At 44.3% G+C, this 57671-nt stretch carries 59 protein-coding genes and 1 riboswitch (1 of these 60 running past the window's edge); of the genes, 39 read left to right on the top strand and 20 right to left on the bottom strand.

Going from position 1 to position 57671, the window contains the following annotated elements:
• Positions 1–1786, top strand: the 3' portion of a protein-coding gene (locus NB504_RS17530; RefSeq protein ID WP_088728525.1) for a class I adenylate cyclase. It extends 743 nt beyond the left edge of the window; only the last 1786 of its 2529 coding nucleotides appear in the window; the start codon falls outside the window, past its left edge; the stop codon is at positions 1784–1786.
• Positions 1787–1830: 44 nt separating this feature from the next.
• Here the strand turns inward: NB504_RS17530 and cyaY are convergent, their stop codons facing one another.
• Positions 1831–2145, bottom strand: a complete 315-nt coding sequence (cyaY, locus tag NB504_RS17525; RefSeq protein WP_017044535.1) for an iron donor protein CyaY — start codon at positions 2143–2145, stop codon at positions 1831–1833.
• Between cyaY and NB504_RS17520 the strand changes: the two genes are divergently transcribed.
• From NB504_RS17520 to yigB, 6 genes are read left to right on the top strand one after another with little or no spacing between them, the layout of a single operon-like run.
• Positions 2125–2340: an LPS translocon maturation chaperone LptM gene (locus NB504_RS17520; RefSeq protein WP_170889752.1), complete on the top strand. Its 216-nt coding sequence runs from the start codon at positions 2125–2127 to the stop codon at positions 2338–2340. The genes cyaY and NB504_RS17520 overlap by 21 nt on opposite strands.
• A gap of 29 nt (positions 2341–2369) precedes the next feature.
• The gene (gene lysA / locus NB504_RS17515; RefSeq protein ID WP_013855516.1) at positions 2370–3623 is read left to right on the top strand and encodes a diaminopimelate decarboxylase; all 1254 of its coding nucleotides are present in this window, start codon (positions 2370–2372) and stop codon (positions 3621–3623) included.
• An 11-nt stretch (positions 3624–3634) separates the two neighbouring features.
• A complete protein-coding gene (gene dapF / locus NB504_RS17510) occupies positions 3635–4465 on the top strand; it encodes a diaminopimelate epimerase (RefSeq protein WP_010319875.1) in 831 nt (276 codons plus the stop codon).
• Positions 4466–4489: 24 nt separating this feature from the next.
• A complete protein-coding gene (locus NB504_RS17505) occupies positions 4490–5194 on the top strand; it encodes a DUF484 family protein (protein ID WP_019281077.1) in 705 nt (234 codons plus the stop codon).
• Positions 5166–6098, top strand: a complete 933-nt coding sequence (gene xerC / locus NB504_RS17500) for a tyrosine recombinase XerC (protein WP_094132036.1) — start codon at positions 5166–5168, stop codon at positions 6096–6098. Before NB504_RS17505 ends, xerC begins: the two co-directional genes overlap by 29 nt.
• Before the next feature lie 3 nt (positions 6099–6101).
• Positions 6102–6815, top strand: coding sequence for a 5-amino-6-(5-phospho-D-ribitylamino)uracil phosphatase YigB (yigB, locus tag NB504_RS17495; protein ID WP_258429475.1), 714 nt, complete (start codon positions 6102–6104; stop codon positions 6813–6815).
• On the opposite strand, the gene NB504_RS17490 is transcribed toward yigB, so the two are convergent.
• The 4 genes from NB504_RS17490 to NB504_RS17475 all read right to left on the bottom strand — a co-directional run bounded on the left by NB504_RS17490 (position 6801) and on the right by NB504_RS17475 (position 10602).
• Positions 6801–7406, bottom strand: coding sequence for a tRNA-uridine aminocarboxypropyltransferase (locus NB504_RS17490; protein WP_258429474.1), 606 nt, complete (start codon positions 7404–7406; stop codon positions 6801–6803). The two genes, yigB and NB504_RS17490, sit on opposite strands and share 15 nt — an antisense overlap.
• The gene (locus tag NB504_RS17485) at positions 7407–8435 is read right to left on the bottom strand and encodes a COG3650 family protein (RefSeq protein WP_258429473.1); all 1029 of its coding nucleotides are present in this window, start codon (positions 8433–8435) and stop codon (positions 7407–7409) included. It lies immediately after the preceding gene.
• Positions 8436–8625: 190 nt separating this feature from the next.
• Positions 8626–9453, bottom strand: coding sequence for a Cof-type HAD-IIB family hydrolase (locus NB504_RS17480; protein WP_013855511.1), 828 nt, complete (start codon positions 9451–9453; stop codon positions 8626–8628).
• Positions 9454–9603: 150 nt separating this feature from the next.
• Complete coding sequence (locus NB504_RS17475) at positions 9604–10602, bottom strand: alpha/beta fold hydrolase (protein WP_026028809.1); 999 nt, start codon at positions 10600–10602, stop codon at positions 9604–9606.
• A gap of 74 nt (positions 10603–10676) precedes the next feature.
• On the opposite strand from NB504_RS17475, the gene rhtB reads away from it, so the two are divergent.
• Both rhtB and NB504_RS17465 read left to right on the top strand, forming a co-directional pair.
• Positions 10677–11294, top strand: coding sequence for a homoserine/homoserine lactone efflux protein (rhtB, locus tag NB504_RS17470; protein WP_026028289.1), 618 nt, complete (start codon positions 10677–10679; stop codon positions 11292–11294).
• Positions 11295–11330: 36 nt separating this feature from the next.
• Positions 11331–12557 (top strand): EAL and HDOD domain-containing protein, encoded by a 1227-nt coding sequence (locus tag NB504_RS17465; RefSeq protein WP_013855508.1) that lies wholly within the window; start codon positions 11331–11333, stop codon positions 12555–12557.
• Between the two features lie 62 nt (positions 12558–12619).
• Here NB504_RS17465 and NB504_RS17460 read toward each other — a convergent pair whose 3' ends face one another.
• Positions 12620–13090, bottom strand: a complete 471-nt coding sequence (locus tag NB504_RS17460) for a Dps family protein (protein WP_258429469.1) — start codon at positions 13088–13090, stop codon at positions 12620–12622.
• Positions 13091–13341: 251 nt separating this feature from the next.
• Between NB504_RS17460 and NB504_RS17455 the strand changes: the two genes are divergently transcribed.
• Positions 13342–14325 (top strand): acyltransferase, encoded by a 984-nt coding sequence (locus tag NB504_RS17455; RefSeq protein ID WP_258429468.1) that lies wholly within the window; start codon positions 13342–13344, stop codon positions 14323–14325.
• Here the strand turns inward: NB504_RS17455 and NB504_RS17450 are convergent.
• Complete coding sequence (locus NB504_RS17450) at positions 14322–14651, bottom strand: DUF2500 domain-containing protein (protein WP_017044543.1); 330 nt, start codon at positions 14649–14651, stop codon at positions 14322–14324. The two genes, NB504_RS17455 and NB504_RS17450, sit on opposite strands and share 4 nt — an antisense overlap.
• Before the next feature lie 220 nt (positions 14652–14871).
• On the opposite strand from NB504_RS17450, the gene NB504_RS17445 reads away from it, so the two are divergent.
• Positions 14872–15246: a hypothetical protein gene (locus tag NB504_RS17445; protein WP_026028288.1), complete on the top strand. Its 375-nt coding sequence runs from the start codon at positions 14872–14874 to the stop codon at positions 15244–15246.
• Positions 15247–15738: 492 nt separating this feature from the next.
• On the opposite strand, the gene NB504_RS17440 is transcribed toward NB504_RS17445, so the two are convergent.
• Positions 15739–16089 (bottom strand): hypothetical protein, encoded by a 351-nt coding sequence (locus NB504_RS17440; protein WP_258429466.1) that lies wholly within the window; start codon positions 16087–16089, stop codon positions 15739–15741.
• Between the two features lie 73 nt (positions 16090–16162).
• Between NB504_RS17440 and NB504_RS17435 the strand changes: the two genes are divergently transcribed.
• Complete coding sequence (locus NB504_RS17435; protein ID WP_013855503.1) at positions 16163–16786, top strand: lysoplasmalogenase; 624 nt, start codon at positions 16163–16165, stop codon at positions 16784–16786.
• A 100-nt stretch (positions 16787–16886) separates the two neighbouring features.
• A complete protein-coding gene (locus tag NB504_RS17430; protein WP_017048588.1) occupies positions 16887–17474 on the top strand; it encodes a YhgN family NAAT transporter in 588 nt (195 codons plus the stop codon).
• Positions 17475–17549: 75 nt separating this feature from the next.
• Here NB504_RS17430 and NB504_RS17425 read toward each other — a convergent pair whose 3' ends face one another.
• Together NB504_RS17425 and rsmD are read right to left on the bottom strand one after the other, a co-directional pair.
• Complete coding sequence (locus tag NB504_RS17425) at positions 17550–17816, bottom strand: DUF1145 domain-containing protein (protein ID WP_199868108.1); 267 nt, start codon at positions 17814–17816, stop codon at positions 17550–17552.
• Positions 17813–18412 carry a 16S rRNA (guanine(966)-N(2))-methyltransferase RsmD gene (rsmD, locus tag NB504_RS17420; RefSeq protein ID WP_258429483.1) on the bottom strand — a complete coding sequence of 200 codons (600 nt, stop codon included), beginning with the start codon at positions 18410–18412 and terminating at the stop codon, positions 17813–17815. Before rsmD ends, NB504_RS17425 begins: the two co-directional genes overlap by 4 nt.
• A 202-nt stretch (positions 18413–18614) precedes the next feature.
• Between rsmD and ftsY the strand changes: the two genes are divergently transcribed.
• The 6 genes from ftsY (at position 18615) to glpG (ending at position 24109) form a co-directional block, all read left to right on the top strand.
• Entirely contained in the window at positions 18615–19823 is a 1209-nt protein-coding gene (gene ftsY, locus NB504_RS17415) for a signal recognition particle-docking protein FtsY (protein ID WP_258429465.1), read from the top strand.
• 62 nt (positions 19824–19885) lie between these two features.
• Positions 19886–20560, top strand: a complete 675-nt coding sequence (gene ftsE / locus NB504_RS17410; protein WP_010316903.1) for a cell division ATP-binding protein FtsE — start codon at positions 19886–19888, stop codon at positions 20558–20560.
• Positions 20550–21518, top strand: coding sequence for a permease-like cell division protein FtsX (ftsX, locus tag NB504_RS17405; protein WP_064624133.1), 969 nt, complete (start codon positions 20550–20552; stop codon positions 21516–21518). Before ftsE ends, ftsX begins: the two co-directional genes overlap by 11 nt.
• Positions 21519–21693: 175 nt before the next feature.
• The gene (gene rpoH / locus NB504_RS17400) at positions 21694–22551 is read left to right on the top strand and encodes an RNA polymerase sigma factor RpoH (protein WP_013855491.1); all 858 of its coding nucleotides are present in this window, start codon (positions 21694–21696) and stop codon (positions 22549–22551) included.
• Between the two features lie 395 nt (positions 22552–22946).
• Positions 22947–23267 (top strand): thiosulfate sulfurtransferase GlpE, encoded by a 321-nt coding sequence (gene glpE, locus NB504_RS17395; protein ID WP_010316900.1) that lies wholly within the window; start codon positions 22947–22949, stop codon positions 23265–23267.
• A gap of 8 nt (positions 23268–23275) precedes the next feature.
• Complete coding sequence (gene glpG / locus NB504_RS17390; protein ID WP_047690446.1) at positions 23276–24109, top strand: rhomboid family intramembrane serine protease GlpG; 834 nt, start codon at positions 23276–23278, stop codon at positions 24107–24109.
• 31 nt (positions 24110–24140) lie between these two features.
• Here glpG and NB504_RS17385 read toward each other — a convergent pair whose 3' ends face one another.
• Complete coding sequence (locus NB504_RS17385) at positions 24141–24548, bottom strand: flagellar basal body-associated protein FliL (RefSeq protein WP_013855488.1); 408 nt, start codon at positions 24546–24548, stop codon at positions 24141–24143.
• Positions 24549–24784: 236 nt separating this feature from the next.
• On the opposite strand from NB504_RS17385, the gene NB504_RS17380 reads away from it, so the two are divergent.
• Positions 24785–25339, top strand: coding sequence for a chorismate lyase (locus tag NB504_RS17380; protein ID WP_013855487.1), 555 nt, complete (start codon positions 24785–24787; stop codon positions 25337–25339).
• Positions 25336–26190, top strand: a complete 855-nt coding sequence (ubiA, locus tag NB504_RS17375; RefSeq protein WP_088720706.1) for a 4-hydroxybenzoate octaprenyltransferase — start codon at positions 25336–25338, stop codon at positions 26188–26190. The genes NB504_RS17380 and ubiA overlap by 4 nt, the downstream gene beginning before the upstream one ends.
• Positions 26191–26271: 81 nt before the next feature.
• On the opposite strand, the gene plsB is transcribed toward ubiA, so the two are convergent.
• Positions 26272–28695, bottom strand: a complete 2424-nt coding sequence (gene plsB, locus NB504_RS17370) for a glycerol-3-phosphate 1-O-acyltransferase PlsB (RefSeq protein ID WP_258429464.1) — start codon at positions 28693–28695, stop codon at positions 26272–26274.
• Positions 28696–29014: 319 nt separating this feature from the next.
• On the opposite strand from plsB, the gene lexA reads away from it, so the two are divergent.
• From lexA to dinF, 3 genes are all read left to right on the top strand, one after another.
• On the top strand, positions 29015–29638 hold the full coding sequence (gene lexA / locus NB504_RS17365) for a transcriptional repressor LexA (RefSeq protein WP_026028591.1): 624 nt from the start codon (positions 29015–29017) through the stop codon (positions 29636–29638).
• Between the two features lie 94 nt (positions 29639–29732).
• A complete protein-coding gene (locus tag NB504_RS17360) occupies positions 29733–30551 on the top strand; it encodes a class I SAM-dependent methyltransferase (protein ID WP_129532130.1) in 819 nt (272 codons plus the stop codon).
• 62 nt (positions 30552–30613) lie between these two features.
• Complete coding sequence (gene dinF / locus NB504_RS17355) at positions 30614–31957, top strand: MATE family efflux transporter DinF (protein WP_258429462.1); 1344 nt, start codon at positions 30614–30616, stop codon at positions 31955–31957.
• 103 nt (positions 31958–32060) lie between these two features.
• Here dinF and sthA read toward each other — a convergent pair whose 3' ends face one another.
• Positions 32061–33461, bottom strand: coding sequence for a Si-specific NAD(P)(+) transhydrogenase (sthA, locus tag NB504_RS17350; RefSeq protein WP_222716070.1), 1401 nt, complete (start codon positions 33459–33461; stop codon positions 32061–32063).
• 286 nt (positions 33462–33747) lie between these two features.
• On the opposite strand from sthA, the gene fabR reads away from it, so the two are divergent.
• Together fabR and NB504_RS17340 are read left to right on the top strand one after the other, a co-directional pair.
• On the top strand, positions 33748–34389 hold the full coding sequence (gene fabR, locus NB504_RS17345; protein WP_017048583.1) for an HTH-type transcriptional repressor FabR: 642 nt from the start codon (positions 33748–33750) through the stop codon (positions 34387–34389).
• The gene (locus NB504_RS17340) at positions 34389–34766 is read left to right on the top strand and encodes a YijD family membrane protein (RefSeq protein WP_013855478.1); all 378 of its coding nucleotides are present in this window, start codon (positions 34389–34391) and stop codon (positions 34764–34766) included. Before fabR ends, NB504_RS17340 begins: the two co-directional genes overlap by 1 nt.
• Before the next feature lie 159 nt (positions 34767–34925).
• Here the strand turns inward: NB504_RS17340 and NB504_RS17330 are convergent, their stop codons facing one another.
• A complete protein-coding gene (locus tag NB504_RS17330) occupies positions 34926–38027 on the bottom strand; it encodes a beta-galactosidase (RefSeq protein ID WP_258429459.1) in 3102 nt (1033 codons plus the stop codon).
• A 914-nt stretch (positions 38028–38941) separates the two neighbouring features.
• Between NB504_RS17330 and NB504_RS17325 the strand changes: the two genes are divergently transcribed.
• The 6 genes from NB504_RS17325 to NB504_RS17300 all read left to right on the top strand — a co-directional run bounded on the left by NB504_RS17325 (position 38942) and on the right by NB504_RS17300 (position 45273).
• Entirely contained in the window at positions 38942–40210 is a 1269-nt protein-coding gene (locus NB504_RS17325; protein ID WP_258429458.1) for a site-specific integrase, read from the top strand.
• Between the two features lie 412 nt (positions 40211–40622).
• Positions 40623–42122 (top strand): hypothetical protein, encoded by a 1500-nt coding sequence (locus tag NB504_RS17320; RefSeq protein WP_258429457.1) that lies wholly within the window; start codon positions 40623–40625, stop codon positions 42120–42122.
• 68 nt (positions 42123–42190) lie between these two features.
• A complete protein-coding gene (locus tag NB504_RS17315; RefSeq protein ID WP_005378642.1) occupies positions 42191–43042 on the top strand; it encodes a DNA adenine methylase in 852 nt (283 codons plus the stop codon).
• A gap of 97 nt (positions 43043–43139) precedes the next feature.
• Complete coding sequence (locus NB504_RS17310; RefSeq protein WP_031779006.1) at positions 43140–44330, top strand: hypothetical protein; 1191 nt, start codon at positions 43140–43142, stop codon at positions 44328–44330.
• Between the two features lie 11 nt (positions 44331–44341).
• Positions 44342–44722 (top strand): STAS-like domain-containing protein, encoded by a 381-nt coding sequence (locus NB504_RS17305; protein ID WP_005378647.1) that lies wholly within the window; start codon positions 44342–44344, stop codon positions 44720–44722.
• A gap of 5 nt (positions 44723–44727) precedes the next feature.
• On the top strand, positions 44728–45273 hold the full coding sequence (locus NB504_RS17300) for a hypothetical protein (protein WP_258429453.1): 546 nt from the start codon (positions 44728–44730) through the stop codon (positions 45271–45273).
• A 52-nt stretch (positions 45274–45325) separates the two neighbouring features.
• Here NB504_RS17300 and NB504_RS17295 read toward each other — a convergent pair whose 3' ends face one another.
• Together NB504_RS17295 and NB504_RS17290 are read right to left on the bottom strand one after the other, a co-directional pair.
• Positions 45326–46027, bottom strand: coding sequence for a DUF4276 family protein (locus tag NB504_RS17295; protein WP_258429452.1), 702 nt, complete (start codon positions 46025–46027; stop codon positions 45326–45328).
• A complete protein-coding gene (locus NB504_RS17290) occupies positions 45988–47091 on the bottom strand; it encodes an AAA family ATPase (protein ID WP_258429451.1) in 1104 nt (367 codons plus the stop codon). Before NB504_RS17290 ends, NB504_RS17295 begins: the two co-directional genes overlap by 40 nt.
• 317 nt (positions 47092–47408) lie before the next feature.
• Here NB504_RS17290 and radC point away from each other — a divergent pair, with 317 nt between their 5' ends.
• Genes radC through NB504_RS17275 form a run of 3 tightly spaced genes read left to right on the top strand, consistent with a single transcriptional unit; the run spans position 47409 to position 48798 of the window.
• Complete coding sequence (gene radC / locus NB504_RS17285; RefSeq protein WP_001208958.1) at positions 47409–47876, top strand: DNA repair protein RadC; 468 nt, start codon at positions 47409–47411, stop codon at positions 47874–47876.
• Positions 47873–48322 carry a DUF2787 family protein gene (locus tag NB504_RS17280; protein WP_140089491.1) on the top strand — a complete coding sequence of 150 codons (450 nt, stop codon included), beginning with the start codon at positions 47873–47875 and terminating at the stop codon, positions 48320–48322. The genes radC and NB504_RS17280 overlap by 4 nt, the downstream gene beginning before the upstream one ends.
• 38 nt (positions 48323–48360) lie before the next feature.
• Entirely contained in the window at positions 48361–48798 is a 438-nt protein-coding gene (locus NB504_RS17275) for a DUF2787 domain-containing protein (RefSeq protein ID WP_258429449.1), read from the top strand.
• Positions 48799–48829: 31 nt separating this feature from the next.
• Here NB504_RS17275 and NB504_RS17270 read toward each other — a convergent pair whose 3' ends face one another.
• Positions 48830–49039, bottom strand: coding sequence for an AlpA family transcriptional regulator (locus NB504_RS17270; RefSeq protein ID WP_088728548.1), 210 nt, complete (start codon positions 49037–49039; stop codon positions 48830–48832).
• Between the two features lie 77 nt (positions 49040–49116).
• On the opposite strand from NB504_RS17270, the gene NB504_RS17265 reads away from it, so the two are divergent.
• Positions 49117–50106 carry a GTPase family protein gene (locus tag NB504_RS17265; protein WP_088728549.1) on the top strand — a complete coding sequence of 330 codons (990 nt, stop codon included), beginning with the start codon at positions 49117–49119 and terminating at the stop codon, positions 50104–50106.
• A gap of 33 nt (positions 50107–50139) precedes the next feature.
• Here the strand turns inward: NB504_RS17265 and NB504_RS17260 are convergent, their stop codons facing one another.
• A complete protein-coding gene (locus tag NB504_RS17260) occupies positions 50140–50781 on the bottom strand; it encodes an inovirus Gp2 family protein (RefSeq protein WP_088728550.1) in 642 nt (213 codons plus the stop codon).
• A gap of 425 nt (positions 50782–51206) precedes the next feature.
• Here NB504_RS17260 and NB504_RS17255 point away from each other — a divergent pair, with 425 nt between their 5' ends.
• Positions 51207–51824 (top strand): hypothetical protein, encoded by a 618-nt coding sequence (locus tag NB504_RS17255; protein WP_232473097.1) that lies wholly within the window; start codon positions 51207–51209, stop codon positions 51822–51824.
• A gap of 428 nt (positions 51825–52252) precedes the next feature.
• Here the strand turns inward: NB504_RS17255 and trmA are convergent, their stop codons facing one another.
• Positions 52253–53362: a tRNA (uridine(54)-C5)-methyltransferase TrmA gene (trmA, locus tag NB504_RS17250; RefSeq protein WP_026028859.1), complete on the bottom strand. Its 1110-nt coding sequence runs from the start codon at positions 53360–53362 to the stop codon at positions 52253–52255.
• Between the two features lie 160 nt (positions 53363–53522).
• Positions 53523–53719, top strand: a riboswitch (cobalamin riboswitch).
• 46 nt (positions 53720–53765) lie between these two features.
• Here trmA and NB504_RS17245 point away from each other — a divergent pair.
• Together NB504_RS17245 and murI are read left to right on the top strand one after the other, a co-directional pair.
• A complete protein-coding gene (locus NB504_RS17245) occupies positions 53766–55706 on the top strand; it encodes a TonB-dependent receptor (RefSeq protein ID WP_258429443.1) in 1941 nt (646 codons plus the stop codon).
• A gap of 188 nt (positions 55707–55894) precedes the next feature.
• Complete coding sequence (gene murI / locus NB504_RS17240) at positions 55895–56698, top strand: glutamate racemase (RefSeq protein ID WP_172858979.1); 804 nt, start codon at positions 55895–55897, stop codon at positions 56696–56698.
• Here the strand turns inward: murI and NB504_RS17235 are convergent.
• A complete protein-coding gene (locus NB504_RS17235; protein ID WP_017044858.1) occupies positions 56661–57116 on the bottom strand; it encodes a hypothetical protein in 456 nt (151 codons plus the stop codon). The two genes, murI and NB504_RS17235, sit on opposite strands and share 38 nt — an antisense overlap.
• Positions 57117–57671: the final 555 nt, after the last annotated feature.

The following is a 57671-nucleotide window of genomic DNA, read 5'->3' as shown; positions in this document are numbered from 1 at the left end:
GCTTTATAAAAGCATCGACTCGCCTTACAAGTCAGTGTTAAAAGCGATTCTGCTTGAGGCGTATTCGTGGGAGTACCCACACACGCAATTATTAAGCATTGATACCAAACGACGGTTTTTTACTCATGAACCTGATTTGTACAGTATGGATGCTTACTATTTGATGCTTGAAAAAGTGACGCGTTACCTTGAACGTATTGGTGATTCTGCCCGTCTTGATCTGGTGCGTCGTTGTTTTTATCTCAAAACGCATGAAAAGTTATCCCGTGAGCCGAGCTTAGGCTCAGTGGCATGGCGTCGAGAAGCATTAAGCCACATGATTCAGCAATGGAATTGGTCGGAATCTGTTGTTCAAGAATTAGACAATCGCCGTAATTGGAAAGTCGAACAAGTTAAAGTTGTCCATCATGCGTTGTTAGATGCGTTGATGCTGAGCTATCGAAACCTGATCCAGTTTGCACGCCGTAATGACATCACCTCGGCCATTAGCCCACAAGATATTTCAATCCTCGCACGTAAGTTGTATGCGGTGTTTGAGGTGTTGCCGGGTAAAGTCACACTACTTAATCCACAAATCTCGCCAGATCTGCACGAGCCGGATCTCTCGTTCATTCAAGTTCGAGAAGGGCGAACCAATAAGGCGGGCTGGTATCTGTATAAACAGCCTCTGGTTGCCCATCGTATGATTGGCCAACCTTTCCTTGAGCATAATGAATACCTCAGTAAGCTGGTCTCTTGGGCCTTCTTTAATGGTTTGATCACGGAATCAACTCATTTGCATTCAGTAGTACGTGACGCACAGTTGGATATTGATAAGTTCTATCAAATGGTTAGCGATTTGCGTAATACCTTCTCGTTGCGTAAGCGGCGGCCGACCATGCAGGCCTTAGCGAGCCCTTGTGAAATCAGCCAACTGGCGATGTTCATCAACTTTGAAAATGATCCTACTGCGGAATTAAGCGGTAAATCGCTCAAAATTGATTTGAAAAATATAGATATTTTCAGTTTCGGATCTGAGCAAAAAAGCTTAGTCGGTAGTGTCGATCTAGTGTATCGCAACTCGTGGCATGAAGTACGGACTCTCCATTTTACTGGCGAAACGGCGATGCTCGACGCGTTGAAAACCGTGCTTGGCAAAATGCACCAAGATGCGCTACCGCCAGAGTCTGTCGATGTATTTTGTTACAGCAAAAGTCTGCGTGGCGTGATGCGCAACATGGTGTACCAGTTGCTGGCGGAATGTATCGATTTGCGTTTGAAACCGGTAGAGCAAGAGAAACGTCGCCGTTTTAAAGCGTTACGCATTGGCGATCAAATGTATGGCCTGTTTTTTGAGCGGCGAGGGGTTTCGGTACAGAAGTTGGAAAACTCGGTAGATTTTTACCGCAGTATTTCAACCAACAAATTGAAAGGTTCACCGCTGTTAATGCTCGATCGCGATCAAGATTATCAACTGCCGGAAATCGTCGATGGTTTTGCTAGTGAAGGCTTGGTGCAGTTTTTCTTTGAAGATACCGATAAAGGCTTCAACATTTATGTGTTGGATGAGTCGAACCAAATTGAAGTCTATCACCAGTTCAGCGGCGAAAAAGATGAGATGATCACCAACGTCAACAGCTTTTATACCTCAGTGCGCGACGGTAACCCACTCTCCGCTAAACTTATTAACTTCAATCTGCCGCAGTATTATCAAATCGTCCACCCAGAAGAAGGGGAGAGTTATATTGTCCCTTATCGTAACGATTCCGCGCTCTATTCTCGTCCTTCAAAAGCGGTCAACGCTTAGTTCGGTAGCGCCAAGTCACACATCTGTCACTTGGCGTTGTTGCTTTACACCCAGTCGATCGTTTCGCCAGCGTGTTTTTCACATTCTTGTTTCACCATCGCAATCAATTCCAGCCCTGTTTTTGAACAAATCCAGTTTTGGTCGATCAGTTTGAAATGGAAACCGCCTGACTTTGATGCCAGCCAAATTTCATGCATTGGCTCTTGGCGGTTAATAATAATTTGGCTGCGGTCATCAAATTCTAACGTCATCACATTGCCTGAGGTTTCGTAATCAATGTCGGCACCTGCGTTGTCTATTGCTTGTTCAATGATTTCTAGCTGCTCATCGACAAGTTGGTGAAATTCAGTATCGTTCATCCTGTCTATCCTATTGCTTTTCCTGATTGTGGTGCGATTATAGGGGGCATTGACTCAATAATCACGACATGCAAAATGAAAAAATCAATCGCTGCACTTTTTATGTTGTCACTCCTTGCTCTCGCAGGGTGTGGTCAAACCGGGCCGTTATACATGCCAGCAGAGCCTGAGCAGAGTGAACAACCTCAGCCATAGTCATTGATTTAGCTTAAAGGAAACGAATTTTGGATTACTTCAATTATCAGGACGATGGTCAGCTTTGGGCTGAAAATGTCGCATTAACAGAGTTGGCTGAGCAATACGGCACACCTTTGTATGTCTATTCTCGCGCTACTTTAGAGCGTCACTGGCATGCTTTTGATAAGTCGGTAGGCGAACACCCTCATCTGGTGTGTTATGCGGTGAAGGCTAACTCAAACTTAGGCGTATTAAACACGTTGGCGCGTTTAGGGTCAGGTTTTGATATTGTTTCGGCAGGAGAGCTAGAGCGTGTTGTGGTGGCGGGTGGTGACCCGGCGAAAGTGGTATTTTCTGGCGTCGGTAAAACGGAAGCGGAAATGAAACGCGCGTTGGAGCTCAAGATTAAATGCTTTAACGTTGAATCAGAGCCTGAATTAGCACGTTTAAATAAAGTGGCTGGCGAGCTGGGTGTCAAAGCACCGATTTCACTGCGCATCAACCCTGATGTGGATGCACAAACCCACCCTTATATTTCAACCGGTTTGCGTGACAATAAGTTTGGTATTGCTTTTGACCGTGCACTGGATGTTTATCGCTTGGCACAAAGCCTAGAGAATCTCAGCATTCACGGTATTGATTGCCACATTGGCTCTCAACTGACCGCCATTGCCCCTTTTATTGATGCAACCGATCGTTTACTTGCGTTAATTGATCAGCTTAAAGAGGAAGGGATCACCATTAAACATTTGGATGTTGGTGGTGGTTTAGGTGTGGTGTATCGCGATGAGTTACCCCCGCAGCCTTCCGATTATGCCAAAGCCTTGTTGGCGCGTTTGAGTAACCATCAAGATCTCGAACTGATTTTTGAACCGGGACGTGCTATTGCGGCTAACGCGGGCGTGTTGTTGACGAAAGTAGAGTTTCTCAAACATACCGAACACAAAAACTTTGCCATTATTGATGCGGCGATGAACGATTTGATGCGTCCAGCGCTTTATCAAGCTTGGCAAGATATTGTTCCTGTTGTGCCGCGCCAAGGTGAAGCGCTAACCTATGACTTGGTTGGGCCTATTTGTGAAACCGGTGACTTCTTGGGTAAAGATCGTTCATTGGTCTTGGATGAGGGAGATCTACTGGCGGTTCGCTCAGCAGGAGCTTACGGTTTTGTGATGTCTTCGAACTATAATACACGTACTCGCGTGGCGGAAGTGATGGTGGATGGTGCACAAACCCACCTTGTTCGTCAGCGTGAAGCACTATCGAGCCTATGGGCATTAGAGCGTATTCTGCCGGAGTAAATTGAAGCATTATGCATTTCCATTTTTCTAAAATGCACGGTTTGGGTAATGACTTCATGGTCGTTGATTGCATTACACAAAACGTCTTCTTCTCCCCTGATTTGATCCGCCGCTTGGCGGATCGTCATACTGGCGTGGGGTTTGATCAGCTATTAGTGGTTGAAGCGCCGTATGATCCGGAAAGTGATTTTCACTACCGTATTTTTAATGCCGATGGCAGCGAAGTTGAACAATGTGGCAACGGCGCACGTTGCTTTGCTCGCTTTGTGCGGATGAAAGGGCTGACCAATAAGTACAGCATTGGAGTCACGACTAAAAAAGGCAAAATGGTTTTAAATGTTGAAGAGGATGATCAAATCACCGTCAACATGGGCATACCAGAATTTGAGCCTAATAAGATTCCATTTCGAGCCAAACAGGCAGAGAAAACCTACATCATGCGCGTTGAAGAGAAAACCTTGTTCTGCGGGGCGGTGAGTATGGGCAATCCGCATGTGGTGACAGTGGTGGAGGATGTGACAACCGCTGAGGTTGAAATTTTGGGTCCACTGCTTGAATCTCATGAGCGTTTTCCAGAGCGTGTTAACGCAGGCTTCATGCAAGTGCTGAATCGCAATGAAGTGAAGCTACGTGTTTATGAACGTGGCGCGGGTGAAACTCAAGCGTGTGGCAGTGGTGCGTGTGGCGCGGTTGCCGTTGGTATTCTTCAAGGGTTATTGGCGGAAGAGGTGACAGTACACTTACCTGGTGGCTCGTTAGAGATCCACTGGCAAGGGCCGGGTAAGCCACTCTATATGACAGGCCCTGCGACTCATGTGTTTGATGGTCAAGTCTCTTGTTAGGGTTAAGTAAGATAAGGAATCGTTTTGTCACACGTTGAAGCGGATGCACTCACAGCCGAAGTTGTGGCTGAATATTTACGAGATCACCCAGATTTTTTCCTCCAGCGTTCAGAGCTGGTTGACAGGCTCTCCTTGCCGCACCATCAACAAGGTGCGGTCTCTTTAGTGCATGTACAACTGAATCGTCAGCGTCAGCGAATTGAAGAGTTAGAGGAAGAGATCACAGCCTTTATGTCATTAGCGGCCAATAATGACCGCACTTTCCACGAATTTATGGATCTGCAAGAGCAGATCTTAAAATGTCATTCAATGCCGCAAGTATGCAAGGCAATAGAAAACAAAGCGCAAACCTTAGGTTTGGTGGCGTATATCCGTTTACTGGCCTCGCCTGAAACTGATTATCAATTGACCCAAGAGCAATGGCAGCGTTTTGCAACTAACCATTTTAATGGCAAAAATGCTTATTTAGGGCGTATGAAAAAGTTGGATCGCCAAGCGTTATTTGGTGAACAAACCGCTGCGCCAGAAATGGGTTCGTATGTGGTGCTACCATTAGGTAAGCGCTCATCACAAGGCGTGTTAGCGTTTGCAAGTGAAGATGGCGGCCATTTTCAACCGAGCATGGATACCCTCTTTTTACGTCATTTGGCGTTAGTTCTCTCTCATTTAATTGAGACTCTACCTTGGCAACCGATTGAGCATGACCGAATCAGCCACACCTCTGCCTAACGGCTTACAGCAGCCCTTAACTCGCTTCTATGAATATCTGCGGAGCGAGAAAGGGTTGAGCTTGCACACCCAACGCAATTACAAACAACAGCTGGAAACCATGGCGCAGCATTTAGTGCAGATGGGGCTGAATCAATGGCAACAAGTCGATGCCGCTTGGGTGCGACAGCTGGCGAGCAAAGGGATGCGTGAAGGGATGAAAGCCAGCAGTTTAGCGACGCGTCTCTCTTCATTGCGCAGTTTTTTTGATTTCTTGATCTTGCGTGGTGAATTGACGGCTAACCCGGCCAAAGGCGTTGCAGCACCGCGTAAAAAACGCCCGTTACCGAAAAACTTAGATGTGGATGAAGTCGCGCAACTACTCGAAGTCAAGGATGATGATCCGCTGTCAGTGCGCGATCGAGCCATAATGGAACTGATGTATGGTGCTGGGTTGCGTTTAGCGGAGCTCGTCAGCATTAACGTAAAAGACCTGAGCTTTAGCCGCGGCGAGATTCGTGTGGTGGGTAAAGGGGACAAAGAACGTAAGGTGCCTTTTGCAGGCCAAGCCAAAGAATGGGTGGCGCATTGGTTGAAAATACGAACGCAGTTTGCGAACGCTGATGAGCAAAGCTTGTTTGTTTCAAAACTGGGTGTTCGTATTTCGCATCGCAACGTACAAAAACGCATGGCCGAGTGGGGGCAAAAGCAGGCGGTGGCTAGCCATATTAGCCCACATAAACTGCGCCACTCTTTTGCGACTCACATGCTTGAATCGAGCAATAATTTACGTGCTGTCCAAGAGTTGCTGGGTCATGAGAATATTTCGACGACGCAAATTTATACTCATTTGGACTTTCAACATCTTGCGCAGGCCTATGACCAAGCGCACCCAAGAGCACGTAAAAAGAAACAGAGCGAGTAACGCATGCACTTTTATCGCAATATCGGCCTCATTAAAGCGATGAGCTTTGATTTGGACGACACGCTTTATGACAACCATCCAGTGATCCGTCATGTTGAGCAGCAAATGGTCGTGTGGCTGCATACTCATCATCCGCTTTCCGCGACGCGTCCGATAAGTTGGTGGCAGCAACTTAAACAGCAACTGGCGCTGCAAGAGCCACTGCTCGGTCATGATGTCACTCAGTGGCGATTTAAGCAGATAGAACAAGGCTTAATTCAATTAGGCTATTCGCCGCAACTTGCTTTACAGGCTGCGCAGAATGCCATTGAAGAAGTGTTGCGGTTACGTCACTTAATCACGGTGCCAGAGAAGACGCACCGCGTGATGACCGAACTGGCAAAGCGCATGCCGTTAGTAGCGATTACCAACGGCAATGTTGACCCGCACAAAATTGGCTTGGGGCATTATTTTCAACAAATTTTTAAAGCGGGTCCCGATGGCTTGGCTAAGCCGTATCCGGATCTTTTTGACAAAGCGCAGGCTGCATTACAGTTACCTGCAGCCTCGATTTTACACGTTGGTGATCATCTGATAACCGATGTGCAAGGCGCAAAATGCAATGGTTTCCAAGCCTGTTGGTATAACGATCAAGGCCAAACCTTGCTCGCCAGTCGTCAGGCCAAAGTGTTGCCTGATATTGAAATCCATCAACTGGATTCATTACTGCAGCTTTAGGGCGTGACCGCTTTTATCCGCTTGAAAAGCCTTGAGATAGTAAGTGAAAAAAGCGCGTAACTCTCTCGCATTATTTGCTTCTCCGAGAGAGTTGAGCAGCTCAACGCCCACTTCTAACGTGCATAAATGACCAGCATCTTGATTTCGCCTTAATCCATACTGAGAGATTTGATTTGGGGTGAGGTGTAGCTGCGGTAAATCGGATAACCAAGGGCTCTTATTGAGCATCTTCTTGGCTTCTTGCCATGTCCCATCCAGGATAATAAACACGATTTCTTGAGTGTCAGACGTTGAGAGAGATTGGTATTCGGTGAGCGATTGACTGCGCGTCGAAGGGAAAATAACCACCGCGTTTAACTTCTCATCCAGAATTCTCTTTTGTAATAATTTCGCCGTAGAGACTCGGTCCCAGATGTACACAGAGGAATTGGGCAAGCTACGCAGCAGCAGCTTGCCAGTATTGGTCGCTCGATGCGGTTCATTTTCATGCATCAGTAGTGCAATGCGCAGTTGGCTATCCAGTGTTGGTTGCAGTGAACAGAGGCATTGATAGCTAAAATGGCAAACTGGACAAGGGCACGGTCTGGTCACTTATGGTGTCTCGATATTTTCAGAAAATAACGTTAAACCGCCATTGGCGATAGGGTAGAGAACATCGCCCACCTTCTCTTTTTCTGCTTTCAGTTGGTAACCAGTGCGAGTAAAGATACGTTCAGAAAGCAGATATTGTTGCTGGTGGCGCGTCATGACAACTTGGATCTGATTTAGGTTTAATGGTTGCCAAAACCCCTTTTCAACGGTCGATGGCTGACCATCGTTGTAGTCATAATGAGTGCTAGCGGTATGATCCGCATTCAGTTGCAAACGAATCGTGAAATCCCTATTTTGGCTCGAAGTAGCATGATAAGCCCCAACCCATGGAAGCGTCGCATCACTATTACCTAAGGTGGCACACCCCTGATAGCTTTTCTCACCGACCTTCAAGGTGGAACTCCAGCCGTACAGCGAGTCACTCATCCCGTCACTGCACATTTTTTGTGTGAGGAGCAGCGAACCTTGATTCATTTGGTACTCGCGCTTGGTTTCAGATAGCTGACTTTTTGTGATAGCGAATGTTTGAGTTTCACCGCTGATGGTTTGAAAGTTAAGGTTTTTCCCTTCAAAGTGGATCGACCATGATGGTTCGTTGCCAAAAGCGCGTGTCGGTTTGAGTGGTTGATTGCAGCGTTGAGGATTTTCAGCACTGAGCATATTGGTGCTGGTCACGTTGAAACGTGCGCTGGAATCGGCATCGAAGCCTGTGCGGCTTGGCGCTGATAAAGTACCAATGAGTTCTCCATACAAAGGCTGATAAGGCGCGCGAGCCAAACTCAAGGCTTGCTGAGTCTGCTGTGGCGTCAGTGCTAGCCAATATTGTTGATTGCTACCACAAGGTGTAAAGGTTTGCGCCTCATGACCTACCACGACTTCTCCACGCATAATAAAGGGCTGTGCTTTGATTGAGCTGGATTTATCCAAACTCGCCATCGGTACGGCTGGTGGCTGTGATGCGTTGTGTGTCGCACAGGCTTGCAGCATTAATGTGGTCAATAACAGCGCGGAACAGTGAAGCACTTTCATAGCAGACTCTTTTTGGGCAATGCAACGAGGCTAGATTATGGCACAAAGGCGCTGGCAAATTGAACTGATGGGTGTGAATTTAACAACCCGCGGACAAGAATCAGAGATAAATCGCGAAGCCGTTATGAACAAAAAAACAGCGCTCAAATGGCGCTGTTTTTTTGTGACCGCGCGTTACTGCAGGCTGCTGTTACAATAAATGTTCACGCAAATAGTGAGCCACGGCGTCTTCTGCATTGCTACCAATCACGGTGTTATTAGGCAGTGCATTGAATACTTTTTGATGCGATGTGCCCATCACCAAGCCTTTACCAGCCATCGACAGCATTTCCACATCGTTCATACCATCGCCAAACGCAATACAGTTATCTAGGGTCAGGTTTAATGATTCTGCAACGGCTTTGAGCGCATCCCCTTTCGACACTTCTGCTGCCATCACTTCCAAACACCAAGGTGTTGAGAAGGCGACGTTCAGTTTGTCGCCAAAAATATCGTTTAAGCGTTCTTCAAACTGAGCTAATAACTCATGATCTTGCGCTGGGTGGGTGAAGAATATTTTGGCGACGCCCTCGGTAGGTGCGTTATTGACATCAAATACTTGGTAGCTAAAGCCGGATTCTTCGTGGAAATCACGCAGCGTTTCATCTTCTTTATTCAATAACCACGATTCATCTTGATAGATGTGAACAAAAATATCAGGGTTTTGCTTAAACACGTCAATGACTGGCTGTACCAATTCTTGCGGTACATTTTTACTGTACATCAGGTTGTCATGTTGATCGTGAACGCGCGCGCCATTGGAAGTAATCATGTAGGCTGGAATGCCCGCTAACTGGCGAATACCCGCCACATCAACGTGATGGCGACCGGTAGCGAAGATGAAAGTAAAGCCTTTTTGGTGAAGTGCTTGTAACGTTTGCTTGGTGAATTCGCTCAATTGGTGGTTTGGCGCAAGTAGTGTACCGTCGAGATCGGACGCCACGATATGAATCGCGTGCTCTTTACATTCGGTGGTCATAAAACCCTCATTATCATGGTCGATTTGGTTTGCAGATCGCAGATGGTGGAGAAACTTTGGTGTGGCTTAGTTTACGCCATCTTAAAGAGGAAAAAGAGGGTAAAACTCTCAATTGAAATTTCCTCTATTTGCTCAGTTCTAACACCGTGATTAAACCGTGTTCTCAAGAGATTGGAATTGCTTAAATAGCTCATCAAGTGCTTGGTTTCGATAGCAATCCTTTTCAAAAAAGAGCTCATGTTTTGCTCCTTCAATGATGACTAGCTTGCTAGATGGATTGGTTTTCGCCAGCTTAGTGACAAAGCGGATTTGATCCGCATTACTGACAATTTCATCCTGTCCTGCTTGCAAGATGAGTGTTGGTAACTTCACTTGACGAGTCATCAGTTGACACAGCTTCGCTGCCATGAGCCCTTGCCATACCCAGCGCGTGCTAGGGCCGCCAACTTGCAATTCGGGTTTGCGTTGGTACAGGTCTCGAAACCATTGGTAACGCACCTGACTTTGACTTAATGGGTTGATCTCAAAAGGCTTTGCAGAATAGGCTTGATAGCCTGGCGCATAGGTTGGTTTGCTATACATCGCCGTCAGCACTTGGCTCAGTGTCATAGCGATAGGACGTAATTGCCATGGCATGTTGACACCAAACATTGGCGCGCTGAGCACCATAGCCGCAAATGGGTGTTGAGGGTATGTTTGTACATACCGGGTCGCAATGGCACCACCCATCGAATGAGCGACGAGAAAACGTTGTGCATAATGGCTTAAGTCAAAGTGCTCAATGACACGCTGCATGTCTAAAATGTAGTCATCAAATTCACCGACATGGCCGATTTGTGGATCGTCGATTAATCGATCAGAAAGCCCTTGGCCACGGTGATCAAAAGAATAAATATCATAACCTTGTTGGAAAAAATCATAAAATAGCTCCTGATATTTCCAGCAAGATTCAATTCGTCCGTTGACGACGAAGATCGCCTTTGAGTGTTGAGGCGAGGTAAGTTTGCACCAATAAAGTTTTGTTTTATCAGCAGATTTGATAAAACCTTCTTCTCTGGAGTGCCAGAAATCGGCAATCGTGGTATTGATCACTTGCTCAAAGAAAGACTCTTGAGTATAAGGTGGGGAGTTTGGACTCGTCTGATTCATAGATTATTCTTATTGGACAGATTCGAGGAATAGTTCATTTTTAGGCTAGATTAGTCTAGTTGAGAGGAATTGCAATGGATACTCATGTTTGGCTTGCCTATGTGGTGACCGCGATACTGTTTAGTTTGGCGCCGGGTTCAGGTACGGTCAATTCCATCAGCAATGGCCTTAGCTACGGTACGCGTAAATCACTAGCCGCGATTGTGGGTTTACAATTGGGTTTGGCTTTTCACATCATGTTGGTGGGAGCCGGAATTGGTGCCTTAGTGGCACAATCAGCCATGGCATTTAGTGTGATTAAGTGGGTTGGTGCTGCGTATCTGGTGTGGTTAGGTGTTCAAAAATGGCGCGATCGTTCAAGTATGATGACCAATGCAACGGCTCAAATGCAAACGAGTTGGTCTTTATTGCGTCGAGCGGTGTTGATAAACCTGACAAATCCTAAATCCATTGTCTTTCTGGTGGCGCTTTTTCCACAATTTATTGACCCAACCCAAGATCAGTTCATTCAATTGCTGGTGTTAGGCGTGACCACTGTAACCATTGATTCGATTGTGATGCTTGGTTACACCTCCTTAGCCGCGCGAATGGGGCGCTTTATTCGTTCAGAGAGTGTCATGAGTAAGATTAACCGAGTATTTGGCTCGATGTTTATTGGTTGTGGAGCGCTACTGGCAGTGGCGAAGTCCTAAGATGACTATGTCTCAATTATTAGTTGTTAATCACTAATGCATTATTCTTATGTCGCACGACAACCGATCTTAAATGCCAAGCAGCATACGCTTGGCTATGAATTGCTCTTTCGTGATGGGGAAAAAAATGCGTTTCCAGCGCACATTGAGTCGAATCGAGCCACGTATCGCTTGATCGTCGAAAACTTTCTTGCGGTGGGGATCAATCCCAATATTCCCAAATCACGTTGTTTTATTAATTTTCCCTACAAGAGTTTAATTCGCCGTCTGCCTTTAACGTTGCCGCGAGAACAAATTGTGGTGGAAGTGCTCGAAACCTGTGAGCCGACGGATGAACTGCTTGAGGCGATTAAAGAGTTGTATCGGCGTGGCTATCTGGTGGCGCTGGATGACTTTGTGTATGCGCCAGAATGGGAACGCTTTCTGAGTTATGTGCACATCGTCAAGCTCGATATTATGGCGCTGGGCTTAGATCACGCTTGCGAGTTTGTACGTCAGCGTTTAGCGGAAGGCAGTAAGCGCCGTTATTTAGCGGAGCGAGTTGAAACGGATCACCAGTTCACCGTGACACGTAATGCCGGTTTTAGCTTTTTCCAAGGTTATTTCTTTAGTAAACCAGAAATGATCAAGCAGCGTTATGTTGGACCAGAGCAGATTATCGCCTTAGAGCTGTTTCGAGAAGTTTGTAAGCCAAATGCTGATTTTGAACGGATTGAATACATTGTCGCGCAAGATGTAGCGCTCTCATACAAGTTGCTCAGATTCGTCAACACTATGTCTGATCGCTTATCCGTGCCAATTTCCTCTTTTCGTCAAGCCTTGGTCTATCTTGGTCAAGACAAGCTCAAAACCTTTGTATCATTAGCCGTTGCTTCATTTGTCTCAGCTAAAAAGCCGAAAGAGTTGTATAACCTCTCTTTGCAACGTGCTCAATTTTGCCAATTAATGTCTGGGCATCCTTCATTTCGTCAACATCGCGAGCAAGCTTTTTTAATTGGTCTTTTTTCTGTGTTAGATGCCTTACTGGATATTTCAATTGAAGAGCTGGTTGCGCAGTTACCCTTGTGTGACGTGGTCAAACTAGCACTGCAAAAGCGTGAAGGACCCATTGGCGAGCTGTTGGCACTTGAGGAGTGTTTTGAGCAAGCGGACTGGCAAGGAGTGGAAAGCCATTGTGATCTGCTAGGGCTTGAATTAAATCAAGTCAGTGATGAGCTTTCGGCGGCGCAGCGCTGGAGTCAAGATATTCATCGTTTGCTGTAATAAATTTCGTGCGAATATAAAAACCGCCGTCATGAGCGACGGCGGTTTGCCAAACTTGGGGTTTATTGCAGCCAAGCATTCAGCATCCATACCAGTTTCTCTTGTTCGCGGATGTAGTCACTCATCAGTGCTGAAGTGCCTTCATCTCCCGCCTGCGTTGCAATTTCAAGAATTTCTCGTTGCTGGTGGATCAATACACTGAATCCCTTAACCAATCCTTGCATGGTTTCTTGACCATTAGTTGCGTTAGTGTGTTCTGACACTTGTGCTGTTGCTAAATAGGCGCTGAAGCTATGCAACGGTTGATAACCTAAAGTCAAAACTCGTTCCGCTAACTCATCAATTTTGACCTGTATGTCAGTGTAAATCTCTTCAAATTTTGCATGCAGTTCAAAGAACTCTTTTCCTTTGATATTCCAATGGTAACCACGAGTATTCATATAAAACACTTGGTAGTTAGCCAATAATTGGTTTAACGCTTGTGCAAGTTGTTGGCTTTGGTTGGTATCTAAACCGATCAAATTTATTGTCATGTGTTCACCTCGTTGTCATGGATAAGTGATTTCTCTTGTTAAGCATTAGATTGCACCTTGAAGTGAACAAAATAAATTCGTTTTGATTGATTTATTCGATAGGTATTAGCTATTAATTATAATGGCGTTAGTGATCCTTTACCGATAACTGACTTGCGGATTACATAGCCAACTATTTCAACTTTATAGTAGAAACCTTAAAACACTGTGGATAGGCACTATGACCAAACGAGTTATTTTTTTTTGATTTATTGCGCTGTTTGGCGGCTGTAGCGGTGATCGGTATTCATGTGTTGGCCCCCTATCGGCAGCAACTCGGCGATATTCCTTTTGAGCAGTGGGTGGTTGCGGTTGGCATCAATAGTGTAAGCCGTTGGGCTGTGCCAGTCTTTATATTGATCACTGGAGCCTTAATGCTCAGTGATCGTCGCCCTTTTGATGCGCGTTATTATGTTCAGCGACGTCTTGGCAAAGTTTTGCTGCCATTTATCGTTTGGTCGCTCTTCTATACTTATTTGTCCGGCTGGAGTGCGAGTGGATTTGATGGGCAAGTTGCAAAGGCGGTGCTGAGTAACAGTACGCACCACGCAACGTATTACCATTTAGGTTTTTTTTATTACTTTATCCCACTTTATTTTGTGATCCCTTTTCTACAACTGCTGGTCCGAAGAGTTGATGATAAAGCGCTGTACGCATTAGTTGCCGTGTGGCTGCTGACGACCACCTTATTTTTATGTGGTATTGATGGCCCTTGGAGCAATGAGCTATGGCTGTTTGCTGGTTATTTACCGTTGGGTTACTTGCTTTATCAGAAGGTGCCACTCAAGCGGGTAACGCTATGTATGGCGATTCTGCTTGGCTGTCTGGCACTATTGACGACGGTATGGATGGTGGTCAGCCACAGTGTTGCAGCGGGTGAGTATACGATTGGTCGCTGGCTCTCTTATAAAACACTGAACGTTGTGTTAGCCGCCAGCATGATATTTATAGTGTGTCGATATTTTGCTGAGAGATTGCCCGCTCGTGCTAAGCAAGTCGTAAGTGTGATAAGCCAGCACAGCTTAGGCATCTATTTATTACATCCCATCTTTCTATGGCCTGTAAAAGAGTATGGGTGGGATCAAGGGAATCCCGCATGGGTGATCCCGTTATGGATTCTCGTAAGCGGCGCAGGATCTCTGGCGGTTAGTATATGGGTTGCTCGCTCTGCAAAAACACGTTGGTTATTACCTTAACGCTTGAGTGCAAAGTGTAGAAACTTGTGTCCGCAATAAGTCAGCATTCCTTGGTCGCCTGGGTTAAGTGCATGGTAATAATGCACGCCGACTTGAAATTCCCGCTTTGGGCCAAGTTTGCCTTTTTGGACGTAAATCCAGAACTCCTGATCCTCTTCCCCAGGGCGAGCATGAGGGATGACGATGGCTTGCTTGTCGATAATCGTGACATTAGCAGTGCGTTCGGGGGCGTTTTCACCTTGCACATGGCGACGATAGAAATAGCTAAATACCCAAATAGCAGAGATAACTAACAAAGCGACAACGATAAGTAATGAAAGCGGCATGGTGAACTCCTTAGCGATGAAGGCGACATTTTAGCGTGCAACATATGGCAAAGGAGTGTTACTTGCTACTAAAGCGTGAGTTTGATTGGTTTGACGGTTTTTTTTCCAGCGGATATCACATTTCCTCGGCAGGTTAGCGAGCAAAAATGCTCAACTATCTCGTGGGGAAGTATGATAAAAATAGATGGAGCGCCACCAGAGTTGGCACAGGAGGGCGATAATGTCAGATATTGAGAAAGTGGTTTTGCGAACGCGTCGATTGGAAAGCTTGTTGAGAGAGCAATATCACGCTGAGGGGAAGGGGTTACATCAATTGGTGACCAGCTGTGAAGAGCGTTTACCACATGATGTGGTGGGCAAGCTGAGGTTTATTGCCACTATTCGTAACAAAGTTGTGCATGAAGATAACTATCAGTTAGAAGATCGCAAAGCATTTCTTCGTGTGTGTGATGAATGTGAGAAGGAGCTGACTCCGCGCAGCGGTCGTTTTATTTGGCGCGTAGCCATTTCATTAATGACCTTAATCACGTTAGCGGCGCTTCTTTTTTACTATCTTCATTGGGAAGCCCTATCGAAACACGTCACAATGCCATAAATGGTATTAGGTTGTTTTACTCAATCGTTAGATAAAAAAAGAGGACACGAAGGTGTCCTCTTTTTTATTGGGAATTAGATACTTAGTACATCATTGGCAGTGTCATTAGGCCTACGATAACCGCGATCATTACAAGTCCCTGTTTTTGAGATGAAGAAATCATAACACTGCTCCTTTATTCTGTGGTTTCATTCTATGAATATGAGAATAGCACTACTTTGTTTAGTTGATCAACCTCAATTTGATGAAGTATCCAAAATAACACCTTAACATCATAATATTCAGGGAATATTGGCAATGTTTAGTGCTTGTTTTGGTGTGTTTATATAATGTTCTTCTTGGTGTTGTTTTAATCTGTATTTATTTAATTCGTTGAATTTGTTTAATTTTATTAGGTTAATGTGATGTTGCTTGTATGGTTTTTTTTGGTTTTACTATCTTAGGTGGCTTATCATTGTCAGAGTTTGGTGAATTCTCATTTTTCGAGAAAAATTAATTTAATAATGAGATGTTCTCGCAAATAAAATTGGTTAAACCAGTTTTTTTGCTAGTTAGTAAGTCAGTTGTTGCTGTTTTTTTATTAGAGGCTTTAAGTTCTAGTTTTTCTTTTGGTTTTTTGCATAAATCATTGTTTTTATTTTTATTTTTATTTTTATAGTTTCTGTTTTCGTGTCGTTTTTTGTTGGTTTTTCTTTGTTTGTGTATTGTAAATGAGTGGAATGTCTCTGGGTGTCGTTGTGGTGATTGAAAGTGAGGGTTAGTGAGTAAAGAGTGAGCTTTGATTGTTTTCGCACTCTTTGTTGCTGAATAAAGCCAACGTTCCGATTCGCTAGCAAGATCCAATTTTTGCGTTCATCTGCTGGACTTCAATGATGACATGCCTACACTGACCGCAGATTTTTAAAGGGGAAATGAGATGTGGAGTTGGCTCTCCGTTGCTTTGTCTGGATTCATTAGTATTTCGGCTGTTGAAAGTAACAAAATCAAGCAAGCGGTAATGTTTAAAACACTCAGTATGCTGTTATTGGTGGCGATAGTTCTAAACCATACCACGCAGCTCACTTCTCCTATCTTATGGGTCACGCTCGGTCTGCTTATTTCCGCAATCGCGGACACATTGCATCTGTTGCAACGCTACTCAAAACTCTGTTTTGCTAGCTTTCTTGTCGCACAGTTGATGTACAGTAAAGCCTTCTGGGCGCAACTTTCTGACACTATGGTGTGGTGGCTACCTGCCCTTTTGATTGCGACCAGTATTGTGGCTTTTTTCCTATTGCTGCCGCAAATTGACACTTTGATCTTTCCCGTAACCATTATGGGTATGATGTTAGTTCAGTTGGCGTGGGCAGCGGGAGAGTTGTGGCTGCAGACGCAAACAGTGCCTGCCTTTGCCGGGTTTGTTGGCTGTCTGGTGTTGATGCTCTCGGCCAGTTTGTTAGCCATTCACGATTACCGCAGGCCATTGCCTTGTGGGCGCTATCTTATTTCTGGCAGCTATTTATTAGCGCAAGCGTTAATCTCTGCCTCGGTGGCCTTGTAAACATTATCGCTTTATCTATATCGTTACTTTCAGGATCATCGAAATCTCATGATGGGGCTGATATACTGCGGCCACTTTAAATTGATGTGAGTAGTGATAGATGGATATTTTATCGGCGGCGACCATGCTTTTTTTGATCATGGACCCGCTTGGCAACCTGCCGGTCATGCTCTCCATCTTAAAACACCTTGATCCCAAACGTCGCCGTGTTGTGCTTGTGCGCGAACTCTGTTTTGCGTTGATCATTTTGATGCTGTTCTTGTTTGCTGGCAAAAACATCATGGGTTTTTTGCACGTGCAACCGGAAACTCTCAGCATTTCTGGCGGTATCATTCTCTTCATCATCTCGATTAAAATGATTTTCCCTAGTGCAGGTAGCATTACTGGATTAGCTGCGGGGGAAGAGCCCTTTATCGTACCGATGGCAATTCCGATGATCGCGGGTCCTTCAGTGATTGCGGCCTTACTGCTTCTTTCGACTCAGCACCCTGACAAACTCCTTGAGCTGTCAGCCTCTGTACTGCTCGCGTGGGGCGCCACTTTCATCATTTTGATGTTCTACGGTTTCTTCCACAAAGTGCTTGGTGAACGCGGTTTAAAAGCGGTCGAGCGTTTGATGGGATTATTGCTAGTGATGATCTCAACGCAAATGTTCTTAAATGGCGTAAAAAGCTACATGGGGCTGTGATTCGGGGATAAAAAAGCCGCCTATCGTGTGAACTTGAAGCGGCTTTTCCTATGTTGCTTTCTTTATACCGTTAACTTACATCATGTGTTTGCGGCGGATATCGAGCAGTGCGAAGACTCCAAATACCAGAATCGACCATTTTTCCCAACGGCTCATGCTGATCTTGTCACCAAACGCACCGATAAAAATCAGCATTTGTAGTCCGTGCATAATGAACAAAAATGCCGTCATAATATAAAGTACAATCGCCGCTTTACCGGGGAACGGCATGAAGATATTCAGTAATAGAATCAACCAAACAAAAGCAATCGCCGCTTTTGCAAGTACCAGTAACACTCTCATTCCGAGCTCCTCTCAAATAGTCGATAACTGACTTGGCCTGCATTTTTCTCACGGTGCAGGTGCCAATTAGCAGGGATGCCTTCTAGCGCCAATTCTTTTTCCGTCTCAATATAAATCAGCGCTTCATCGGCAAGCCAGCCATTTTGTTCTAAAAGCGAGACGGCTTCGCTTAATAAGCCTTGGCGAAAAGGCGGGTCGATGAACACCACGTGGTGAGGTGTCCCTTGCTGCTTGAGAAAGGCCAGCGCATCACTATTTATCGCTCGTAAGTTGGTCGCGTTGAGCGCACCAATATTGTGTTCAAGCTGTTTGAATGCCGTCGGGTTGAGCTCAATCAGCGTCACGGCTTGTGCTTGCCTTGAGGCAGCTTCAAACCCAAGGCTGCCAGAGCCTGCAAATAAATCTAAGCAGTGTGCACCAGGGATCTCCTGTGCTAACCAGTTAAAAAGAGTTTCTTTGACGCGATCCGTCGTGGGACGCAGACCTTGGGCATCATGAACAGGCAGTTTGCGACCTCTCCATAAGCCACTAATAATGCGAACAAAGCCCGTTGAAGGCTTATTTTGTGATGAGTTTTGTTGGCGACGTCTTACCATAGATTTTTTGACCGCTAATAAAGTGATACTATACCCAATCTGCCAACCCGAAACGGGTTTGGTATAGCCATTGAATTTCAATAATGACAAAGTTTACCAATCTAATTGGAAACTTTTCACTGCTTTGTCATTTTTCTTTTTCTTACGAGGGATAATCCTTCAAGAAAAGGGTCGTAGTTAGTTAGATCTAGGATATCCCCAGATGACGGAAAAAAAGAAACGTGGATTACTCTCTTGGCTCGGTTTTGGTGACGAAGAATCAAGTAAATCAACCACTGAAACGGAACAAGTGCTCGAGCCATCTACGCTTATCGAACCAGTTGATGCTGAGCAAGAACAAGAAACGACCGCAGTTGCTCAACCCATCGAAGAGCCACACACTGCGCTAGCAGAAGCAGAAGCAGAAGCAGAAGCAGAAGCAGAAGCAGAAGCAGAAGCAGAAGCAGAAGCAGAAGCAGAAGCACGAATTCAAGAGCAAGAAAAACCCAGCGAGAGTTTTTTCGCACGCTTAAAACGCAGCCTTAGCCGAACCAAAGCCAATATTGGTGCGGGTTTCTTTGGTCTGTTTAAAGGCAAGAAAATTGATGATGAGCTGTTTGAAGAGCTGGAAGAGCAACTGCTGATTGCCGATGTTGGGATGGAAACCACACTCAAAATCATCAGTAATCTAACAGAAAAAGCCTCTCGCCACGCGTTGAAAGATGGAGAGGCACTCTACGGTTTACTGAAAGACGAAATGGCCGACATTTTGGCCAAAGTAGAGCAACCGTTAGTGATCGATAGCCAAAAAACGCCCTACGTTATTTTAATGGTCGGCGTCAACGGTGTAGGCAAAACGACCACGATAGGTAAGTTGGCCAAACAGTTTCAAGCTCAAGGTAAAAAAGTGATCTTAGCGGCGGGCGATACTTTTCGTGCGGCGGCTGTTGAGCAGTTGCAGGTGTGGGGCGAGCGTAACAACGTACCAGTAATTGCGCAGCACACTGGCGCAGACAGCGCATCAGTGATTTATGATGCGATTGAGGCCGCCAAAGCACGTGGTGTGGATGTGGTGATCGCCGATACCGCTGGTCGCTTGCAAAACAAGAGCAACCTCATGGAAGAGTTGCGTAAAATTGTGCGCGTCATGAAAAAAATTGATCAATCAGCGCCGCATGAAGTGATGCTGACGTTAGATGCCGCTACTGGGCAAAACGCCATCAGCCAAGCCAAACTCTTTAGTGAAGTGGCCCCGGTGACTGGGATCACATTAACCAAGCTGGATGGCACGGCGAAAGGCGGCGTTATTTTTGCGCTGGCCGATCAGTTTGAAATTCCGATCCGCTTTATTGGGGTTGGCGAAGGGATTGACGATTTACGTCCGTTTGAAACGCAGCAATTTATTGAAGCTCTGTTTAGCCGCGAAGAGTAAGTGTGCGTGGGTGCTCAATGAGCACCTCATCATCCAATGGAGACTGGTGAGAGGAATAGCGAGTGATTAAGTTTCAACAAGTCAGCAAAGCGTATCGCGGAGGCCGTCAGGCGCTGCAAAAGGTCGACTTTCACTTACGCCGAGGAGAAATGGCGTTTTTGGGTGGGCACTCCGGAGCCGGTAAAAGTACCTTGTTGAAGTTAATCTGTGCGATTGAGCGTCCAACCGATGGGCGCATCAGCTTTAACGGTCACGATATTACGCGTATTCCCAATCAAGATATTCCCTTTTTACGCCGCAACATCGGCATCGTGTTTCAAGATCATCGCCTGCTAATGGACAGAACGGTTTACGACAATGTGGCATTGCCAATGCGCATTGAATCGATTTCAGAAAATGAAATTAAGCGTCGCGTCTCAGCCGCGCTGGATAAAACCGATCTGCTAGACAAAGCCCGCTGTTTACCGAGCCAACTTTCTGGGGGTGAGCAGCAACGAGTGGGTATCGCAAGAGCGGTCGTGAACCGACCTACCTTACTGCTGGCCGATGAGCCTACGGGTAACTTAGACCCAGAGCTTTCTAACCGTGTGCTTAAACTGTTTGAAGAGTTTAACCGTGCCGGAGTCTCTATTTTGCTTGCGACGCACGACATCAGCTTAGTCAACACGCGTCCTCAATATCGTCATTTAGAACTTAACCAAGGTTTTTTAAGCGAGGTAGAAGACTATGGCCGTTAAGTCGTCGAATAAAAGGAACGCGAAAGCACGTGAACCGAAACGGGCCAAAACCGATAGTTTCTTAGCCATCCACTTTAAGCAGGCCAAGGCCTCATTTTCAAGTTTATGGTCACGCCCACTCGGCAATATTTTAACGCTCGCCGTTATTTCGATGGCGCTTGCGATGCCAGCCTGTATGTACCTGCTGAGCAAAAATATCGCGTCTGTAGCCAATAATGTCACCAGCCCTGCTCAGATCAGTGTCTATCTACATGAGCGCACACCTGAAGCACGAATTATGGTGTTGAAAGATGAGCTAGAAAGTTTGGCCGATGTCGCCAGCGTGGAGTACATCTCACCGCAGCAAGGATTGGATGACCTGAGTCAATACGCCGGGTTTGAACAAGCCATTAGTTTATTGGATGATTACGCTTTACCTGGCGTGCTTATTGTTACCCCGCAGGTTGAGCAGCAAGAGCAAATCAAAGCGCTGGCGAAAAAAATACAAGCAGAACAAGACGTCACGGATGTTCGCTTGGATGAAGATTGGCTTGCTAGGTTAAACGCCATTCGAACTTTAGCGGCGATCATTGTCGCGAGTTTATCGGTATTGATGTTGGGCGCTGTATTTCTGATTGTGGGCAACACCTTGCGCTTTAACGTACAAGCCAATAAAGAAGAGATCCAAACCATGAAATTGATCGGTGCCACCGATCGCTACATTTTGCGCCCTTATCTCTATGCTGGCATGTGGTTTGGCTTGCTGGGCGCATTCGCCGCTTGGCTGTTAACCGCTTTTGTGACTGTTTTATTGAACGGTGCCGTTGAAGATCTTGCCCTACTGTATGACAGCCGTTTTCGTCTTATTGGCCTAAGTTGGGATGAATCCTTACTGCTGTTGATGCTCGGTACTTTCTTAGGATGCGTAGCGGCAAAAGTATCTGCGCAGCGTCATTTAAAAGAAATTGAACCAGTTTAGTTGAATATTGTCATATGTAGGCAATAACTGTTGGCTAGCTTTAGCCACAGCACTTGTATAGGCGACTTGTTTATGCATAATAGTTTCCCCTTGCTTGAATCTTGTTCATTTTAGGTTCAAGATTGTCGGGTTAAAAACATCCATTACTCCAGATCAGAAATTGATGAGGAATTGAATGACAAACCAAACGTATCAAATGGCTCTCGTTTCACAAGACAGCTTAGACAGCTACATTCGTTCAGTGAACAGCTACCCAATGCTGAGCGCGGAAGAAGAGCGGTCACTCGCAGAGCGATTACATTACAAAGGTGAAATTGAAGCGGCGAAAGGGTTGATCTTATCGCACCTTCGATTCGTTGTTCACGTTGCTCGTGGCTATTCTGGTTATGGCCTGCCCATGGCGGATTTAGTTCAGGAAGGCAATATTGGCTTAATGAAAGCGGTGAAGCGTTTCAACCCAGAAGTTGGGGTGAGACTGGTTTCCTTTGCTGTGCACTGGATCAAAGCTGAAATTCACGAATACGTGTTACGCAACTGGCGCATTGTAAAAATTGCGACCACGAAAGCGCAACGTAAGCTATTCTTCAACCTACGCAAATCGAAAAAGCGTTTAGGCTGGTTTAATAGCGGTGAAGTGGAAGCGGTTGCTCGTGAGTTGGGCGTTGACCCGGCTGAAGTGCGAGAAATGGAATCACGCTTAGCCGCGCAAGATGCCACCTTTGAAATGTCGGCGGAAGACGATGATTCGAGCTCTTCTTACACGGCACCTGTGCTTTATCTCGAAGATAAGCATTCGGATCTTGCGGATAACATTGAAGCGGCGAATTGGGAGCATCACACCAACAATCGTTTAAGCTTGGCGTTGGCTAGCTTAGATGAACGCAGTAAACATATTGTGCGCTCTCGTTGGTTGGATGATCAAAAAGCTACGCTACAAGAGTTAGCGGAAGAGTATGGTGTCTCAGCTGAGCGTATTCGTCAGCTAGAAAAAAATGCAATGAAGAAGCTAAAGGATGCTGTCGGCGAGTTCTAATCACTGACTCATTGTGAAGCGCATTAAAAACCGAGATCGTAAGATCTCGGTTTTTTTATTTTTGATCACTTTAAGTGATCAAATTTTCAGCGCGCTGATTGTGGATAACTCTGTGACAAAATTATTCGTGAGCTGTCATCAAGTCGGTTAAATCAAGGCTTGAACACCGTTTTATATTTGGGGATATGTATTGTGTTACACACAGAAAAGTAAGGATCATCACTACATGTTGTGGATCTATTTCTCATTTACTACTTTATCAACGCAATCCACAAGATTATCCACAAGTGGCGAAAAAGTGATCAGTGGTGGATAACCTTATAAAGGCCGTGTACTTGATTGCCTTGGGATAGGTTACAATCAAATGCTAAAAATAAAACCAATCAGAGGAAGCGATGGATCAGTTTCAACATATCAATGCTCAAGCAGCACAAGCTTTAATGGAACAACATGATGCGCAATTAGTGGATATTCGTGATGCGCAATCTTTTGCGGTTGCACATGCAAATGGCGCATTCCACTTAACCAACGACAGCATGGTTTCATTTATGGAAAAAAGCGAATTTGACCAACCCATTTTAGTCATGTGTTATCACGGTATTAGCAGCCAAGGTGCTGCACAGTATCTGATTAACCAAGGTTTTGAACAGGTGTATAGTGTGGATGGTGGATTCGAAGCTTGGCATCGTGCAGGCTTGCCCGTAACCAGCAATTAGGATGACTTATGTTAAGACTGATCACGCTCAATAACCCAAGAATGGCGCAAGCCTTTATTGATTACATGGCCTCTCGTGAAATTGAGATTCAAATGATGCCGGAAGGGAGTGGTCAATTTGCGTTATGGTTACTTGATGAGCAACATCAGATTGAAGCCGAAGCGGAACTCAACCATTTTCTGCACAATCCAAATGACAGAAAGTATCAAGCCGCTTCATGGGATGTGGCTGAAAGCCGCAAAAGTCACTTTCAATATCGTTCACCGAGCATGTTGGCGATGCTCAAAGCCAAAGCTGGGCCTTTAACACTGGGCGTGATGATGGTATGCGCCATTATCTTTGCATTGCAGCAGTTTGGGCTAGCCAATCAAGTATTTTCCGCATTACATTTTCCTGCTTTGGCTGGGCAGCAATGGCAGATTTGGCGCTGGTTTAGTCATGCTTTACTTCATTTCTCTGTGCTGCACATCGTCTTTAACTTGTTATGGTGGTGGCAGTTGGGGGGCGATGTTGAAAAACGGCTTGGCTCATTCAAACTTGGACAGCTATTTTTAGTGTCAGCATTGTTGTCCGGTGCGGCTCAGTACTGGGTTGAAGGAGCCAATTTTGGTGGTTTATCGGGTGTGGTCTATGCGTTGGTCGGTTATCTATGGATGCTTGGTTGGAAAGCCCCTCATCTTGGCTTGCAAATGCCCAAACCGGTGATCGGTTTTATGCTGGTGTGGTTAGTGCTCGGGTTTGTGCAACCCTTTATGGCGATTGCCAACAGCGCGCATTTAGCGGGTCTATTTGCAGGAATCGCCTTTGGATTAAATGACGCCAGCCGTCATCGAACTCGTTAAGCAAAACATCAATAGAGCGGCAATCGCTGCTCTATTGATAGATGTATTTAGTAAACAGTAGGTCAGCAATAATGGTTCGGCCTATTTCAGGCAGTAACACCGCGTTGAGCTCTGTGACCAACGTTTTTCTTAAATCTTCCCGACCTGCGAGTGATTTTATCGTCTCTTCGGTCTGTTTACCGAGTAGCTCGACGATGGCATCACGAATCAGTGGTTGGTGCCGTTCAACGGCGGGTAAATCGGCGTCGCTGGATACCATCACGTCGATACGAACTTGGATGTAACCTAACTTATTTCCTTTAGTGAAAAAGTTGGTGGTGAGATCCGGCTCTAAGGTAAAGTACGCCAGCCTAGGCGCTTTTTCATCTTGTGCATAACTTGGTAACGCACAAAACAAGCTTAGAGCGATAATTATTTGGGCTACATAACGTTTAAGCATATTTCTATCTTTTCTTTAGTTGGTTCACGATACTCGAATCGCTTGAGTCTTGTTACAATAGAGCATCGGATTGTAATCAAAATGCTTATCTCGTTGTTTGGAATATACCGCAGTTGTCGCTTCCCGTTTTTACAAGCGGGTTTTTAACCTCCAACCGAGGGATTCTGTGAGTGAGCGCTTTTTATGGTTGTGTTAACCAAAAATGGACCTTTATTGTATGTTGATAAAGCCACTAATTGAATACTAGTATGAATCAATCAATTTCGCTCTATCTGTCTGCTTTGCGAGAAGTAATTTGGCAACAACCTGACGTTTTTTCTTTTCCTGATCAGGTTTCTCAGTCTTGGCTTTTAGAGCAAGGATCATTATCTCGCGTGTTAGAGGCGCAGTGTCAGCAACTGAGCGTTGAACTACTGCACAATAAGCTCGTTGAGGCAGAAAAATTACAGGGCGATGAGATGGCTCTGTTATCTGATGAAGCCTGTTTGTTACGTCAGGTTGTGCTGCGTGGTGATCAACAGCCATGGGTTTTAGGCCGTACTTTAATTCCTCAATCTTCGATGCTGGGTCAGCAATATGACTTAGCGCGCCAAGGTGATATCCCGCTTGGGTTAACGGTTTTTCGTGCTGAGCACGTTAAGCGTGACGCACTACAAGTGGGCTGGGCAATGATGGAAGAGGGGCCGTTGCTTGCACGCCGTTCACGATTATGGATGAATAATAAACCGATGTTAGTTGCGGAGCTGTTTTTACCCTTTTCACCGATTTACTCTAAGGAGAGAGTGTCATGACTTTGGTTAAGGCGCGTGCTTATTGGCAACTGATGCGCATGGACCGGCCAATTGGTTCTTTGCTATTGTTGTGGCCAACCTTATGGGCATTGATTTTAGCCGCGCAAGGTTTCCCCGATCCTAAAGTATTATTGGTATTCGTGTTGGGGGTGTTGTTGATGCGCTCAGCGGGTTGCGTGATCAACGATTTTGCCGATCGCAGAGTCGATGGACATGTTAAACGAACCAAACAGCGGCCTTTGCCTGCCGGGAGTGTGACAACCAAAGAGGCGATTGCACTGTTTTTAACGCTAGGTATCACTTCTTTCCTGCTGGTTTTGACCATGAATCCACTCACGGTTCAGCTCTCCTTTGTTGGTATCGCATTAGCGTTTGTTTATCCGTTCATGAAACGTTATACACACCTTCCGCAGTTGGTATTAGGGCTGGCCTTTAGTTGGTCTATTCCGATGGCATGGGCGGCGCAAGCCAACGAATTACCAGCGGTGATGTGGGGGCTATTTTTGATCAATGCGTTGTGGACTGTGGCGTATGATACGCAGTATGCGATGGTTGATCGTGATGACGATATCAATATCGGAGTCAAATCGACCGCTATTTTATTTGGTCGTTTTGATAAAATCATCATCGGCATTTTACAGTTATTGGTACTGGCGTTGATGATCGCACTTGGTGGCTATTATCAGTTAGGGGCGAGTTTTTATTGGTCAGTATTGGCTGCAGCGGCTCTGTTTGTTTATCAGCAGCGTTTAATTCGTCATCGTGATCGTGATTTATGCTTCCACGCTTTTCTCAATAACAATCACGTTGGCATGGTGTTAACGTTGGGCCTGCTTTTTGCGTTTTGGTAAGTAGTTCACTAGTTTTTGTAAGTACTTCACGAATAAAGTAAAGGCATCCATTGGGATGCCTTTACTGTTTCTTACGACCGATTAGTTCGCTTGGCAGAGACTTTCTTGAATGGTTAAGCGAATTTCAGGATAGAGCATCGAGTAAAGTAGGCGTGCTAGCTGAACGGTTGGTTCTAAATGGCAATTGCCATCAACATCCAAATAGCCCTGCTCTTTGAGCGTGACAAATAGGGCGGAGAATACCCCTTTATCAAAAAACTCAGGGGCATTGATGCCATGCAAACGGCCAAGACGTTGTGCAATTTCTTGGCTTTTTTGCTCTAAATCAGATTTGCCCACTTCAGGGTTAGCAACCAATAGATTGAGAGCAATCGCGTAGCGTTGTAGGGTTTCTGAAATGGTACGACCGAGCAGCATCAACACTTGTGTTTTGGCTTGGTTAATGGCCACGACACCCTCTTCTAGCGTCACTAATTGTTGACGTTGCAGTTCGTTAACGTAAGCGTTGACTACATCTGCGAGTTCATCTTGCGCAAAGCTTAAAAACAGCTCCTGCTTTAAGAAGGGATAAATCAGTGCCACATTGGCGGTTATCTGCTCTAGTGATAGCGTTTGCTGGCGGATCAACATCTGCGCAATCAGTGAGGGAATGGCAAACAGATGAATGATGTTATTGCGATAGTAGGTCATCAAAATCGACTGATTGCGGTCAAGAGAAATAATCTCACCCATGGTATCGGATTCAATTACAAACTTGTCGAGCGACTGTGCGTGGTTAACCAGTTCTTCCGCACTGGCTTTAGGCACAGTGCAGGTTGCTGAGTAGCGCACGTTATTTAGTAGCGATAAATAGCAGTCGATTTGCTTAACCAAATTGTCACGAGCCAGTGCGCTTTGGCGTGAAGCAAGTAACGCGGTGGCACACAAAGTTAAGGCATTGGCCGCCGCCGCATCGTTAATGTGCGTCATCATCTTGGTGGCCAGTTGGTTAACAATAGGGTTGATCCACTGCGGCTTGGTGCTGCCCATAGGGTCAATATCTTGCGTCCATTCTGGCACTTGCTCGTTGAGGTATTGGTTCAACGGGATCGGTTCGCCAAAATTGACATAGCCTTGGCCAAAATTACGCAGCTTGCGAATCGTGCGCAGCACTAAACCCGCATTTTCTTTCTCTTTGCTTTTGCCGCGTAGCTCTTTGGCGTAAGTGCTTACTTCCATCACGTGTTCATAACCGATATAAACCGGCACGAGGGTCACCGGGCGGTTAAGGCCGCGCAACATGGCTTGGATGGTCATCGCCAGCATGCCTGTTTTCGCTGGCAGTAAACGGCCAGTGCGTGAGCGGCCACCTTCGCTGAAATATTCAACTGAATAGCCTTTGGCAAATAGCTCGGCTAGATATTCGCGGAAAATGGTCGAATAGAGCTTATTACCTTTAAAGCTGCGACGAATGAAGAATGCGCCGCCACGGCGGAAAATCGGACCGGCTGGGAAAAAGTTCAAGTTGATTCCGGCAGCAATATGCGGTGGCACCATACCTTCGCGATACAGCACATAAGAAAGTAAGAGATAATCCATATGACTTCGATGACAAGGGACATAGACAATCTCGTGTCCATCTTGCGCAAGGCGACGCACGGTGGCGGCATTATTTATATTAAGCCCTTGGTAAATGCGGTTCCATAACCAGCCCAGTATGCGTTCTCCTTTCTTGATTAAGGAGTAAGAGAAATCAGCGGCAATCTCATCCATGATGTCATGCGCTTCTTTGCGCGCTTTTTCGAGGGAGATATTGTTGGCTTTCGCTTGATCTTCAATCGCTTTTTCAATCGCTTGTGATTTAATTAGGCGGTTAAACAGCGCTTGGCGATTGGGCAAATTTGGCCCAGAAGCTGCCAGCTTTTGGCGAGAGAAATGAATACGAGCCACTCGTGCCAATTTATGCGCGATAGATTCGTCGGTGCCGTGTGAATCAGCCATATAGCGCAGTGAAACGACGGGGCTAAAGCGCACCATGCAATCGCGTCCAGCAAAAATTACCGCGAGTGCTTTTTGTGGGCCATTTAAGGCTTGGAGATAGGGTTTCTCTTGCCCCTCTTTACCTGGTTTACGTCCCCAAAGCACCGTCGCTGGGATCATTTGAACGTCCAATTCCGTATCAAACTTATGTAGCTCAAGCAGTTCAGAAAAAAGAGCGATAGAGTCACTAGGAACGTGCTGATCACTGCGCATCAAGGTTGGGCGCGCCGAGATGAAAACATAACGGGCAAAACTTTTGCCGTTTAGCTCAAGTGGTTGCAGCGGGTCAGGTAAACCCAGTTCTTTGGCGTGAGTTTGCAAGGTGAGCAAATCAACACTTGAGCGAAAAGGTAAGGCGTAAACAATCGGCTTGTGAATATCAATGCCGTGGTCTTCTATTGGATTAGAAGGGATCGCCGTGCCTTTGACCAACGCAGACAAAGGTAATTTTAGTAGTGAACGAGATAATGAGTGTCCAGAAGACATAAAGGTCGTCGCCTCAAGAATATTTCAATATGCTTAAGCGCATGTCCATTTCCCTGTGAGTTGATACTCAGAGAAATCGATATGCGCCGAAGCGGCTAGCTATTTTTGAGCCGCAAGGATACCAGAAACTGGTCAAACCTTTTAATCATTATTGTTTAGTAAAACAGCATCACTTGCGAGCGCGGTGAGTGAATCGGTGAGGTATTTATCGGTCGATTGCGGCATTTTTTGTAAATAGCCAAAAAATAAGCGTCCGCTCTTCCATTTATTCGATTACTGGATATACTCACAGTTAACTGTATAAACAGACAGGTGAGATATGAAGCCGTTAACGCCCCGCCAGCAACAAGTATTTGATCTTATCCGCAGTAAGATCGACGAAACCGGAATGCCACCGACTCGCGCTGAAATCGCACGCGAGCTGGGTTTTCGTTCCGCCAATGCCGCAGAAGAGCATTTAAAAGCACTGGCTCGTAAACAAGCGATTGAGATTATTCCGGGTGCCTCTCGTGGGTTGCGTATCTTACTTGAAGCTGCCAATGAGCCAGAAGATCTTGGCCTGCCTTTAATTGGTCGAGTCGCGGCGGGAGAGCCTATTTTGGCGCAAGAGCATGTCGAAGCGCATTACCAAGTGGATCCCAATATGTTTCGCCCTCAAGCGGATTTCTTACTGCGTGTGCAAGGCGAAAGTATGAAAGATATTGGCATTATGGACGGTGACTTACTCGCGGTGCACAAAACACAAGACGTGCGTAATGGGCAAGTGGTAGTGGCGCGTGTTGAAGATGATGTGACGGTAAAACGTCTAGAACGCAAAGGCTCTACCGTGTTATTGCACGCAGAGAATGAAGCGTTCTCACCGATTGAAGTGGATCTTAAATCTCAGCAGCTCACCATTGAAGGTGTGGCCGTCGGCATTATTCGCAATACCGATTGGATGTAATTTATTATTGAGATCTATTCTCAATAACTTGTCATTCTAACTGATATTCATTATCATCTTCTTTGTTGTTACATCGAGTTGCGACATAAGGAAGATGGTAATGCCTACCGATAAACATTCACTAACCCCACGTCATCATATTCCAACCAATTTAGTTCAACCGTTGTGGTTTCGTAGCCGCGAAAGTTTGGTTGATAACGGGTTAGTGTATGATCCGATCGCTGCAAAGGCCTGCCAGAGCTGTCACTTAGCCCCCGAATGTTTAAGCGGTGATATCGATCAAAAACAATTGCTGCATGCGACCTTAACGCAATTGTGCGATCAACAAGTGCGCGCGTTTATTGAGCGTAACCCTGATGGATGGATCATTAATGTCGGTGCAGGGTTAGATACCCGTTTTTATCGGGTAGACAACGGGCGTTGCCATTGGATAGAACTCGATATCACCGAAAACCTGCTGTGGCGGCAGAAATTGTTTCATCGCAGTGAGCGTTATCAACATGTGTGTGGCAGTGTCGATGATCTTCAGTGGTTGGATGCATTGCCTATTGCGGAATCCTCAGCCGTTTTAATCGTTTGTGAGCATGCGTTATTAGATTGTACGGTACAGCAACTCACTTATTTTATCCGCGCATTGGGTTTGCATTTTTCTAATGCGGCGGCTTGTTTAATGCTGGCTGGAGACAAAACTGCTTCCGCTTTAGGTCAGAAAATGGGCTCAGGCCATTACGGACATGGTTTTGCTAATCCAACCGAAGCGGTACTCAATGTCTTGCCTTGGGCTTCGTCGGCAAAAACGTTTTCACCGCTCGATCAACATTGTGGCCGCTGGAAATTATGGCAACGTTGGTTAAGTAAGGTGATGGTTTACAAGCTGCGCTTAACACCCGTTTTAGTTTATGTCCGTTGGTGAGTAACCGCTAGCCGTCCTCCTATCACTCCGCTACACTTTGCTCTCACCCATGAGAGGTCAACGTGTTGCAATCTATTTTACAAACGTTATCGAATCGTTCCGTACATCGACAAGTGTTGCTACTGGCGATACCTATGGTGCTGTCCAATATTACCGTACCGCTGTTAGGTTTAGTTGATGCGGCGGTGATTGGTCATCTGGAACACGCTTGGTATTTAGGTGGGGTAGCACTTGGCGGTACGGTAGTCAGTGTCACTTTCTGGTTACTCGGTTTTTTAAGAATGTCGACCACAGGCCTTGCGGCGCAAGCATACGGTGAACAATCGTCACAAAAACTGGCGTTAGTCTTGCTGCAAGGGCTCTTGATGGCACTGGCATTTGCGTTGCTGTTTTTGATTCTGCATCGATGGATTGGTGATGCGATTTTTTCAGCCAGCAGTGCCAGTGAGCAAGTAAAGCAATATGGGTTGCAGTATTTTGTGATTCGAGCGTGGAGTGCGCCCGCCGCATTGGCCAACTTTGTACTGCTCGGCTGGCTGTTAGCCACGCAAAATGCCAAAGCGCCAATGTGGATGGTAATCATCACTAACTTAACTAACATCGCGTTGGATATTCTGTTTGTGTTGGGTTTCGGCTGGAAAGTGGAAGGTGCTGCGCTGGCATCGGTTATCGCCGATTATGCGGGCATGAGCTTTGGCTTACTGTGTGTTTGGTGCTATTGGTTGCGGCATCAACTCCCTTCGCCACTGCAGCTAGGTGTTTTAGTGACACAAGGTCTTAGCCGCTTTGTGAAATTGAATCGCGATATTTTCCTGCGTTCACTCTGTTTGCAGGCGGCGTTTAGCTTTATGACCTTTCAAGGGGCGGCGTTTGGCGATCAAACTGTGGCGGCTAACGCTGTCTTAATGAGTTTTTTGATGATGATCTCCTATGGCATGGATGGTTTCGCTTATGCGATGGAGGCCATGGTTGGCAAAGCGATTGGTGCAAAAAGTGAGACGCAGCTCAAAAGTGCTCTGATCGGCAGTTTTTTCTGGAGTGCGCTAATCTGTTTAGCGTTAACGGTGATGTTTGCGGTGTGGGGATCGGCGTTGATCACGCTGATCACTGACATTAACGCAGTTCAGCAAGCGGCTAACCGTTATCTACCGTGGCTGGTGGCGATGCCGTTAACCGCGATGTGGTGTTTTTTATTGGATGGTATTTTTATCGGCGCGACCAAAGGTAAAGAGATGCGCAACAGCATGTTTGTCGCGATGTGCAGTTTTTTCAGCGTTTTCTATCTGGCTCAGTCTTTGGGTAATCACGCCCTGTGGATGGCGATGATCAGCTTTATGGCGATGCGCGGCATCAGTTTAGGTGTGGTCTTTATCTCACAATGGCGACGCGGTGTTTTTCTCACTTGATCACCGAATCTATCCCTAAGCACCTCACTCACTAGGTTACCAAAAAGAAAGCCGCACTCGTTAGCGGCTTTCATTCCATTAGCAGGCAGAATTAGGTCGATGATTAGAACAATCGATTCAGGCCATTTAACGCCGCCACGCGGTAGGCTTCGGCCATGGTTGGATAATTGAAGGTGGTATTGACGAAATATTCGAGGGTATTGGCTTCGCCTTTTTGCTCCATAATTGCCTGTCCGATATGGATGATTTCAGCCGCGCGTTCTCCAAACACATGAATACCTAAAATTTCTTTTGTCTCGCGGTGAAACAAAATTTTCAAGCTGCCGATATCTTTGCCAGAAATTTGTGCTCGTGCGAGGTGTTTAAACGAAGAGCGGCCAACTTCATACGGAATTTTGGCCGCGGTGAGTTCTTGTTCTGTTTTGCCCACTGAACTGATTTCAGGAATGGTGTAAATCCCAGTTGGAATGTCATCAATTAAGTGCCCTTGCGCTTGACCATGAGCAATCGCTTGAGCGACAAATCGACCTTGATCATAGGCTGCGCTCGCAAGGCTTGGGTAGCCAATTACATCACCGACTGCGTAGATGTGCTCCACCGAGGTTTGATAGTTACGATTGACGGCCAGTTGGCCACGTGAGTCGGCATTCAGGCCCACCGCTTTGAGGTTCAATTTGTCAGTGTTGCCCGTGCGTCCATTGGCGTACAAGATACAGTCGGCTTTCATTTTTTTGCCCGATTGCAAGTGAACGATCACACCATCGTCAGTGCCTTCAATCTTTTCATGGGTTTCATCATTACGAATCACAATGCCGCTGTTCCAAAAATGGTACGAGAGTGCATCAGACGTTTCGTTATCCAGAAACGAAAGTAAGCGGTCACGGGTATTGATGAGGTCAGTTTTGACCCCTAAGCCTCGGAAAATCGAAGCGTATTCGCAACCAATGACGCCTGCACCATAAATAATGATGTGGCGAGGATCGTGTTTAAGCGAGAGAATCGAATCGCTGTCATAAACTCGTTCATGAGTAAAATCAACATCATCAGGTTGATAAGGGCGTGAGCCAGTCGCAATCACAAATTTGTCGGCGCTGTATTTTTCGATGCTGCCGTCAGTGTGCGTAACCGCCACGGTATTTTTGTGGGTAAACTTAGCTTTACCAAAAATCAGCGTACACTGATTGCGATCGTAAAAGCCTTGGCGCAAGCGCGTCTGTTTATCAATCACAGATTTAGCATGGCCTAAAATATCAGAGAAAGTGAGATGAATACTGGTGTTGTTTTTACAAAATAGAGGGTTACTGTTGAATTCGATGATGCGGCTGACCGCATGGCGTAACGCCTTGGAGGGAATGGTGCCCCAATGGGTACAACCTCCGCCAACACTACTCTCTTTTTCGATAATGGCGACATTAAACCCCGCTTTAGTCAAACCCATTGCGGCGCCTTCTCCGCCCGGGCCGCTACCAATTACGATGACATCGAAGTGGTTTTGGTTCGCCATACTCTATTCCTTGTTGTATTTGTTTAACATTGCTGTAGCGAGATTTTAACTGATCCATCAGTGCGGTAAACGATGTTGCCATCAGAGAGTGGAGAGGATCACGCTCGAGAGGTGAAAATGCCACTTTATGCTATTGCTTTGCCCATCTTACTGTGGCGAGTGATTGAAATTAGGTTAGGTGACTGTTTAATTGGTCACTTTGTCCAAAGAGGCGATGTTGTGGCTTAGACAACGTGCTCAATCACGTTATAGTATGGCTCAGATAGTAAAAGAGAAGCGACTTAATATGAAATCGATGGGAATTCGCGCATTACAAAAAGAAAAAACACGTCGTTCATTGATTGATGCAGCATTTAGCCAATTAAGTGCCGATCGGAGTTTTTCTAACTTAAGTTTACGAGAAGTGGCCCGCGAGGCGGGGATTGCGCCCACCTCATTCTATCGACATTTTAAAGATATGGATGAGTTGGGTTTAACCATGGTTGATGAAGGCGGTTTACTACTGCGCCAATTGATGCGCCAAGCACGGCAGCGCATTGTCAAAGAGGGCAGTGTGATTCGTACGTCGGTTGAAACCTTCATGGAATTTATTGAAAGTAGTCCCAATGTGTTTCGCCTATTACTGCGAGAACGCTCAGGTACTTCTTGCGAGTTTCGTGCCGCGGTAGTGCGAGAAATACAGCACTTTTCCGCAGAGCTTACCGAGTATTTGATGACGACAGGCATGGGCCGTGACGAGGCATTAACTCAGGCTGAAGCTTCCGTTATTTTAGTGTTCAGCTCCGGTGCTGAAGCTTTAGATTTGGATCGACGTGAGCGAGATGAGCTTGCTGAACGTTTGATCATGCAGTTGCGAATGCTAGCCAAAGGGGCATTTTGGTATCGCAAAGAACGTGAACGTAATCGGCTCAAAGGGGGGATAGAGTAATGTCGAATGAAAACAACACAACCCATCGTGGTTCGGAAAGAAAAACACTTGTGCTAGCGCTCATCGCAGGTATGTGCGGCGATGCCTTGTTGTCTTGGGTAACCATTAGCCAAGTTCCGTTCTCCATTTTCCCACTGATTGCATTAGTGCTTTCTGTGCAGGCGTTGTATCAAGAATATTTGCGCCATCCGGTGGCGGAAGATCTTCCATTGGTAGCGCTTGCCTGTTTCTTTGTCGGTGCTTTTGGTCACTCGGCGTTTATCAAGGCGCAATATCCAGATTCTGGTTCTAACTTTTTCGCCATTCTCGTACTGCTGTTGTTGCTACTCTGGGTTGGAAGAAAATTGGGTTTTCTTGGTCGCCATCGCACCGACTAAGTCATCAATGGCAGGGTAGATATAGCGTGCGATGTGACCGTCATCCAAGCCTATCAAAGACATATCACAGGGATGTGGACGCCGTTTTCTTGTCGTAGCGTCATGCATCCCGCTGCCACGTAATCGTTGTAAGTGGCGATAGCCGTTATCGGTGCGTTTTTAAATACGATGCGAAATTGGTTTGAACGCTATTCGGTAAACGTAATTATTGCCAGTTAGCTGGAATTCTTTGTGCACACTAGGGCTCCAAGAATCATCACCACCCACGCCCATGTGCTGATGGTCTAGGCGCACATAAATGGTTTTTTCTGCCATTAAATCACAGGTGTGTTTTGCTTTTGCCAGCGTCTGTTGAGCATATTGACTGACACTAAATTGGAAATCGCCAGATATCGCCAGTTCGTTCACTTGCAGCCATTGAGTTCCACAACGTAAGCCACTGTCGGTTGGGAAAATGTACGGAGTGTGCATCTCTTCTAGCGTTTGCGTGTGCAAGCCAAAACGTGCTGCAGATAGGCGGTCTGGGTAGTTCTCAAACGGACCTAAACCTTGCCAAGTGATTGGTGTACTCTGCTCATGCAATGGCAATTGCAACTCCAAGCCGATACGTGGCATGGGTGGTAGATCATCGGCAAGTGTCACATCAACGGTCAGCTGCATTTCGCCACTGTTTTTCAGCGTATGCGTCCAAGTGGTGATGGCTTGTACGGCACCGTTGAATTGGTAAGCGAAAGTTGATGTTACTTGCACGGCATGCGCCAACATGTCGCTATGGCAACTGACACATTCGCGTTTCCATTGGCCAATACCAGCCATATCCCAACGACATACCCAAGCGTTTGGATCTACGTTATCCACTTCACTCACACCAATATCGTTATCCAGTGGCGCACGGAAGAAGTTATCTTGCGGTGCCGCCAGCATTTGCGCTTTGCCATCGACTTGCCAATCAATCATCAAGCCTGTTTGACTATCCCAGTACCATTGATGCTTCTCATCTAGGCTGGTGACTACGATCATGCCTTTTTGCTGGCTTATCGCTGGGGCTGGTTGCGTTTCCAATTTAGGCATGGCGAGACCTGCGGTATTGCGTAGCGCAAATTGCTCAGAAGCGCTCACATGTCCCGCGGGTGCCCAAAGTGTTTCAGCCACTAAGGTGATGTCAGTATTCAAGTGGTATCGCGCTTCTGTTTTAGGTGTAAATTCAAAAGCAATCTCTACGGTTGCTTGGCTATCGGCTTTGATGTTCAGCACAACAGAGCCAGATTGAATCAATTTGCCATCTTCCAAAAGTGACCAGTTCAATTGCTCGTTGTCCGTTGCACGAAATAGGTTTTCGTTAGTTACTAATAGATGACAGAATCCTTTCGCTTGTTCTTGCAGCGACACGCGAATCATACGCTGGCAGTATTTGGCTTCTTCCAATGTTGGATGCACAGTGCGATCTGGGAAGATCAACCCGTTAATGCAGAACTGGCGGTCATTGATTTTATCGCCAAAATCGCCACCGTAAGCCCAGAAGTGTTGGCCGTTCTCGTCCCATTGGCTCAAGCCTTGGTCTACCCAATCCCAGATAAAGCCGCCTTGAAGGCGAGGAAACTCGCGGAATGCATTCCAATATTCATTAAAACTCCCCAAACTGTTACCCATCGCGTGGGCGTATTCACATAAGATCAGTGGGCGAGTTTCGTTGGGTAGAGAAATCCATTTTTTGATTGGCCATTTTGGTACTGCTTCATCTGCAATCGTTGTATTCACACGGGCGTACATAGGCGCAATGATGTCGGTTGCAGCGGTATTGGCACCGCCACCTTCATATTGAACAGGGCGCGACGGATCGTAGTTTTTCGACCAAGCGTACATCGCATTGTGGTTGCTACCGTGGCCAGACTCGTTACCCAAAGACCAGATGATGATAGAAGGATGGTTTTTATCGCGCATCACCATTTGGGTGTAGCGGCTCATGTATGCGTGCGCCCATTGTGGATTGCTCGAAAGGCGATTCATCGGCTGCATGCCATGGGTTTCGATGTTCGCTTCATCGCACACGTACAAGCCGTATTGGTCACACAGTTCGTACCAACGAGGGTGATTTGGGTAGTGCGCTGTACGTACCGCGTTGAAATTGTATTGCTTCATCAAACAGATATCGCGGATCATGTCTTCTTCTGTCATCACATGTCCAAGATCTGGGTGATGCTCGTGACGATTAACGCCACGGATCAGCAAAGGCTTGCCGTTGAGTTTCAACTGACCATCAGTGATTTCCACTTTGCGAAAGCCCACATGATAGGCTTCACTCTCCAGATGCATGCCGTTTTCATCTAATAGGGAAATGACTAGGCGGTATAGATTGGGGGTTTCTGCGCTCCATTTGTTTGGCTCACGCACGTGCAATGTTTGAAATACCACGTCATCGTATGTGCCTCGCTCGTCAATACGGCGGTTGTGCGGGCGATCAATTCGCGGCTCAGTCACTGCGCATTCACCATCAAAGAGCTGCACTTGCACTTGGTAACAATCTGGCGCTGAAATGTGCGTCACGATTGATAGTGAACCATCGCGATAACACGCATCCAAATCTGGCGTGACGAATACATCTTCAATGCAGTATTGCGGTTTAGAAAGCAAAGTTACGTCGCGGAAAATACCACTTAGCCACCACATGTCTTGGTCTTCTAGGTAGCAGCCATCACACCAACGCATCACCATCACGGCAAGTGTATTCTCGCCAGCCACTAGGTAGGGCGATAAGTCGAATTCGGAAGGCAAACGGCTATCTTGGCTGTATCCCACCCAAGTGCCGTTGCACCATAGGTGGAATGCTGAGTTCACACCATCGAAGATGATGCGCTGGGTATTGGCAAGATCGGCTTCTGAGCGGGAAATCGTAGTGCGGTAACAACCTGTCGGGTTTTCGGCGGGCACGAATGGAGGGTTTACTTCAAACGGGTATTTTACGTTGGTGTAAATTGGTTTGTCGTAGCCTTGTAGCTGCCAGTTGGAAGGGACCGTTATTTCATCCCAGTTCGTGTCATTGAATTTGGTTTGAATAAACTCGCCTTCGACTTGTTCTGGCGAGTCAAACACTTTGAATTTCCATTGGCCATTCAGCGATTGACGTTGGGCGTAAACGCCGTCACGGGCATGGCCAATATCTCGGTAACTGGAAAGTGGGCTGTGTGCTTTTAAGCAGTGAATATTCACTGATTGTGGGGTTTCCCAGTCACGTCGTTGGAGAATATCTGAAAATGCCTTCATGGTTTTCCTACTTGATTTTTTGTTTCTAACCGTGTTGCGCTACGGTAGTGAATACCGTAATGGATGACTTTTTTGCTCTGGTAATCGATGCTAACGCGGCAAAAAACAGTGCCATACATAGAGTAGCTAATCGTTTTATTTTTTGAGTCCTAGCTTGCTACTCAGTGTAAATAAAATATGGAAACGTTTCCATGGTGAGGTTTGCATTTTCATAGTAATAACGGATTTATTCTTCTTTCGTGTGATCATCTTCTCTTGAATGTGTTTTTAAGCAATTTTAACGGCGAGTGATGAACTTTCCTTGGTGAGATTGGCTTTGGATCTGACGTTTATATCAAAATCAATCTGTAAACGTTCCCATGAATTTGGTTTGGCTCACCGATTATTTTGTTCTATTCATTGTGATGCGATGTAATTTCCTGCTTCAAAGTCAGACAAAATGACAGATAACCATTGATTGAATTAACCGGTGAGCAGGTTCTACTGATTGTAGAATTGGGTGAGTATGCAAAGATTTTGCACTGGGGGCAGAAGGTAAGCGGCGATCTCAACGGTTATCATATGGGCTCTGCATCGCCCGCCCTGATTAAACTGTTAGTCAGAGCGAGCGGCATAATAGGTAATGTTGTCAGTACGAATGCGTGAAAGCCGATTAAATCGAAATTTAAATACCGATTGAAAGTCTTATTTAATCTTCTCCAGCATCACACCTGCTTCCATGTGGTGGGTAAATCGAACTCTGAATCTTGTGGCGTCTTCTAAAATCCAACTTTGCATTTTAATTTATTGTTTTTATTTGTGTTTTAATTGTTCGTTGTCCAAGGGTGTCTTTAGCCGTACAATGAAAACTCGTCTTTTCCCGTACCCCACGCCGTACCCAGAGCCGTACCCAGAAATACAGAGGTTTTTCAGTCATGATCAAGCCAGTCGATAAAATTAGTACGAACGCCACACTGAAAGCATTGAAGCCACAAAACAAGGAATATTTAATTCCAGATAAGAAAATAGAAGGATTGAATATTCGCGTTCGACCAACGGGCACGATGACTTGGATCTTTCGCTTTCAGGCTGGTAACAAACACGAAAAAATCACCATGGGGCGGTATGTTAAGTTGAAACCGGAAATGGGGATGACGCTTGAACAGGCTCGAACAGAAGCAGGGCGTTACCGTAGCTGGCTGGAAAATAATAAAAATCCGAAGCAGGAACTAGCGCGAGAGCAGCGCGAGCAAGAGGAAGCGAAAACTTTTGATGATGCTTTTACCAGTTATGACGAGAAGCGTTTGTCCAAGCAGCTACGAGGTGAACAACCGAGGGCAACTTATAGTCGGGATATCAAGCCATTTCTTGGTCACATCAAATTAGAAGAGTTGAGAATTTCTGATCTCAATAAAGTATTTGATGCAAAGGTTGATGAGAATGGACAGAGAAAAGCGGGTGCGATTAGTGCATGCCATAGAATAATCAATCAGGTGCTCAACCATGCGCTAGCTTTGAATATGATTGGTGCTCATCCTGCACCACATTTGAAATCCAAGGATGTCGGTGGTGGCTCTAAGGTCACAAAACGCAATTTGAGCTTTTCAGAGTTGAAGACTTTGCTAACCAGTTTGCCTTCTTGGCGTACAGAGCCCTCAAACGTCCGTTTAATGCAGTTTTTGCTTGGGTGTGGGCAACGTATTAGTGCCGTGCTTGAAATGCGCTGGAGTGAGGTAGATTTGCAAGATAAGGTATGGTTGTTGCCTGCCAGTTCAGAGGATCGTCACACCAAAAGCCAAGAGAGCCGAAAAGTACCATTAAGCGATTACCTGTTGGCGCTTCTTAAAGAGCAGCGTGAGAGTGTGCCAAGCAAATGGAAACTTGTTTGGCCTCAGCTTTTGGCCGATAAGGTTCAGGAACCCGCAGCAGTACGTGCGCTCATTAAACGTAACTTACCGGATGATTTTGAACGTTTCTCACCACACGATCTGCGCCGTACGTTTATCAGCCGTTGTAGCGAAATGGGGCTGGATATCGTGGCGATTGAAAAGACGGTTGGTCACCAGCTACCAGGCATGTTGCGGGTATACAACCATCACGATTACCTTGAAGAGCAGTTAGTTGTACTGAAAGCGTGGGGCGAGAAGTTGCAATCTCTGACGGTTGCCAATGTCGTACCTTTATTACCGACGAAATCTGCATAATGCTTGAGTGGTCAGTTTGACTCAGACAAAAAATAAAAATGGGAGCTTAAGGCTCCTTCTAGTCTAAATAGGCTCAATAATAATGCTTTCGGAGTTTCCTCTGCTAGGTTATTTGAGTTAGTTCTGGTCAATCCAAGCTTTTCGGGATTGATTCAAAGACAAAATCAATTGCTACATCATCAATATATTGTGGAATAACATATCTAAGCGTGATTGCGTTTTGATCTGGTCTAAAGGAGGTATACGCAGTCACAATGGTATCTATAAATCACGAAGGCTCTCTCAGAACCGTAACTTAATGATATTAAAAGATTGAACATTGGTTAGTATAAGAATTACCATTATGCTCGTATTTGTGTATGTCAATTTTTTATTCGGCGAGTTTATATGCGACTGCTGAAGAGAGGATTATATGATTTTTGATAGGATCAATGTTAATAATCTGCTGTTGGATTTGGATAACTCTAGGTTCCCAAATCAACCTGAGAACCAGCGACAAGCGATAGAGTTTATGCTTAAACAGCAGGGAGATAAGCTGTTTAAGCTAGCAAAAGATATCATTGAGTTCGGCGTTGATCCATCAGAGCGACTCGTTGTAGTTAAAGATGAATCAGAGAACTACGTTGTAGTTGAAGGGAACCGAAGAGTTACTACTCTGAAGCTTCTTCAAAATATAGATATTGTTGATGAAGATAAAACTGTTCGTAAGATCAAAGGGCTATTGGCTTCGAATCCTGACATTCCGCAAGCTGTGGAATGTGTCATCTATCAACAAGATGACGAAGGTTATGAGCACTGGGTTAACTTAAAGCATACAGGTGAGAATGATGGTGTAGGCCGAGTTCACTGGAAAGGTCAAGAGGTTGATCGCCATAGAGCTAAGCATGGTGAAACATCATTCGGCAACCAGCTAATCACTTTTATTACCAAAGAATCGAATATCAAGAGTTCGATAAAGAGCAATACCAACAAGCTAAAAATCACCAACATCACTCGTCTATTGGGAGACCCTGCTGTGCGTGAGAGGCTCTCTCTTCATATGGTGACAGGAAGTCTGTTTTGTAAATGCCCAAAAGAGCAATTTGTTGAGCGTATCACTAAGCTACTTGATGAGATGCTTGAAACTGATGACAACGGTAAGATTCAATTCACAGTCAACCGTATCAAGAAAAAGGATGATCGCAAAGATTTCATGAATCAATTGGGTATTGTTACTCCAGAGCAAGTATTATTGAGATCTTGGAAGCTGACAGACCCCGCTAGCTACCCATCAAAAGCTGATGGCAGTAGGAAGAATATTGATGCGAAACCTAATGGTATAGAGAGTGAAGATCTTTCGTCATCACTAGAGGGTGCACCGAAAGGTGAAATAGATCCTCAAACTGCTACAGACAAGGAGACTGAAAATGGGAAGCCTAACGAGGGGGCAGATAAACCAAAATCTTCAAACGGTAAAGGCAGTAAGCTCGCACCAAACCCTAACCGGAATATGCTTATTCCTGCTAGCTGCAAGTTAACTATTAGTGACAATAAGAAGTGCTCTGGATTGTTTAGAGAGTTGAAAAGTAAGCTAACTTTTGACGATCACCGATTTAGTATATCTGTTCTTATTCGTGTTTTCCTCGAAATGTCAGTCAGTCATTACATGGAGAAGCACCAGATCCAGCTGCAAAATCCTAAGAAAACAGGACTTCATGACAAAGTTGTTGCTGTAACTGATTGCTTGCTTGGTAATAAGAAGATTACTGGACAAGAAGCAACTTCTTTGAAAGCCAACTCTAATAACTACTTTAAAGCTAGCGGTGCAGGCCAGCAATATGTTCATAATTTGCACATGATGCCTGACAAAGTCTCAATTAATACCATGTGGGATAACTTGGAGCCTCTTTTCAAAGGAATATGGCAAGATTGATAAGAATGGCCAAATTGGTAATAGGTTGCTACTATCCGCCCGCAGAAACAAAAGAATGAGTAGCAATTATGGCGTTTTACACACCGCTTCGTTATCCCGGAGGTAAGGGAAAGCTAGCGTATTACCTTAAAGCATTGATTGAAGAGAATGGACTACATGATGGTCATTATGTAGAACCGTTTGCTGGCGGAGCAGGAGTTGCGCTTGAGCTAATGTTTCAAGAATATGTTCGACATATTCATATCAATGACCTAGATAAAGCGGTGTACTCGTTCTGGTTGTCTGTAATTGAGCATACAGAAGAATTGTGTGCTCTAATTCATGATACTGCTGTGACTATCGAAGAATGGGAACGTCAGCGAACTATCGTTGCTGATAGCGAAAACAGATCTCCATTACAACTAGGATTTGCAACATTCTTCCTTAATCGAACTAATCGATCTGGCATACTTAAAGCAGGGGTTATTGGTGGTAAGGCTCAAGCTGGTAAGTGGAAGCTTGATGTTCGCTATAACAAAGATGAGTTGATCAATCGCATTCAACGTATTGCAATGAATCGAGACAGGATTCATGTATATAATCTGGACACCGCTGAGATGTTGAAAAGCAAGCTCGATCACCTTCCTCAAGACACTCTCATCTATCTAGACCCACCTTACTATCTCAAAGGGCAAGGACTTTATCGGAATTTTTACAATCATGATGATCATGTTCAGATTAGAGATATTCTAGATGGCATAACAGATAAGCCCTGGGTTGTTTCTTACGACAATGCGCCAGAAATCTCGGATATCTATGCTTTATATCGTCAGAAAGTCTTTGATCTTCAGTACACCGCTCAAACTAAACGAGTCGGCTCTGAGATTATGATTTACTCGGATAATATTCGAATCCCAGACCTGAAGTTAGGTAAAAAATAGGATAAGGATATTTTTTGCATAGTATAGCTGTTAAATCATTCTAACTGTAAGTATGAAAAAGTCAGGGATTAGTGACAATAGAAGCGAAGGAGATAGTGTGGCATCGTCAAATATTCAAAAACAACGCTGGGCGAGAAATGTCTTCTCTCGTTATGCTAAAAATCATCGAAAGCGACTCAGAACAAGAAAGAAGTCTTTCACAACTCGCCGGATTCCTTCATCACAAAGTGATGGTTTAAAAAGCGCTAAGCCTAAAACTGAGAAGTTTAAGCTTCTATCTAATGTGTTGACGGTTGCTCCTATGTATCCTGAATACAGGGATAAAACTCTTTCTTTTTTTAAGGATATTGGTTCTTTTTTAGATTCTTCTGAGCAGAGTAACTTTTACGGAACAGTGCTCTTGAATCTAGGAAAGGTAGAGAAGGTAGATCCTAGCGGGTGTGCTTTCTTGTTTTCTTACATTGAAATGTTTCAAGAGCTGTACCCAAGAGTTAATTTCAAGATTAAATATCCAAATCAAATTAAGCCTCATGTCGGTAGCTCCGTTGAGACTATCCAACCAAATCACGTTTTTAACCACCTAGAGTTATATAAACAGTTAGGTAGTCCTAAAGCCCCCCTTTGCCATACACTTCCCCCTCCTAAGCTTAAGGTGTGGGAAACGGAATCTTTTGCCCAAAGTGACTCATCGTTGGTAGGACAAATACTCGAAAACGTATGTAGGAAAGTACCAGATGTTTCACGTGAGCAAATTCCTAAAATATATAAGATACTAATAGAAGCGGTTAACAACTGCCCAGAGCATGCTTATGACGCATCATTCATGAATGAAAAAGGCTTACAATATAAGAAAACTCGTTGCTTGTTTGCTACTATGGAGGGTCGCCTAGTAGTAGTTGTTGCAGACCTTGGAGTTGGTATCCGTTACACTTTAGAGCATGGTAAGGCGAAAGATTCGTGGGAGCTTTTTAAGCGATTCCAACGGTTAGTCAGCAGGAACAAAGACTTTTCGTCTAGAGATAGCGAATGCTTACAAGGCATGATTAACATTAAAAATGTTCGCGAAAGAAGCTCAAGACATAAAGACTTTGACAATAGGGGCTACGGTGGAGTTGACTTACAAAAGGCTATTAAAGAGTTAAAAGGTCGGCTTTTGATTATGTCGGGCAAAGGCTCTCTTATGCTAGATGCATCAAACCCTGACTCAATGGATGTTGATCCTAAAGACTTTAATACGAGCTTGAATGGCACATTGATTTCCATGTCTATCCCATTAACAGTTAAATGATGAGTAATCGCATGTTCGATTTAAAAGTGACTGACTTTACGAAGTACCCTGGACCAAGGTATATATCCCTTGGTGACAATAGTGGTGAAGAGTTTCGTGAACAGTATTTGATAGAGGCGCTTAAAGATGACCCGGAAGTTTCAGTTAACTTAGATGGAGTTCTTGGTTATGGTTCTTCATTCTTGGAAGAGATATTTGGTGGTATAGTCCGAGCTATGCCTTCCCATCCTGCAACTATACACCCAAATGGCGAGCCAATCGTTAAGCACGATTTTATCACTTTAGAAATGATTAATTTTATTGGTGACAACTTGGTTTCTAATGATGACCCGTCAGTTATTCAGGAAGTAAATAGTTATATCAGTCGTCAGATAAATGAGATTGAAGGATAATTAGAATGACTTGGTGGATAGCTTTCATCATTGCTGTGTTAGGTTGGTATTTTACAGCTACCCAGAATGCCAAGAACAGTACACGAGCATTGATTAACCAAGAAATAAAAGAAGCGAGAGCTAAACTACATGATCTTATTGTGTCTTGCTCTCACGAAGACTGCCAATTTCCTCTAAGAGCAAATGGTGAGGACTTTGTGAAGATGCAGACGTATATCGTGTCAATTCAAGAGCTTGATAAGTTATATGTCTCTTATAATTCGCCTTATTTTAAACATATTAGGGCCATCAGTACTTGTATATCTTTATTGACTAAGCTCTCTGAATACCAATGCCTTAGCAAGGCCAAAGAGTTTATTAGTCATTGGTTTATACCACAATCACATGCGGCTTCTGAAAGTCATTACTCGACCTTTGAGTTGTTAGGACATACTTCGACTATTCGTCAGTCTCTAACCAGCGATGCAGAAGATATGAACGAAGAAACACGTCTTGCTATGTTAAACCTTGAGTATAAAAAACTTTGCCTTTCTTATCAGTTTGTTAGTTAGACTGTATGGTAATTCTAAAAAGTCTTTCAAAGCTAAAATGGCTTAACCTCGGTTAAGCCAGTGCTTCTATGTTTTTTAGCCAACTATCAAACAAAGGGCATTTCTCACGCATAGTATCTAGGCCTACTTCTAAAGCTGCCAAAGTTCCTAAAAGTGGTTTTTCATAGCCGAAAATATGGCTTTCGATGCGCTTACTTGGTGCTGTTTGCGGACTGTTGTTGATATGTTCTGGTGAATCGAAGCTGTTTGCGATCTCGGTAAAGGCCGCTTCCAATTCTACTTTGTCCATCCCTTGAGCCATCTTTGTCGGATCGCTAAAGAGCAGTGCTTCAAACTCGTACATCTGCACGTAAGGGATAAACCGACGCATAGCGTTCGCACCGATTTTCTCAGTTAATTTTTCTGCGAATGCGTTTTGCAATGTTTGAGCCTTAACGGCGACAGATGCATTGGCATCGACGGCATTCTTACCAGGGAAGCTCTCTGGTAACCCGTAAAAATCAAAGAAGGTGGTGCAATAGCACTGTTGATCTGCCAGCAAACGCTTTTCGATATCAGGAGCAAGCCGTTCAAACTTGAAGTTTCCTCCTTTATGGCCTGGGCGACCAATAAGCCCTGGCATCAAGTAAATGCCTTTAAGGGCGAATGGCTCCACCAGCAACTCTTTCACAAAAGCTTCTTCTGTTTGTCCTTCACAAATTACATGCACTATGGTCATTTTGATGGTCTCCCACCAATGATGTTTTTCTCCCATAGCTCGCCAACCGAATAATCATCTAGCCAAGTACGGAATTTATCAGCATCTAAGCGTTTAAATGTCGATGCGCCTTCTTTACGCTCTACAACAATAAGATCATCCAACTCAAATTCATTAAGCAGTGGAACGGATTGCGTAGATACGATCACCTGCATCCGTTTTGACGCACTGCGTAACAATGCCCCTAATAGCGTTATCGCATAAGGGTGTAAGCCTAGTTCTGGCTCGTCGATGATGATGGTCGATGGTGGGTTAGGTTGCAATAAAGCTGTGACCAAACAAATAAAACGGATAGAGCCATCGGAAAGCTGACTTGGCCAAAGAGGGTAGTCACTATCGGCTTGTTTCCACAGTAAGCGTATTTGCTCTTCACCAGAAGCAAGCTGAATAGGTTTGAGAACGAAGTCATCAAAGAATGGTACAGCTAAACGCACGGTTTTGCAGATTTGTGCATACACCTCAGAGTTTTCACGCTGTAGCTTAAATAAGTATGCGGCTAAGTTGCTCGCATCTGAACGTAGATACTCGTTATCGTGAACTGCCCCAAGGCGCTTTACTGCTGCTGTGTCGCTCGTATCATGGAAATGAAAAACCTTCCAAGCAGAAATCGCTGAATAACAGAAAGAGGCCACTTTTGATGACGTGCCTGATTGCATCTCTTTCTTTAAGTTAGACTCCTTGTGTCCGGCTCCTAAGTTGGGCTCTGTAACCCCAAAAAATGGGCCGTCAAAATAGAGCTTCTCACTCGAAAAAGTGAAATTATCGTCCGTGGTAGGCTCTAAATCTGCTGAATAGCCATTCACCCCAAAACGTATAGTGGTATGAAGTTTCTGAGTCTCTTTGACGCCATATGACAATACACGATCTGCGCCACCTTGTTTGCTCGTCCAAACTTGCAAACGACCTTCAACTAACTCATGCAACATTCTAAAGTAACTGACAAAGTTACTCTTACCGACGCCATTTGCACCGATAAGAACGTTTAAGTTGTTGAGCTGTAGCTTATCCAGCGAACGGATAGACTTAAACCCCTGGATGGTTAACCTGTCTATCTTACTCATTGGCTTCCTCTTTTCTGGTTACGACGCATTGTTGATTGAATGGCCTGTTGATTAAGTAGAACTAAGCGCATTGCGATTGATGGGCGATTATACCTCACAGCTGTCACTTTCTGCGCTTTCCTCTTTGTTTTCTCAATCAAACCCTGACGGTCTTAAAATTGTGCATCAAGTCTAAGATGAGAGTAGCACACAAATCCGTGTCACTTTATAGCTTAAAATACCACGATTTGCTGTTGCTGCCCCATAGCAATCAAAACAATTTCAGATAGATATCATCGTCGTGCATACCTCAACGGTTTCATTTTTAGGAGCTTTTTATGCGCGAAAATAACTACTATTTTGATGGTCCTGTTACGGCGGACAGGGTGCTCGACGCGGCCGCAGAAATCCTTGCTGCACGCGCCCTCCGAGGCGATCAATATTGCAATCCCGATGCAACAAAAACCTATTTATCTTGCAAGTTAAAACACCATGAAAGAGAGGTGTTTGCGGTGATGTTTCTAGATAATCAGCATCGCCTTATTGCCTTTGAAGAGCTGTTCTTTGGCACAATTGATTCAGCAAGTGTTTATCCCCGAGAAGTCCTCAAAGCGGCTTTAAAAGTCAATGCCGCCGCGCTCATCTTTGCTCACAATCACCCTTCTGGCGATGCCACTCCTTCCCAAGCCGATAAACAAATTACGCAAAGGCTTAAAGAGGCTTTAGCGCTGGTGGACATTCGAGTTCTTGATCATATCGTGGTTGGTGATAGCGCCATCTCTTTTGCAGAAAGGGGGCTACTATGATCCAGAAAACATCGGGTGAACTGGAACTGCTGGATGGCTTTCATCGAGCATTGCTTTTGGTAATCCAACGTTATTCGATTCCTCCACAAGCTCAACGTATGGTCCTGAACTGTCGACAAAAACGCTATTACCAGACGGGGCAGGGGCTGCATCCCATTGAAATTCAATTTCGTCGTACATCGGCCAGTGAAGATTGGCAGGTTGTCTGCTTAGCGAGTTTTTCTTATTCGGAAAATAAACCGAGTGAGATGGAGCCTGAACTCTACTTTCATCTCTTCAATCTTTGGTGTTATCAACCAGATAGCGGTGCTGCAAGTCTCGCACACCCGCAAGTGAAAGCGCTGTTAGATACTTGGCTGAACGCGCTCTCTCGACACCTTACTCAGTCCCTCTTTGATGACATTCAGTTATCGATGATTCAAACCTTCGATGAACACCACTCATGATCACATTTTAACCTCGGCCACTTTTAGGAGATCTAGCCATGTCTATACTGAATTTTACGCCGTCAGTGCTGCCTGTTTCTAATAAGCTTCTGGCGTTATTAAACCAACATTGTCATGCCTCAATGGAATCAACACAGTCCACCAGCCATGCCCTCTCTATCCATTTTCGAGACAAAAGCTATAGCGCGGAAGAAGGGGGATATCATCCGGTTGAGATTGGCCTCAACATTGTGAATGGTAAAACGGTTGATATTCTCTACATTACCGATTTTGCGTATATGGGGAGCTATTATCCGGAGTTAGAGCGATGTATTGATTTTGACTTTGGCAATCAAGTCGCTTTTACCGTCGCCACGGGATGGCAAAGCATTCGCTCTCCAGGTTTCGATGAGCTGTATCAAATGTGGGAGCAAAACTTTCTTCAGTACGTTGAATGGGAGTGTTACGATGATATCGAAGTTAGAGGGTTCAGTTAATGGTCAAGTAAGTATGAATAGCACTGCTCCATCATTCCTCAGTAGTTAACTCACCGATACGTCCATCACGCTCAGCAACTCGTTCAAGAATCCAATCTTGAATCTCACTTTCCAGCCACGCAACACTGCGAAAACCAAGTGACACTGATTTTGGGAATTTTTTCTCAGCCATTAACTTATACATATATGCTCTGCTTAATCCTGTTACATCTAATACTTCTTTTAGTCTAATTAACCTCATTTTTTATTCCTCGTTGATTTCTTCTCATGAGGAAGACACGAGCTGTAATTTTTCCGAACCAAACTTAAGGAACTACTATGTCTACAACTAACGATCTCTTTATCACGCTAGAAAGAGATATTCTTGAGGCATCATTAAATGAGGCCGAACGAACTTATGTGCTTAATAATTTAAAGCAAATAAAAAAGCACAATCTCAATATCCTGATCACGGGGGCGACAGGCGCAGGAAAAAGCTCAACCATAAATGCTCTATTTGACATGATGGTTGCCCAAGTCGGCATCAATAGTGATCCACACACTGAATGTGTTCAGTGTTACCATTTAAATAATCTCGTGCTATGGGACACTCCGGGGCTAGGAGATGGGATCGATGAGGATAAAAAACACGTACAGGCCATTAAACAGCTTCTCAACAAACGAGATGACCATGGTCAGTTGGTCATTGATTTAGTTCTGGTGATACTTGATGGCGGCTCTCGCGATCTGGGAACACCATTGAGACTCATCAATGACATTGTTATCCCGCAATTAGGCGATGAAGCCGAAAAACGGCTCATCCTTGCGGTGAATCAAGCCGACGTTGCATTGAAAGGGCCTGAATCATGGAACTACAGCGACAATCTACCAACGGACAAGGCTAAGGCATTTCTGGAGAAACAACAAAACTCGATAGCAAGACGTATACATAAAGCCACACAGATAAATGTGAAGACTCTTTACTTTGTGGCGGGCTACAGTGATGGAGTCAATCGCCAGAGGCCTTACAATCTATCAAAATTGCTTTATACCATTGTCGAAATACTACCAAACAATAAACGAGTAATGCTGGCAAATCGTACCATTTCCAATGATGCAGATAATTGGAAAGATAACGATGCCAGCGATTACAATAAAAAAACCACCTTAAGTCTTTGGGAAGCCATTGTAGAAACAACTTTACAAGGCGCATCTATTGGTTCCGATATTGGATCTATTTTCGGAAAACCAGGCGAGATCCTAGGTAAAGTCATAGGCTCTGTCGCTGGTCTATTTTTCGGTGGTTTACGATATACATTTGGGTTTTAAATGTAACCATTAAAAAGAGGCTCGCCTCTTTTTTTATTTTCGACTAGTCGAAAAGTTTTTTAATCCATTCGAATATACTTTCGTATTAACTTTAGCCAAGTAGCTTAAGCGATAAAAACACTGTCGGTATTCCTCTTGATAAGAATCTTTCCCCTTATGAATGTAATAAGTAGAGTTACTTGGGAAATGCACACTACTTCTCACCTCAAAGTAATCATTACCTAAAGCACTTGCCCATGCCTCCTTTATCATTGAAGACAAATTACCACTATCATTAGCAAAATGTCCTAAACAAAAATAGATATCCTTATTGAAAATTAAAGCTATATGATAATGTGGCATTTCTGAAGTTGCATATTCTTTAACCCAAATATACCTTAAATTACATCTTCCTGTCTTTCCCTTCCTTTTTAAATCATTCTCTATCTTGGATTTTATTGATTCAATAAATCGAGTTATAACTCGACTATCTTCATGGAAATAATATTTTGGATATCTAAGGTCTACTCGCTGTACATAAATCCTATTGTATTCATCTAATGATGTTTTCAATACGTTATTAATGCGTGATAAATACTCAAGTACTAATTTTCCATGTTCTGTTATGACTGGTTGAGATAAGTGTTCATATTCATTGATTAGAGTGAGATTTGGGTTTTGCATGAAACTTGTCATTATTTTATTACCTTTTTGATATTTGTTCATAAAAGGTAATTTTGTTGTTATTTTTAATTTTTTGACTTGATCTTCTTATATTAACTATACCGGAATTTGTATTGTTTTAATGGCGTGATTCTATCAGGGTTTAATCTTCATTTATTCACTCTGATAAAAAATGAAGAAATATTATTATTGTGAATTTAAACTGTTTTCATTGCGATGAGTGGTTTTTTGACGTGCATTGCGGCCAATGTTTATGAGTGTTTTTGTCACGGCCTTTTTTTAATGATGTTCTTACTTGGTAGATTCTCCACTTTAGCATCACTTTTAAACCATGTTTTTATCATGTTTTTATCACGTTTTTATAATATTCTTTACTATGTTTTTATAGTGTTTGTTATGATTGAATAAATATGGTTATGATGTTTTTGTGAGGGGTTATGAGTTATTTTAAATTGGGGTTTTATAAGGTTTTAGAGGTGCACATAAAATCAAATAAAGAGTTTTGTTATTTCATTTGGCTGATTTTTAGTAGTGATGAATTGCTTGAATTTTATTTCATGAGGTCTAATCAAAGTCGTATGGATTTTACGATTAAATCTCCTTTGCATGGTTTGATAAATGAAAATTTTAAGGATATTAAAATTCCGAAATATTCGCCCAAGACTCATGGTGAACGTTGCGATGACATTTTAATTTTTTTAAAGACATTTAGAGATTTTATTTCCATTAATATTGATAATAAAATTATATCCACTCATGAGCTTGAGTATTTCCTTGTTTTTATTCGCAATACTTATATCTCTGAGATTAGTAATGAAAGATTTAGCTGGTTAACCCCACGAGATAGAAAACTTTGTTTGTGGACATATAAGTATCTATTGAAAGTCGGTATTGTTAATGAATCGAAGTTTTATGATAATGAGGAGATGGCTTTATATTGTACGGCAGGCTTTAAATTGTGGAATACTTCGGAAGAAGAGAAAAATAAAAGATATAAAAAGTTGATATTAGCTAGGAATGAAAAAAAGCATAGAGACAAAAAATCAAATAGTTAAAAATATTCTAAATCAAAAAAGTCTAAGTATGCGGATGATGATACTTACAATACGATTCTATCGATAGTGAATTCTGGTGAAATAGATATTGATTCAATCCAAAGTGCAATAATTAACCTTATTCAATCAACAATGAATAGCAAGTGTTAGAATGTTTATAGGTTAAGGTAGATGTATTTAATATTAAACACATCTACCATGATAACCTAAGTATAACATGTTCCCCAACGCATAGAGCTGCATGTAAGTGCAAAGTGAGCTTATAGATAAATTCTATGATTGCGTCGGGGAATGAACCTAGCTAACACCTCAGAAGAGCCAAGTAGAAAGAGAGTATCTTTCCATTTATATAATCGTAGATTTTTTGTTCCCGTACCCCAAGCCGTACCCAGAGAGATTTTTGCTACAATTAAAAACCGTTTAAACCCTTATTTAATCTTCTCCAGCATCACACCTGCTTCCATGTGGTGGGTGTAAGGGAATTGGTCGAATAGAGCGAAACGAGTCACTTTGTGTGTTTCACATAGAGTGTCTAAATTCTCTTTTAAGGTTTCTGGGTTGCAGGAGATATACACAATCCGCTCGTAGCCTTGCACCATTTTGCAGGTATCGATATCCATACCCGAGCGCGGTGGGTCAACAAAAATGGTGTTGCAACGATAGCTTTTGAGATCAACCCCAGCCTGTTGCAAACGGCGAAACTCACGTTGACCTTCCATCGCTTGAGTAAATTCTTCGGCAGACATGCGGATGATTTGCACATTGTCTATTTTATTCGCCGCAATGTTGTATTGCGCGGAATCAACAGAAGGTTTGGCTAATTCGGTTGCGAGCACTCGCTCGAAATTTTTCGCCAATGCCAGTGAAAAGTTACCATTCCCACAGTAGAGCTCTAATAAATCGCCTTGGCTCTCTTGCGTGCAGTCAACGGCCCATTCCAACATTTTTTGCGCAACAGTACCGTTTGGTTGAGTAAAACTGTTTTCCACTTGTTGATAAATGTAACTTTGACCATGTACGTTCAGTTTCTCAATCACAAAATCTCGATCTAGCACGACTTTCATTTTACGTGCACGGCCAATCAAATTGAGGTTGAATCCCTCATCATTGAGACGCTGTTTTAATGCTTTTGCTTGGGTTATCCATTCTTCATCGAGTTGGCGATGATAAAGCAGAGAAACCAGTACTTCACCACTAAGAGTGGAGAGAAAATCGACTTGGAAAAGTTTACGACGCAGTGAGTCGCTGCCTTTAAGTGCATCGACCAAAAGTGGCATCAAATCATTAATTAAACGACTGGCCGCAGGAAACTGGTCAACGCGGTATTTTTCACGCGTTTCTTGGTTGAACATGATGTAATAAAGCTCATCACCTTCGTGCCAAACTCGAAATTCTGCACGCATACGGTAATGCTGCTCTGGTGATTCAAACACTTCCAACTGAGGCATGTTGTATTGTGCGAACATTTGGGTCAGACGCTCGGTCTTTTCCGCCAACTGTTGCTGGTAGTGTTGTGGGTTTACATCAAGAGTCGCCATGGTATTACCTTTGCTTGGGTATGGTGCATTCAAATAATAAAGAGCGCAGATTTTATTCAATCCCTCGCGCTTGTCCAGTTTTGTCCTGAATTAGTCATTAATTGCGAGCTAACAAAAATAGCTGACACCAATCAGTACTAGACAAATTATCAATAGAGCCATAGTATCGCCCTCAGCTGGTGCTATCTAGCGGTATAGATGGCCGAAAAGGGAATCTGGTGTGAATCCAGAACTGACGCGCAGCGGTAAGAGAGAACGAACACCCAATATGACACTGCAGGAAAATGCTGTGGGAAGTCGGGTTAGTAGGTCAAGAGCTCTCAAGTCCGAATACCTGCCAGCAGCCAAATCTATTCCACCTTTTGGTTGATTTGGTAGGACTTACGCGAATTAGGATCACAATATGAATAAATCCCTTTTAGCGGCGGCTGTAACATCGCTGCTTCCGTATGCCTCTTCTTATGCTCAAGACGTTACCACTGATGAAACGATGGTCGTTCTAGCTAAAAGTGACTTCAACAACTCTATCGAAGACATTCCAGCTAACGTAACTGTGATCAATTCGGACGATATTGCTGCAAGCGGAGCTAGGAGCTTAGACACGTTACTGCGAGCACGTGCAGGCATTCAGATTTCTGATAGTAACAGTGGCCCCGTCTTTGCCATCCGAGGTTTTACTGGTGGACAAGCAGCGAACAACACATTTATTCTCGTTGATGGACGTCGTTTGAATAAACAAGATCTGTCTGCGCCTCAAGTGAGTTCTATTTTGATTTCGCAGATTGAACGTGTCGAAGTTCTATCTGGTAGTGCCGCCGTGCTATACGGAGATCAAGCGGTGGGTGGTGTCATCAACATCATTACTAAAGGTGGCCATCAAGATGGTGGCAATGTCTCAGTAAGTGTTGGTAGTTTTGATTCTATCGCGGGTAGTGTTGACGTTTCTGAGCAGCTCAATGAACGTTGGAACCTATTCTTGAGTGCAAGCCAAGACAACAGTGATAACTATCGTGAGCATAATAAGCGTGAGACTGGTGCATTGCTTGGCCGACTAAACTATGAGCAAGACAAAACTGAGTTTTTCGTTGAAGCGAGCTATTACGATAACAACCGTGAATATGTTGGCTCATTAACCGAAGAACAATATAAGCAAGACCCAACTCAGGCTGGTTCGACAAATCCAACGGATTACTCTCATGAAATTACTAAAGCACTTCGTACAGGTTATAAACGTCACATAAGTGGTTCGTGGATTGTTGGCACAGACGTAATTTACGATAACACGTCAGGCTCTGGCTCAGCTTGGGGCAGTTCAACTACCAGCAAAAGCAAACAGTTATTTGGTTCAGTGAGCCTAGAAAACCAGTTCTCAACTCAATCTGGTGAAGGTAATATTCTCTTTGGCTTAGAAGGTACTGACAGTGATCATTCGTACAAATCCTCATCAACTGACAGAGCCAATGAGCAAAATGATTATAGTGTTTTTGGTCAGTTAAATTATCCACTTATCACAAACCTAACATTGACTACTGGTGCGAGATACAGCTCCGTCGCTGATGAGTTGTACGATGGTGCTATCTACCCAGAGGCTGAAAAGCTATCTGAATCTCAGGATGCTTACGAACTCGGACTTAACTACAAAATTAATCAGTTTCAGCGAGTTTATGTGCGCGGAGAAACGAACTTTAGGTTTGCTAAGATTGACGAGCAAGCTTATACCTCACCCGGTGTTTTAGGTTTGAAACCTCAAACAGGTAAATCTTTAGAAGCTGGCTGGGGGCTTTTGGGGGACGATTACAGTATTAAAATAGACGTATTTAACCTACAGCTAGAAGATGAGATTGTTTTTGATAACAGCGCACCAACACCTATTGGTGGCTTTTTTCCTGGCGCTAACGTCAATGCTGATGAATCTGAACGGAATGGTATTAGTGTTAGCGGCGATCTATACGCAAATGAAAATCTTCAGTTAGGGCTAGAGTACAACCTTATTGATGCTGAATTTTCAAGTGGTGGTGATAAAGGTAAGACATTGCCTTGGGTCGCTCGCAATACTGGGCGAGCATTTGTAACATATGATATTAGCTATGAATGGCAGTTGTTTGTTGAAGGTGTCTACACGGGCTCTCGTTATAAAGATGGTGATACATCAAACAGCTTAGATAAGTTGCCCGCATATTGGCTAAGTAACCTAGCGGTAAGTTATATCAAAAAAGAGTGGTCAGCGACTCTACGTGTCGATAATGCATTTGATAAAAAATATGCAGAAAATGCCAACAACTGGGGAGCTTACTACCCAGGAGATGGGCGTAAAATTATGCTCACAAGCTCTTACCAATTCTAATCACCTCAAACCGCCTTTGGGCGGTTTTTACTTTGCAACTGTGATGATGAAAAAGGACGTTATTGTCAGTTGATCCAGTAGCTATCGATCAGGAAGAGCGTTTTTGTCACCAAAGATACCGAGCAAGAGCATTGCCAATTGATAAAGAGCGAGTATGATCGGAACGTTTTCATTATAAGGTGCTCAGAGTGTCGCAACCGTCTCAGCTTAATGTGCTTATCTTTGACTCTGGTGTTGGTGGGTTATCGGTTTATCAAGAGGTCCAAGCCAAACTACCACAATTAAACTACATCTACCTGTTTGACAATGAAGCTTATCCTTATGGAGAGCTCAATCAAGAGGTGTTAATTAAGCGTGTGGTTAGGTTGGTAAGCGATGTCGTTGTGAAAGAGCGTATTGATTTGGTCGTTATTGCTTGTAATACCGCAAGCACCATCGTCTTACCCAAGCTGCGTTCTTGTCTTGCTGTACCAGTTGTGGGGGTTGTCCCTGCGATTAAACCGGCCTCGTCACTGGCAAATAAAGCCGTGGGACTCATTGCTACCCCAGCGACTATCACTCGTCAATACACTCACGATTTGATTCGAGATTTCTCATCTGACAAGAATGTTGAATTGCTAGGGTCAACGCGCTTAGTGGATATGGCAGAAGAAAAATTGAGGGGCAAAGCTGTCGATCTTGCAGAATTAAAAGAGATTCTTAGCCCTTTGGTGAACCGTATTGATGTGGCGGTCCTTGGCTGTACACACTTCCCATTAATAAAAGAAGAGATCCAAGCCGTATTAGGGAAGAGTGTCGTGCTAGTTGATTCCGGAGAAGCTATTGCTCGTCGTGTGCAAGAGCTATTGGGCGTGAAAAGCGAGCCACAATACAAAATCAAACAACACAGGATATTATCAAGCGCACCTCCTTGGGAAGAAAGCGCGCTCAATAGCCGATTAGCTCACTTAGGTTTTACTCCTGTTCAAACATATCGTCATCAGGATGTTTAGGATCATTCGCCACACGTACTTTTAATGTACGCTGCATATAGTCTTTCTCATTCAAAGCTGAAATAGCACCATCTACATTTGCAGAAGCCATCACAACAAAGCCAAATCCACGCCTTTTGCCTGTTCGCTTATCTTTCATCAAACGTACGGCAAAGACTTCTCCATATTTGGCAAAAAGTTCACGAACATGAGCTTCATTCGCTTTGTATGGCAAGTTACCGACATACAGTGTTTTCGTTGAGAGTTTTGACTCCTCATCATCGGTTAGCGTTTTGCTGCCAAAAAATTTAAAAACAAGAGCGGAAGAGACAACACCAAGAACAAAAGTAATTGCGGGAGAAAGCGCGACCAGAGAAAAAAGGATTGCGCCTATTATTGCAAGAGATGCAACCAGTAAAATCGATTTATTAGAGTTCATATTGGAATACTACATATCAAGTAAAAGAAGAAGGATGTCTAGGATTAACAAAATAGACACATCAATCTTACGTTTATGCTTGGTGTTTTTCCAACCAATTGCTGTGATAACCTTCAAATGTTGAAGTTTTATTCAATAAAACGCGACATTGGTGGCTTTTTAAGCGAATGAAAGGTGATTTTAAAAAAGAACTTGTCACATTGTAAAACCTCCCTATAATGCCGCCTCACTGACACGGAGTGAGGCAAGCCTCACAAACGAGTTACTAGTTGAAAGAGAAAGATAGTTAAAAATAACTCTTGACTCTTAAAAGCTAAAGCGTATTATTCGCACCCCTAGCGACACGGACTTAACGGTCTTGTTCGACAGGAACGCTCTTTAACAATATAAACCTATCAATCTGTGTGGGCACTCGTTGATGATAATCAAAAAAGATTTATCAATGAACTGAGTGACCAATCAGAATCAAGTTTACTTGATTTTGGCACAGTCAATTCATTGTTGTTCTGTTGGAACAACAATAGCTTTAAAATTACGTTTTACTTTCGAGTAAGA

Source organism: Vibrio sp. RM-69-4, from assembly GCF_024743775.1.
Lineage (GTDB): Bacteria > Pseudomonadota > Gammaproteobacteria > Enterobacterales > Vibrionaceae > Vibrio > Vibrio anguillarum.
Note: the sequence above shows the minus strand (reverse complement) of the source record. Positions and strands in the feature narration are given on the sequence as shown.

What these genes read in the sequence shown, in the direction of transcription:
- cyaY (WP_017044535.1), bottom strand. Translation starts at nt 2,145, where the DNA reads ATGAACGATACTGAATTTCACCAACTTGTCGATGAGCAGCTAGAAATC.
- dapF (WP_010319875.1), top strand. Translation starts at nt 3,635, where the DNA reads ATGCATTTCCATTTTTCTAAAATGCACGGTTTGGGTAATGACTTCATG.
- xerC (WP_094132036.1), top strand. Translation starts at nt 5,166, where the DNA reads ATGACCGAATCAGCCACACCTCTGCCTAACGGCTTACAGCAGCCCTTA.
- yigB (WP_258429475.1), top strand. Translation starts at nt 6,102, where the DNA reads ATGCACTTTTATCGCAATATCGGCCTCATTAAAGCGATGAGCTTTGAT.
- NB504_RS17485 (WP_258429473.1), bottom strand. Translation starts at nt 8,435, where the DNA reads ATGAAAGTGCTTCACTGTTCCGCGCTGTTATTGACCACATTAATGCTG.
- NB504_RS17480 (WP_013855511.1), bottom strand. Translation starts at nt 9,453, where the DNA reads ATGACCACCGAATGTAAAGAGCACGCGATTCATATCGTGGCGTCCGAT.
- NB504_RS17475 (WP_026028809.1), bottom strand. Translation starts at nt 10,602, where the DNA reads ATGAATCAGACGAGTCCAAACTCCCCACCTTATACTCAAGAGTCTTTC.
- rhtB (WP_026028289.1), top strand. Translation starts at nt 10,677, where the DNA reads ATGGATACTCATGTTTGGCTTGCCTATGTGGTGACCGCGATACTGTTT.
- NB504_RS17465 (WP_013855508.1), top strand. Translation starts at nt 11,331, where the DNA reads ATGCATTATTCTTATGTCGCACGACAACCGATCTTAAATGCCAAGCAG.
- NB504_RS17460 (WP_258429469.1), bottom strand. Translation starts at nt 13,090, where the DNA reads ATGACAATAAATTTGATCGGTTTAGATACCAACCAAAGCCAACAACTT.
- NB504_RS17450 (WP_017044543.1), bottom strand. Translation starts at nt 14,651, where the DNA reads ATGCCGCTTTCATTACTTATCGTTGTCGCTTTGTTAGTTATCTCTGCT.
- NB504_RS17445 (WP_026028288.1), top strand. Translation starts at nt 14,872, where the DNA reads ATGTCAGATATTGAGAAAGTGGTTTTGCGAACGCGTCGATTGGAAAGC.
- NB504_RS17435 (WP_013855503.1), top strand. Translation starts at nt 16,163, where the DNA reads ATGTGGAGTTGGCTCTCCGTTGCTTTGTCTGGATTCATTAGTATTTCG.
- NB504_RS17430 (WP_017048588.1), top strand. Translation starts at nt 16,887, where the DNA reads ATGGATATTTTATCGGCGGCGACCATGCTTTTTTTGATCATGGACCCG.
- NB504_RS17425 (WP_199868108.1), bottom strand. Translation starts at nt 17,816, where the DNA reads ATGAGAGTGTTACTGGTACTTGCAAAAGCGGCGATTGCTTTTGTTTGG.
- rsmD (WP_258429483.1), bottom strand. Translation starts at nt 18,412, where the DNA reads ATGGTAAGACGTCGCCAACAAAACTCATCACAAAATAAGCCTTCAACG.
- ftsY (WP_258429465.1), top strand. Translation starts at nt 18,615, where the DNA reads ATGACGGAAAAAAAGAAACGTGGATTACTCTCTTGGCTCGGTTTTGGT.
- ftsX (WP_064624133.1), top strand. Translation starts at nt 20,550, where the DNA reads ATGGCCGTTAAGTCGTCGAATAAAAGGAACGCGAAAGCACGTGAACCG.
- rpoH (WP_013855491.1), top strand. Translation starts at nt 21,694, where the DNA reads ATGACAAACCAAACGTATCAAATGGCTCTCGTTTCACAAGACAGCTTA.
- glpE (WP_010316900.1), top strand. Translation starts at nt 22,947, where the DNA reads ATGGATCAGTTTCAACATATCAATGCTCAAGCAGCACAAGCTTTAATG.
- glpG (WP_047690446.1), top strand. Translation starts at nt 23,276, where the DNA reads ATGTTAAGACTGATCACGCTCAATAACCCAAGAATGGCGCAAGCCTTT.
- NB504_RS17385 (WP_013855488.1), bottom strand. Translation starts at nt 24,548, where the DNA reads ATGCTTAAACGTTATGTAGCCCAAATAATTATCGCTCTAAGCTTGTTT.
- ubiA (WP_088720706.1), top strand. Translation starts at nt 25,336, where the DNA reads ATGACTTTGGTTAAGGCGCGTGCTTATTGGCAACTGATGCGCATGGAC.
- plsB (WP_258429464.1), bottom strand. Translation starts at nt 28,695, where the DNA reads ATGTCTTCTGGACACTCATTATCTCGTTCACTACTAAAATTACCTTTG.
- lexA (WP_026028591.1), top strand. Translation starts at nt 29,015, where the DNA reads ATGAAGCCGTTAACGCCCCGCCAGCAACAAGTATTTGATCTTATCCGC.
- NB504_RS17360 (WP_129532130.1), top strand. Translation starts at nt 29,733, where the DNA reads ATGGTAATGCCTACCGATAAACATTCACTAACCCCACGTCATCATATT.
- sthA (WP_222716070.1), bottom strand. Translation starts at nt 33,461, where the DNA reads ATGGCGAACCAAAACCACTTCGATGTCATCGTAATTGGTAGCGGCCCG.
- fabR (WP_017048583.1), top strand. Translation starts at nt 33,748, where the DNA reads ATGAAATCGATGGGAATTCGCGCATTACAAAAAGAAAAAACACGTCGT.
- NB504_RS17340 (WP_013855478.1), top strand. Translation starts at nt 34,389, where the DNA reads ATGTCGAATGAAAACAACACAACCCATCGTGGTTCGGAAAGAAAAACA.
- NB504_RS17330 (WP_258429459.1), bottom strand. Translation starts at nt 38,027, where the DNA reads ATGAAGGCATTTTCAGATATTCTCCAACGACGTGACTGGGAAACCCCA.
- NB504_RS17325 (WP_258429458.1), top strand. Translation starts at nt 38,942, where the DNA reads ATGATCAAGCCAGTCGATAAAATTAGTACGAACGCCACACTGAAAGCA.
- NB504_RS17320 (WP_258429457.1), top strand. Translation starts at nt 40,623, where the DNA reads ATGATTTTTGATAGGATCAATGTTAATAATCTGCTGTTGGATTTGGAT.
- NB504_RS17315 (WP_005378642.1), top strand. Translation starts at nt 42,191, where the DNA reads ATGGCGTTTTACACACCGCTTCGTTATCCCGGAGGTAAGGGAAAGCTA.
- NB504_RS17305 (WP_005378647.1), top strand. Translation starts at nt 44,342, where the DNA reads ATGTTCGATTTAAAAGTGACTGACTTTACGAAGTACCCTGGACCAAGG.
- NB504_RS17300 (WP_258429453.1), top strand. Translation starts at nt 44,728, where the DNA reads ATGACTTGGTGGATAGCTTTCATCATTGCTGTGTTAGGTTGGTATTTT.
- NB504_RS17295 (WP_258429452.1), bottom strand. Translation starts at nt 46,027, where the DNA reads ATGGGAGAAAAACATCATTGGTGGGAGACCATCAAAATGACCATAGTG.
- NB504_RS17290 (WP_258429451.1), bottom strand. Translation starts at nt 47,091, where the DNA reads ATGAGTAAGATAGACAGGTTAACCATCCAGGGGTTTAAGTCTATCCGT.
- radC (WP_001208958.1), top strand. Translation starts at nt 47,409, where the DNA reads ATGCGCGAAAATAACTACTATTTTGATGGTCCTGTTACGGCGGACAGG.
- NB504_RS17280 (WP_140089491.1), top strand. Translation starts at nt 47,873, where the DNA reads ATGATCCAGAAAACATCGGGTGAACTGGAACTGCTGGATGGCTTTCAT.
- NB504_RS17275 (WP_258429449.1), top strand. Translation starts at nt 48,361, where the DNA reads ATGTCTATACTGAATTTTACGCCGTCAGTGCTGCCTGTTTCTAATAAG.
- NB504_RS17270 (WP_088728548.1), bottom strand. Translation starts at nt 49,039, where the DNA reads ATGAGGTTAATTAGACTAAAAGAAGTATTAGATGTAACAGGATTAAGC.
- NB504_RS17265 (WP_088728549.1), top strand. Translation starts at nt 49,117, where the DNA reads ATGTCTACAACTAACGATCTCTTTATCACGCTAGAAAGAGATATTCTT.
- NB504_RS17260 (WP_088728550.1), bottom strand. Translation starts at nt 50,781, where the DNA reads ATGACAAGTTTCATGCAAAACCCAAATCTCACTCTAATCAATGAATAT.
- NB504_RS17255 (WP_232473097.1), top strand. Translation starts at nt 51,207, where the DNA reads ATGAGTTATTTTAAATTGGGGTTTTATAAGGTTTTAGAGGTGCACATA.
- trmA (WP_026028859.1), bottom strand. Translation starts at nt 53,362, where the DNA reads ATGGCGACTCTTGATGTAAACCCACAACACTACCAGCAACAGTTGGCG.
- NB504_RS17245 (WP_258429443.1), top strand. Translation starts at nt 53,766, where the DNA reads ATGAATAAATCCCTTTTAGCGGCGGCTGTAACATCGCTGCTTCCGTAT.
- NB504_RS17235 (WP_017044858.1), bottom strand. Translation starts at nt 57,116, where the DNA reads ATGAACTCTAATAAATCGATTTTACTGGTTGCATCTCTTGCAATAATA.